Origin of the sequence: Rhodobacter sp. CZR27 (assembly GCF_002407205.1) — a bacterium.
Taxonomy (GTDB): Bacteria; Pseudomonadota; Alphaproteobacteria; order Rhodobacterales; family Rhodobacteraceae; genus Cereibacter_A.
Genome location: NZ_CP023548.1, coordinates 57672 through 112235, shown reverse-complemented (window position 1 = coordinate 112235; position 54564 = coordinate 57672). Strand labels below are relative to the sequence as shown.

At 69.7% G+C, this 54564-nt stretch carries 54 protein-coding genes (2 of these 54 running past the window's edge); 24 read left to right on the top strand and 30 right to left on the bottom strand.

Going from position 1 to position 54564, the window contains the following annotated elements; all coding sequences use genetic code 11:
• A protein-coding gene (locus CK951_RS00510; protein ID WP_096787114.1) for an RluA family pseudouridine synthase crosses the window boundary here: on the bottom strand, window positions 1-563 show its 5' portion. Its footprint begins 85 nt before the window's first position; 563 of the gene's 648 nt are visible here — the first part of the coding sequence; it begins with the start codon at window positions 561-563; its stop codon lies beyond the left edge, outside the window.
• Window positions 564-644: 81 nt separating this feature from the next.
• Here CK951_RS00510 and CK951_RS00505 point away from each other — a divergent pair, with 81 nt between their 5' ends.
• Complete coding sequence (locus CK951_RS00505) at window positions 645-905, top strand: hypothetical protein (RefSeq protein ID WP_096784318.1); 261 nt, start codon at window positions 645-647, stop codon at window positions 903-905.
• Window position 906: 1 nt separating this feature from the next.
• On the opposite strand, the gene CK951_RS21970 is transcribed toward CK951_RS00505, so the two are convergent.
• Window positions 907-1671 (bottom strand): GFA family protein, encoded by a 765-nt coding sequence (locus CK951_RS21970; RefSeq protein ID WP_157764482.1) that lies wholly within the window; start codon window positions 1669-1671, stop codon window positions 907-909.
• Entirely contained in the window at window positions 1671-2123 is a 453-nt protein-coding gene (locus CK951_RS00495; protein ID WP_096784317.1) for a GAF domain-containing protein, read from the bottom strand. The genes CK951_RS21970 and CK951_RS00495 overlap by 1 nt, the downstream gene beginning before the upstream one ends.
• A gap of 140 nt (window positions 2124-2263) precedes the next feature.
• Here CK951_RS00495 and CK951_RS00490 point away from each other — a divergent pair, with 140 nt between their 5' ends.
• The 3 genes from CK951_RS00490 to CK951_RS00480 all read left to right on the top strand — a co-directional run bounded on the left by CK951_RS00490 (window position 2264) and on the right by CK951_RS00480 (window position 4824).
• Window positions 2264-2587: an STAS domain-containing protein gene (locus CK951_RS00490; RefSeq protein WP_198402378.1), complete on the top strand. Its 324-nt coding sequence runs from the start codon at window positions 2264-2266 to the stop codon at window positions 2585-2587.
• On the top strand, window positions 2577-3065 hold the full coding sequence (locus tag CK951_RS00485; protein ID WP_096784316.1) for an ATP-binding protein: 489 nt from the start codon (window positions 2577-2579) through the stop codon (window positions 3063-3065). The genes CK951_RS00490 and CK951_RS00485 overlap by 11 nt, the downstream gene beginning before the upstream one ends.
• Window positions 3066-3243: 178 nt before the next feature.
• Window positions 3244-4824: a gamma-glutamyltransferase family protein gene (locus CK951_RS00480; RefSeq protein ID WP_096784315.1), complete on the top strand. Its 1581-nt coding sequence runs from the start codon at window positions 3244-3246 to the stop codon at window positions 4822-4824.
• A gap of 7 nt (window positions 4825-4831) precedes the next feature.
• Here CK951_RS00480 and hspQ read toward each other — a convergent pair whose 3' ends face one another.
• On the bottom strand, window positions 4832-5158 hold the full coding sequence (gene hspQ / locus CK951_RS00475) for a heat shock protein HspQ (RefSeq protein WP_096784314.1): 327 nt from the start codon (window positions 5156-5158) through the stop codon (window positions 4832-4834).
• A 283-nt stretch (window positions 5159-5441) separates the two neighbouring features.
• Here hspQ and CK951_RS00470 point away from each other — a divergent pair, with 283 nt between their 5' ends.
• Window positions 5442-6023 (top strand): lytic transglycosylase, encoded by a 582-nt coding sequence (locus tag CK951_RS00470; protein ID WP_096784313.1) that lies wholly within the window; start codon window positions 5442-5444, stop codon window positions 6021-6023.
• 21 nt (window positions 6024-6044) lie between these two features.
• Here the strand turns inward: CK951_RS00470 and CK951_RS00465 are convergent, their stop codons facing one another.
• The 4 genes from CK951_RS00465 to CK951_RS00450 form a co-directional block, all read right to left on the bottom strand.
• The gene (locus tag CK951_RS00465) at window positions 6045-6683 is read right to left on the bottom strand and encodes an outer membrane lipoprotein carrier protein LolA (protein ID WP_096787112.1); all 639 of its coding nucleotides are present in this window, start codon (window positions 6681-6683) and stop codon (window positions 6045-6047) included.
• A 55-nt stretch (window positions 6684-6738) separates the two neighbouring features.
• Complete coding sequence (locus CK951_RS00460) at window positions 6739-9921, bottom strand: DNA translocase FtsK 4TM domain-containing protein (protein WP_096784312.1); 3183 nt, start codon at window positions 9919-9921, stop codon at window positions 6739-6741.
• A gap of 10 nt (window positions 9922-9931) precedes the next feature.
• The gene (locus CK951_RS00455; protein ID WP_096784311.1) at window positions 9932-11110 is read right to left on the bottom strand and encodes an aminotransferase class I/II-fold pyridoxal phosphate-dependent enzyme; all 1179 of its coding nucleotides are present in this window, start codon (window positions 11108-11110) and stop codon (window positions 9932-9934) included.
• A 122-nt stretch (window positions 11111-11232) separates the two neighbouring features.
• A complete protein-coding gene (locus CK951_RS00450) occupies window positions 11233-12558 on the bottom strand; it encodes an amidase (RefSeq protein WP_096784310.1) in 1326 nt (441 codons plus the stop codon).
• An 81-nt stretch (window positions 12559-12639) separates the two neighbouring features.
• On the opposite strand from CK951_RS00450, the gene CK951_RS00445 reads away from it, so the two are divergent.
• Entirely contained in the window at window positions 12640-13866 is a 1227-nt protein-coding gene (locus CK951_RS00445) for an FAD-dependent monooxygenase (RefSeq protein WP_096787111.1), read from the top strand.
• A gap of 48 nt (window positions 13867-13914) precedes the next feature.
• Here the strand turns inward: CK951_RS00445 and CK951_RS00440 are convergent, their stop codons facing one another.
• From CK951_RS00440 to CK951_RS00415, 6 genes are all read right to left on the bottom strand, one after another.
• Window positions 13915-14094 (bottom strand): Trm112 family protein, encoded by a 180-nt coding sequence (locus CK951_RS00440; RefSeq protein WP_096784309.1) that lies wholly within the window; start codon window positions 14092-14094, stop codon window positions 13915-13917.
• The gene (locus CK951_RS00435) at window positions 14091-14735 is read right to left on the bottom strand and encodes an LON peptidase substrate-binding domain-containing protein (RefSeq protein ID WP_198402377.1); all 645 of its coding nucleotides are present in this window, start codon (window positions 14733-14735) and stop codon (window positions 14091-14093) included. The genes CK951_RS00440 and CK951_RS00435 overlap by 4 nt, the downstream gene beginning before the upstream one ends.
• Before the next feature lie 27 nt (window positions 14736-14762).
• Complete coding sequence (gene trxA / locus CK951_RS00430) at window positions 14763-15677, bottom strand: thioredoxin (RefSeq protein ID WP_096784307.1); 915 nt, start codon at window positions 15675-15677, stop codon at window positions 14763-14765.
• Window positions 15678-15778: 101 nt separating this feature from the next.
• A complete protein-coding gene (locus tag CK951_RS00425; RefSeq protein WP_096784306.1) occupies window positions 15779-16525 on the bottom strand; it encodes a VOC family protein in 747 nt (248 codons plus the stop codon).
• Between the two features lies 1 nt (window position 16526).
• Complete coding sequence (locus tag CK951_RS00420; protein ID WP_096784305.1) at window positions 16527-16880, bottom strand: DUF1428 domain-containing protein; 354 nt, start codon at window positions 16878-16880, stop codon at window positions 16527-16529.
• A gap of 12 nt (window positions 16881-16892) precedes the next feature.
• Window positions 16893-17501 (bottom strand): TetR/AcrR family transcriptional regulator, encoded by a 609-nt coding sequence (locus CK951_RS00415; protein ID WP_096784304.1) that lies wholly within the window; start codon window positions 17499-17501, stop codon window positions 16893-16895.
• Between the two features lie 191 nt (window positions 17502-17692).
• Between CK951_RS00415 and CK951_RS00410 the strand changes: the two genes are divergently transcribed.
• Window positions 17693-20071 carry a DEAD/DEAH box helicase gene (locus tag CK951_RS00410; RefSeq protein ID WP_096784303.1) on the top strand — a complete coding sequence of 793 codons (2379 nt, stop codon included), beginning with the start codon at window positions 17693-17695 and terminating at the stop codon, window positions 20069-20071.
• Window positions 20072-20164: 93 nt separating this feature from the next.
• Here the strand turns inward: CK951_RS00410 and CK951_RS00405 are convergent, their stop codons facing one another.
• Together CK951_RS00405 and CK951_RS00400 are read right to left on the bottom strand one after the other, a co-directional pair.
• Window positions 20165-21718 carry a Hint domain-containing protein gene (locus CK951_RS00405; protein ID WP_096784302.1) on the bottom strand — a complete coding sequence of 518 codons (1554 nt, stop codon included), beginning with the start codon at window positions 21716-21718 and terminating at the stop codon, window positions 20165-20167.
• Between the two features lie 275 nt (window positions 21719-21993).
• Complete coding sequence (locus CK951_RS00400; protein ID WP_096784301.1) at window positions 21994-22341, bottom strand: hypothetical protein; 348 nt, start codon at window positions 22339-22341, stop codon at window positions 21994-21996.
• Window positions 22342-22470: 129 nt separating this feature from the next.
• On the opposite strand from CK951_RS00400, the gene CK951_RS00395 reads away from it, so the two are divergent.
• The 7 genes from CK951_RS00395 to CK951_RS00365 all read left to right on the top strand — a co-directional run bounded on the left by CK951_RS00395 (window position 22471) and on the right by CK951_RS00365 (window position 31128).
• Complete coding sequence (locus CK951_RS00395) at window positions 22471-23391, top strand: NAD(P)/FAD-dependent oxidoreductase (protein WP_096784300.1); 921 nt, start codon at window positions 22471-22473, stop codon at window positions 23389-23391.
• A 157-nt stretch (window positions 23392-23548) separates the two neighbouring features.
• Window positions 23549-25138, top strand: coding sequence for a peptide ABC transporter substrate-binding protein (locus tag CK951_RS00390; protein WP_096784299.1), 1590 nt, complete (start codon window positions 23549-23551; stop codon window positions 25136-25138).
• Window positions 25139-25186: 48 nt separating this feature from the next.
• On the top strand, window positions 25187-26110 hold the full coding sequence (locus CK951_RS00385; RefSeq protein WP_096784298.1) for an ABC transporter permease subunit: 924 nt from the start codon (window positions 25187-25189) through the stop codon (window positions 26108-26110).
• A gap of 7 nt (window positions 26111-26117) precedes the next feature.
• Window positions 26118-27224 carry an ABC transporter permease subunit gene (locus tag CK951_RS00380; RefSeq protein ID WP_232520648.1) on the top strand — a complete coding sequence of 369 codons (1107 nt, stop codon included), beginning with the start codon at window positions 26118-26120 and terminating at the stop codon, window positions 27222-27224.
• 2 nt (window positions 27225-27226) lie between these two features.
• Window positions 27227-28849, top strand: a complete 1623-nt coding sequence (locus tag CK951_RS00375) for an ABC transporter ATP-binding protein (RefSeq protein ID WP_096784296.1) — start codon at window positions 27227-27229, stop codon at window positions 28847-28849.
• A 26-nt stretch (window positions 28850-28875) separates the two neighbouring features.
• Complete coding sequence (locus CK951_RS00370) at window positions 28876-29055, top strand: hypothetical protein (RefSeq protein WP_096787110.1); 180 nt, start codon at window positions 28876-28878, stop codon at window positions 29053-29055.
• A gap of 108 nt (window positions 29056-29163) precedes the next feature.
• Complete coding sequence (locus tag CK951_RS00365) at window positions 29164-31128, top strand: heavy metal translocating P-type ATPase (protein WP_394341552.1); 1965 nt, start codon at window positions 29164-29166, stop codon at window positions 31126-31128.
• Here CK951_RS00365 and CK951_RS00360 read toward each other — a convergent pair whose 3' ends face one another.
• A complete protein-coding gene (locus tag CK951_RS00360; RefSeq protein ID WP_096784294.1) occupies window positions 31129-32367 on the bottom strand; it encodes a saccharopine dehydrogenase family protein in 1239 nt (412 codons plus the stop codon).
• Between the two features lie 40 nt (window positions 32368-32407).
• Window positions 32408-33505, bottom strand: coding sequence for a carboxynorspermidine decarboxylase (locus tag CK951_RS00355; RefSeq protein WP_096784293.1), 1098 nt, complete (start codon window positions 33503-33505; stop codon window positions 32408-32410).
• A 239-nt stretch (window positions 33506-33744) separates the two neighbouring features.
• On the opposite strand from CK951_RS00355, the gene CK951_RS00350 reads away from it, so the two are divergent.
• Both CK951_RS00350 and CK951_RS00345 read left to right on the top strand, forming a co-directional pair.
• Window positions 33745-34119, top strand: a complete 375-nt coding sequence (locus tag CK951_RS00350; protein ID WP_096784292.1) for a DUF6152 family protein — start codon at window positions 33745-33747, stop codon at window positions 34117-34119.
• Window position 34120: 1 nt separating this feature from the next.
• Entirely contained in the window at window positions 34121-34576 is a 456-nt protein-coding gene (locus CK951_RS00345; protein ID WP_096784291.1) for a DUF2214 domain-containing protein, read from the top strand.
• On the opposite strand, the gene CK951_RS00340 is transcribed toward CK951_RS00345, so the two are convergent.
• Both CK951_RS00340 and CK951_RS00335 read right to left on the bottom strand, forming a co-directional pair.
• A complete protein-coding gene (locus CK951_RS00340) occupies window positions 34573-35277 on the bottom strand; it encodes a helix-turn-helix domain-containing protein (RefSeq protein ID WP_096784290.1) in 705 nt (234 codons plus the stop codon). The genes CK951_RS00345 and CK951_RS00340 overlap by 4 nt on opposite strands.
• Window positions 35249-35542 carry a hypothetical protein gene (locus CK951_RS00335; RefSeq protein ID WP_096784289.1) on the bottom strand — a complete coding sequence of 98 codons (294 nt, stop codon included), beginning with the start codon at window positions 35540-35542 and terminating at the stop codon, window positions 35249-35251. The genes CK951_RS00340 and CK951_RS00335 overlap by 29 nt, the downstream gene beginning before the upstream one ends.
• A 186-nt stretch (window positions 35543-35728) precedes the next feature.
• On the opposite strand from CK951_RS00335, the gene CK951_RS00330 reads away from it, so the two are divergent.
• From CK951_RS00330 to CK951_RS00320, 3 genes are all read left to right on the top strand, one after another.
• Window positions 35729-36136, top strand: a complete 408-nt coding sequence (locus CK951_RS00330; RefSeq protein WP_096784288.1) for a hypothetical protein — start codon at window positions 35729-35731, stop codon at window positions 36134-36136.
• Between the two features lie 131 nt (window positions 36137-36267).
• The gene (locus tag CK951_RS00325) at window positions 36268-36906 is read left to right on the top strand and encodes a ribonuclease HII (RefSeq protein ID WP_096784287.1); all 639 of its coding nucleotides are present in this window, start codon (window positions 36268-36270) and stop codon (window positions 36904-36906) included.
• An 87-nt stretch (window positions 36907-36993) separates the two neighbouring features.
• Window positions 36994-38112: a site-specific DNA-methyltransferase gene (locus tag CK951_RS00320; RefSeq protein WP_096784286.1), complete on the top strand. Its 1119-nt coding sequence runs from the start codon at window positions 36994-36996 to the stop codon at window positions 38110-38112.
• An 89-nt stretch (window positions 38113-38201) separates the two neighbouring features.
• Here the strand turns inward: CK951_RS00320 and CK951_RS00315 are convergent, their stop codons facing one another.
• Both CK951_RS00315 and mutY read right to left on the bottom strand, forming a co-directional pair.
• Window positions 38202-39443 carry an alkane 1-monooxygenase gene (locus CK951_RS00315; RefSeq protein WP_096784285.1) on the bottom strand — a complete coding sequence of 414 codons (1242 nt, stop codon included), beginning with the start codon at window positions 39441-39443 and terminating at the stop codon, window positions 38202-38204.
• 37 nt (window positions 39444-39480) lie between these two features.
• Complete coding sequence (gene mutY, locus CK951_RS00310) at window positions 39481-40575, bottom strand: A/G-specific adenine glycosylase (RefSeq protein WP_096784284.1); 1095 nt, start codon at window positions 40573-40575, stop codon at window positions 39481-39483.
• An 81-nt stretch (window positions 40576-40656) separates the two neighbouring features.
• On the opposite strand from mutY, the gene CK951_RS00305 reads away from it, so the two are divergent.
• The 3 genes from CK951_RS00305 to CK951_RS00295 are packed head-to-tail and all read left to right on the top strand — an operon-like array spanning window position 40657 to window position 43012.
• Window positions 40657-41187 carry a DUF721 domain-containing protein gene (locus CK951_RS00305; protein WP_096784283.1) on the top strand — a complete coding sequence of 177 codons (531 nt, stop codon included), beginning with the start codon at window positions 40657-40659 and terminating at the stop codon, window positions 41185-41187.
• Window positions 41188-41198: 11 nt separating this feature from the next.
• Window positions 41199-41870: a DsbA family protein gene (locus tag CK951_RS00300; protein WP_198402376.1), complete on the top strand. Its 672-nt coding sequence runs from the start codon at window positions 41199-41201 to the stop codon at window positions 41868-41870.
• Complete coding sequence (locus tag CK951_RS00295; protein WP_096784281.1) at window positions 41867-43012, top strand: CaiB/BaiF CoA-transferase family protein; 1146 nt, start codon at window positions 41867-41869, stop codon at window positions 43010-43012. The genes CK951_RS00300 and CK951_RS00295 overlap by 4 nt, the downstream gene beginning before the upstream one ends.
• 69 nt (window positions 43013-43081) lie before the next feature.
• Here the strand turns inward: CK951_RS00295 and lpxK are convergent, their stop codons facing one another.
• From lpxK to CK951_RS00270, 5 genes are all read right to left on the bottom strand, one after another.
• Complete coding sequence (lpxK, locus tag CK951_RS00290) at window positions 43082-44074, bottom strand: tetraacyldisaccharide 4'-kinase (protein ID WP_096784280.1); 993 nt, start codon at window positions 44072-44074, stop codon at window positions 43082-43084.
• Window positions 44074-45264 (bottom strand): 3-deoxy-D-manno-octulosonic acid transferase, encoded by a 1191-nt coding sequence (locus tag CK951_RS00285; protein ID WP_096784279.1) that lies wholly within the window; start codon window positions 45262-45264, stop codon window positions 44074-44076. The genes lpxK and CK951_RS00285 overlap by 1 nt, the downstream gene beginning before the upstream one ends.
• A 12-nt stretch (window positions 45265-45276) precedes the next feature.
• Window positions 45277-45522, bottom strand: coding sequence for a DUF4170 domain-containing protein (locus tag CK951_RS00280; protein WP_096784278.1), 246 nt, complete (start codon window positions 45520-45522; stop codon window positions 45277-45279).
• A gap of 75 nt (window positions 45523-45597) precedes the next feature.
• On the bottom strand, window positions 45598-46338 hold the full coding sequence (locus CK951_RS00275) for an NYN domain-containing protein (RefSeq protein ID WP_096787109.1): 741 nt from the start codon (window positions 46336-46338) through the stop codon (window positions 45598-45600).
• Window positions 46339-46406: 68 nt separating this feature from the next.
• Entirely contained in the window at window positions 46407-47537 is a 1131-nt protein-coding gene (locus CK951_RS00270; RefSeq protein ID WP_096784277.1) for an S-(hydroxymethyl)glutathione dehydrogenase/class III alcohol dehydrogenase, read from the bottom strand.
• Between the two features lie 204 nt (window positions 47538-47741).
• Here CK951_RS00270 and CK951_RS00265 point away from each other — a divergent pair, with 204 nt between their 5' ends.
• Entirely contained in the window at window positions 47742-48017 is a 276-nt protein-coding gene (locus tag CK951_RS00265) for an I78 family peptidase inhibitor (RefSeq protein ID WP_096784276.1), read from the top strand.
• 129 nt (window positions 48018-48146) lie between these two features.
• Window positions 48147-49751 (top strand): DNA polymerase Y family protein, encoded by a 1605-nt coding sequence (locus CK951_RS00260; protein ID WP_096784275.1) that lies wholly within the window; start codon window positions 48147-48149, stop codon window positions 49749-49751.
• Between the two features lie 17 nt (window positions 49752-49768).
• Here the strand turns inward: CK951_RS00260 and CK951_RS00255 are convergent, their stop codons facing one another.
• The 3 genes from CK951_RS00255 to rnr form a co-directional block, all read right to left on the bottom strand.
• On the bottom strand, window positions 49769-52555 hold the full coding sequence (locus tag CK951_RS00255) for an error-prone DNA polymerase (RefSeq protein ID WP_096787108.1): 2787 nt from the start codon (window positions 52553-52555) through the stop codon (window positions 49769-49771).
• A gap of 172 nt (window positions 52556-52727) precedes the next feature.
• Window positions 52728-53981, bottom strand: a complete 1254-nt coding sequence (locus CK951_RS00250) for a lytic murein transglycosylase (RefSeq protein WP_096784274.1) — start codon at window positions 53979-53981, stop codon at window positions 52728-52730.
• Window positions 53982-54056: 75 nt separating this feature from the next.
• A protein-coding gene (rnr, locus tag CK951_RS00245; RefSeq protein ID WP_096784273.1) for a ribonuclease R crosses the window boundary here: on the bottom strand, window positions 54057-54564 show its final stretch. The gene runs 1745 nt beyond the window's last position; the window shows 508 of its 2253 coding nt (coding positions 1746-2253); its start codon lies beyond the right edge, outside the window — the gene reads right to left on this strand; the stop codon is at window positions 54057-54059.

The following is a 54564-nucleotide window of genomic DNA, read 5'->3' as shown; positions in this document are numbered from 1 at the left end:
CGCGGGAAGTCCCGCGCCTCGCCCTCGGCATAGAGCGGATCGCCGAGGATCGGATGCCCCGTCTCGGCCATGTGGACGCGCAGCTGGTGGCTGCGCCCCGTCACCGGCATCAGGCGCACCCTCGTCTCCTTCGGCAGGTATTTGACCACCCGCCAATCCGTCTGCGCCGGCCTCCCGGTTTCGTGGTTCACGTGCTGGCGCGGACGGTTCGGCCAGTCCACGATCAGCGGCAGGTCAACCCGCCCCTCGCGCGGTTCGAGATGACCGTGAAGGCGGGCGACATAGACCTTCTTCGTCTGCCGCTTCTCGAACTGCTGGCCGAGGGCGCCTTGCGCCGCCCGCGTCAGCGCGAAGACCATCACGCCCGAGGTGTCCCGGTCGAGGCGGTGGACCAGCAGGATCTCGGGGAAGATGCCGCGCAGGCGCCCGATCAGGCAGTCAGCCTTCTCCTCGCCCTTCCCCGGCACCGACAGCAGGCCTGCAGGCTTGTCCACCACCACGATCTGCGAGTCGTGGTGCAGAAGGGTCAGAGGGACGTCCGGGGGCGCGTAGGTGTCGATCATCCCCGCGGCATAGCCGAGGCCGCGCGCGGGAACAATCCGCCCCGGCGATCGCTTGGACCGCGCATCCATCGGGAGACAGCCATGAGCGAATCCACGACGACCCGCGACCACGACACGATCCGGGAATGGGCCGAGGCGCGCGACGGCCACCCCGCCAAGGTCGAGACCTCCGGCAAGGGCGGCATCCTGCGCATCGACTTCGGAGAGCCGGAGGACAGCCTGACCCAGATCGACTGGGACGAGTTCTTCCGGATCTTCGACGAGAACAACCTCGCCTTCCTCTATCAGGAGAAGACGAAGGACGGCAGCGAAAGCCGGTTCAACAAGTTCGTCTCCGGCTGAGCTATTCGCCGGGCCGCTGCGGCAGGCCATCGTCGAGAGGATACCAGTCCCCCTTCTCGGCCACGTGGAGGTGACGCGCCAGCCGGCCCCCGGTGGGGCCCTCCACCGCGCCGGCCTCGATCCACAGGTCGCCCGCCACGCCGCGGAACCACAGCGACGAGCCGCAAGCGGCGCAGAAGCCGCGGACGGCGCCGTTCGCCGCGCGGCGCTCGGCCAGCCGGTCGCGCGACCGGTAGACCAGATCCGCAGGCGGCACCTCGAAGGCCGCATGGAACTGGCCGCTGGTCTTGCGGCACTGCTCGCAGTGGCAAGCCACTACCTCACCGGCCGGTCCCGGCACCGTGAAGCGTGTCGCCCCGCACAGGCAGGCGGCCGCAAGCCGGGCCGGCGCCTCGGCCCGAGGCGGCGGCGGGCCCTCGGGCGCGTAATAATCGCCCGCCTCCGCGGTGAAGATGTGCTCGGCGGTGGCAAGGCCGGTCGGCCCGTCGATGGCGGCCGGCGAGAAGCTGATCCGCGCCTCGTCGTCCGGCCTCCAGAACAGGCTCGCGCCGCAGCCCGCGCAGAAACCGCGCGATGCCGTATCAGAGGCGCGATACCAGCGCAGCCCCTCCTGCCTGAGCAGCCGGAACCGGTCGAGCGGCACCGAGGACGCCGACCAGTAGTGGCCCGACCAGCGCCGGCATTGCGTGCAGTGGCAGGCGATGACCGGGCGGAGCGGAGGCTCGACCTCGAAGGCGACCTGACCGCAGAGGCAGGAGCCGCGCATCACCCGGCGTCGCGGAAGACGCGGGCCAGCAGCGCCGCGAGCCGCTCCGCATCCTCGTCCGTGAAGGCGGCAGGCGTGTTGCTGTCGAGGTCGAGCACCCCCAGCAGCCGCCCGGCGCCGTCCCGGACCGGCAGGACGAGTTCGGACCGTGTGGTGGACGAGCAGGCGATGTGGTCGGGAAACGCATCGACATCGGGAACGAGCTGCACCTCGCCCGTCCGCGCCGCCGCACCGCAGACCCCGCGCGAGAACGGGATGACCAGACAGCCATGCGAGCCCTGATAGGGGCCGATCTTCAGCGTCCCGGGCGCCGTCACGCGATAAAAGCCGGTCCAGTCCGACAGCGGATGCGCGTGATGCAACTCGCAGGCGAAGGTCGCCATCAGCGCGACCGTGTCGGTCTCGCCGTGGCAGAGCGCGTCGATGGTTTCGGCGAACCGGTCGTAGTCCATGGATGATCCCGGGCTGGCAGCCGGAAACCGCTCCGGCGGGGGTCCAGCCTAATCGGGACGGGCGAGAAGCAAAAGGGTGGGCGCTTACGGAATGTCAAGGATCGCATCCTACCCTGCCTTGCGGAACGACGGAGCGAGCGATGAATCTTGAAGCGGAAGCGCGGGGGGACCTGCTGGTGGTGCGCGTTCAGGAGGAACGGATCGACGCGGCGGCGGCGATCCAGTTCAAGGACCGGATGCGCGAACTCGTGCAGGCGCCAGGATCGCGGGTGCTGCTCGACCTGTCGCGCGTGACATTCCTCGACAGCAGCGGCCTGGGTGCGGTGGTCTCGGTGATGAAGCTGCTCGGCCCCGACCGGCGGCTGGAACTCGCGGCATTGGGGCCGGTGGTGCAGAAGGTGTTCCGCCTGACGCGGATGGACCGGGTGTTCACCATCCACGACCAGGTGAGCGATGCCCTCTGACGCCGGCCGCGGCTTGGGGGGCGTCACGCGGATCTCGATCGACAGCGAACCCATGGCGGTTCGGGCGGCACTGGCCCAGCTGCTCGATTCGCTCATCCTGCGGTCCCTTCCGGTCGAGGACCGGGACGCCGCCGAGATCGTGCTGGCCGAGGTGCTGAACAACGTCGTCGAGCACGCCTATCTCAGCGGCCGGGGCGAGATCGAGGTCGCGCTGCAGCTCAGCCGTGGCCGGCTGACCTGCGAGATCACCGACAGCGGCGCCCCGATGCCGGACCAGAGGCTGCCCGACGGCGGCGTGCCCGAGCCGCTCCCGGGCGAGCCGCTGCCCGAGGGTGGCTTCGGCTGGTCGATGATCCGGGCGCTGGCGAAGGATCTGGAATACAGGCGCAGCGACGGCCTGAACCGGCTGAGCTTCCGCCTGGGTCAGGGCTGCCCCTCGCCCGAGGATGCGCAATCCGCCAAGATCCGCGACGACTGACACACAGTTGCCCGAATCCGGCTGCGAATCCGCCCCAGCCCCCACGCACCCTGATCCTGTAGCGACTCAAAGCTGCCCTCGACGCCGCAGCAAAAGCCCCCACCCAGTTGCGGCGTCGAGGTCCCGACTTGGAAATGCGCGGGCGGCATCCTACGCTTCCTCCGATCGGGAGGAAGAGATGCGCGACTTTCATCTGCCCGGCCGTTCGGCCGTCTATGCCGTCAACGGCCTCTGCGCCACATCGCATCCGCTGGCATCCAGGGTCGCCATCGACATCCTGCAGGCCGGAGGCAATGCCGCGGATGCGGCCATTGCCGCCGCGGTCCTACTGGGGATCTGCGAGCCGCAGATGACCGGCCTCGGCGGCGACTGCTTCATCCTGCTCAAGCCACCGGGGAATGACGAACGCATCGTCGCGCTGAACGGGTCGGGACGCGCGCCGGCGGGCCTTTCGGCCGCCGTTCTGCGCGGACGCGGCCACGAGACGATGCCGCTCCGCGGCCCGGAGTCGGTGACGGTGCCCGGCGCCGTGGATGCGTTCTGCCGTCTCTCGGCGGACTGGGGCAATCTCGATCTCGCCCAGGTGCTCGGCCCCGCCATCCGCTACGCCGAGGAGGGCGTGCCGGTGGCGCCGCGCACCGCCTTCGACTGGGCCTTGGCCGAGCCGCACCTGCAGGGCGCCGCGCGGCGCTACTACCTGATCGACGGGGCGGCGCCGACGGCCGGACGGATCTTCCAGGCCCCGGGCCAGGCCGAGGTGCTGCGGCGGATCGCGACGCTGGGGCGCGCCGGCTTCTACGAGGGAGAAATCGCCGAGGACATGGTGACCTCGCTCCGAAGCCTCGGCGGATCGCACACCCCCGAGGATTTCGCCGAGACCGCCTGCACCTATGTCGACCCGATCTCGGGCCGCTACCGCGGGGCGGAGCTTGTGGAGCATCCTCCGAACGGCCAGGGCGCGACGGCGATCCTGATGCTGAACATCCTGTCGCATTTCGACATCGCCGCTCTCGATCCGTTCGGCGCGCAGCGCGCACATCTCGAGGCCGAGGCCACGAAGCTTGCCCATGACGCGCGCAACCGGTTCCTTGCGGATCCCTCGCAGGTCCGCCGCCTGTCGCACATGCTCTCGCCGCGCACGGCCGAGCGGCTGGCGGCGCTAATCGATCCCGCGCGCGCCATGCCGGCTCCGGCGCCGCTGACCGAGGCCGTCCACCGCGACACGGTCTATCTGACCGTGGTCGACCGCGACCGCATGGCGGTCTCGCTGATCTATTCGGTGTTCCACAGCTTCGGCTCGGGCCTTGCCTCGTCGCGGTTCGGCATCAACTTCCAGAACCGCGGCGCGGGATTCACCCTGGCGGTCGGGCATCCCAACGAGGCGATGGGCGGCAAGCGCCCGATGCACACGATCATCCCCGGCATGATCCGCCGCGAGGGGAGGCTCGTCATGCCGTTCGGGGTGATGGGCGGGTCCTATCAGCCCACCGGACATGCGCGCATCACGAGCAACCTTGCGGATTTCGGGATGGACCCGCAGGAGGCGGTGGATGCTCCGCGTGCCTTCAGCGGGCCGGACGGCATGATGGTCGAACGCGGCTATCCCGACTCGGTGCGCGCCGAACTCGCAGAGATGGGCCACGACGTCCGGATCCCGGAGGAGCCGATCGGCGGCGCCCAGGCGATCCTGATCGGCGCCAACGGAGTCCTGATCGGCGCCTCGGACCCGCGCAAGGATGGTTGCGCGCTCGGCTACTGATGCGCGCCTAGTTCAGCTGGAACTGCAGCGGATAGCGCCCGTCCTCGAATTCGCCGAACAGCTCGGAGAGATCGGGATGTTCCACCGGCTCTCCCGTGTCGTCCGGCACGAGGTTCTGCTCGGATACATAGGCCACGTAGTAGCTCTGATCGTTCTCCGCCAGCAGATGGTAGAAGGGCTGGTCGCGGGACGGCCGGCTGTCCTCGGGGATGGCGTCATACCATTCCTCGGTGTTGGAGAACATCGCGTCCACGTCGAAGACGACGCCGCGGAAAGGATGCTTCCGATGACGAAGCACCTGCCCGAGATGATATTTCGCCTCTGTCTTGAGCATGTCTCGCACCCCCGACGACTCCATTATTCCGGCTTCCCTGCTTTTGTCCACAGCCGCCCGCCACACCCCCGGAAACAGTATGTGCCCGCTGCCCATGGAATGCCGCCGACACCTCCGATCGACAGTCACGGCGCGGGCTTCGACCGGTCCGCCTGACATCAAGCTGCTGCGGCAGCGTCAGTTCCCGATGCTCGCATTTTTCTGACCCAGGGCCGGGCGGCAGCCATTTCCCCTACCACCGAATTGCCTTATCCTGCGGTCAAAACAGACACGCGAGGGGCAGATGAGCAGACTTCTCCGCGCGGCGATCCTGCTGGTCTTTTTGGCCTCCTGCGGCGGCGGGCGCTACTCCCCGCCTCGCGATCTGGAGAACGCCTGCAGCATCGTCGCGGAACGGCCGCAATACTACCGCGCCATGAAGACGACCGAGCGCCGCTGGGGCGTGCCGGTCTCGGTCCAGATGGCCACCATCCACCAGGAATCGAAGTTCGTCGGCAACGCCCGGACACCGCACCAGTACCTGCTCGGCATCATCCCGATGGGGCGGCAAAGCTCGGCCTATGGCTACAGCCAGGCGCTCGACGGCACCTGGGAGGAATACATGGACGACCGCGGCAAGCGCCGCGCCCGCCGCGACCGCATCGAGGATGCCACCGACTTCATGGGGTGGTACATGGACGGCACCAGCCGCAGCCTCGGCATCCCGAAGTGGGACGCGACGAACCAGTATCTCGCCTATCACGAGGGTCGGTCGGGCTATGCCCGCGGCAGCCACAACGGCAAGCCCTGGCTTCTGGCGGTTGCCCAGCGTGTCGGCGCGCGCGAGCAACTCTACCGCTCGCAGCTCGCCTACTGCCGCCGCTGACCGGATCGCGAGGCGCGACCGTCAGCGGTTGCGCTTCGCCGCCTCGCTCTGGATGCTGAAGAGCGACGAGGGCAGGTTGCCGCCCTTCTTCATCTCGCCCAGGATCACCGTGGTCTGGTTGCCGGTGTCGTCGGTGATCACCCACTGGCGGAGCGCGACCGGGTTGCCGGTGAACACCATCTCGATGGTGCCATATTCCGGATGCGCCGGGTCCTGCGCCACGACGCGGGTGGTGTTCCTGTCCTCGCGGTGGCCCACCACCATCTTCGCGCGGCCAAGGTCGATGTTCTCGGCCAGGATCAGGCTCAGCGGCGTGCGGCTCAGCGGATACTGCTCGGGCGGCTGGTTCGACTTCGCGTCGAAGATCGCGACCTGACCGCCGCCCGCCATCACGAGGCTCTTTTCCGGCGGGGCATATTCGAAGCGCACGCGGCCGGGGCGCTTGATGAAGATCCGCCCCGTGGACATCGACCCGTCGGCATTCACCTGCGTGAAATCCGCCTCGGCCGTGGTCAGCCGGTTCAGGTAGGTCGAGATCGCGGACAGCGGGATCTTCTCCGCGGCCGCGGGAAGGGCAAAGGCGGCAAAGGCCGCGGCGGCAAGCATCAGGCGCATCGGTTTCATGGTCATGAAGCTAGTCGCTTGCCCCTTGCTGCGCATCCCCGCCACCATCACGTTGCGGCGAGAAAGGTTTCACCCTCGGCCGCCGCGACGCTCACTGCTCCGGCAGCAGGATCTCGCGCTTGCCGACGTGGTTCGCGGCGGTGACGACGCCGTTCTCCTCCATCTGCTCGACGAGCCGCGCGGCCTTGTTGTAGCCGATGCCCAGCTTGCGCTGGATGTAGGAGGTCGAGCACTTGCGGTCCTTGGCGACCACCGCCACCGCCTGATCGTAAAGCGCGTCCTCACCATCGGTATTGCCGCCGAGGCCCAGCACCGCGTCGATCTCGTCGGCCTTGTCGTCCTCGGGGCCTTCCACCACGCCGGACATGTATTTCGGCGGGCCGAAGCTTTTCAGGTGGTTGACGATCTCCTCGACTTCCTCGTCGCTGACGAAGGGGCCGTGGATGCGGGTGATCTTCGCCCCGCCCGCCATGTAGAGCATGTCGCCCATGCCCAGAAGCTGCTCGGCCCCCTGCTCGCCCAGGATGGTGCGGCTGTCGATCTTCGAGGTGACCTGGAAGCTGATCCGGGTCGGGAAGTTCGCCTTGATCGTGCCGGTGATGACGTCGACCGAGGGGCGCTGCGTCGCCATGATCAGGTGGATGCCCGACGCCCGCGCCATCTGCGCGAGGCGCTGGATGCAAGCCTCGATCTCCTTGCCCGCGACCATCATCAGGTCGGCCATCTCGTCCACCACGACGACGATGAAGGGCAGCTTGACCGGCTGGAGGTCCTCGGTCTCGAACACCGGCTCTCCGGTGTCCTCGTCGAAGCCGGTCTGGATCGTCCGCTTGAACATCTCGCCCTTCTCGAGCGCCTCGGACACGCGGCCGTTGTAGCCCTCGATGTTCCGGACGCCGAGCTTGGACATCTTGCGGTAGCGTTCCTCCATCTCGCCCACGACCCACTTGAGGGCGACGACCGCCTTCTTCGGGTCGGTCACCACGGGGGAAAGGAGGTGCGGGATGCCGTCATAGACGGAAAGTTCCAGCATCTTCGGGTCGATCATGATCAGCCGGCATTCCTCGGGCGTCAGCTTGTAGAGGAGGGAGAGGATCATGGTGTTGATCGCCACCGACTTGCCCGAGCCGGTGGTCCCGGCGATCAGCAGGTGGGGCATCTTGGCGAGGTTCGCGACCACCGGCCGACCCGCGATGTCCTTGCCCAGCGCCAGCGGCAGCCGCATCGAACTGTCGCCGAAGTCGCGCGACGACAGGATCTCGCGCAGGATCACCTTTTCGCGGCTGGCGTTCGGCAGTTCGATGCCGATGACGGTCCGCCCCGGCACGGTCGAGACGCGGGCCGAAAGCGCCGACATGGAGCGCGCGATGTCGTCGGCCAGACCGATCACGCGGCTGGCCTTCAGCCCCGGCGCCGGCTCCAGTTCGTAAAGCGTGACGACGGGGCCCGCCTGCGCGTCCACGATCTCGCCCTTCACGCCATAGTCGTCCAGCACGGATTCGAGCATCCGAGCGTTTTCCTTCAGGGCATCGACCGACAGCGTGTTGCGCACGATCGTCGAGGGGCAGGTCAGCAGAGACAGCGGCGGCAGTTCGTAATGCGTCTCCTGCTCCTCGAACCGCATCCGGGGCTGGGCTTCCGCCACCGCCTGCCGCGAGGGCTGCGGCCGCGCCTGCGGCATCTGCACGGCAACCGTCCGCTCCGGCGCGCGCGGCGCGGCCGGCTTCGTCTCGGGCCGCGCGAGGTCGAGCGCCCAGTCGGCGCTGTCGTCGAAATCCTCGTGCTCGCGCCATTCCGGCTCGTCCGGTTCGGCGCCATAGGCATCCGCCTCAAGGGACAGGGCCTCGTCCGACAGATAGTCCTCGTCATCGGCCGGGTAATCGTCGAGGTCCACCGCAAGGCGGGGAGCACGGGCCGAGGCGGTCGCCGCCTCCAGCGCGCTGACGGCAAGGCGGGCGGTCGCGGCGACCGGCCCGCGGCTGGCCACCATGCCCGAGGCGAAGCGGATCTTCTCGCTCGCGACCAGCGGCGGCTCGGGCGGCAGCTCCATCGGGCCGCGGCGGGTGGCGACCAGCGGGGCGGGGCCGGTGCGGCGGCGCGCCACCGGCGGCTCGCGGCGGGCGATGGCGGCGGCGATCGGCGAGAGCGGCGCCGTGGTCTGGCGCACGCGCGAACGGATCACGTCATTGATCCGCGCCTTGATCCGGTCCTCGGTCGGGCCCTCGGCATTCGCGGCCGAGGCGGAAAGCAGGGGCTCGACCAGTTCGGCCTCGGGATCGGCGGCGCGCCGGATCAGTTGCGGCATCCGCGCCAGAAGGCCCGTGCGTTCGCGCACCGGCGCGGGTTCCGGCTCGACATGGCGCGGCTCGGCCCGCAGCACGGCCGGGCGGCCCCATGCCGGCTGCTCGATCACCGCCTCGGGGTCGATGTCCGGCGCGCTCACAGGGCGGAAGCGGCTGAGGAAGCTCGGCCGCGGGGCCGGGGCAGGCTCCGGCTCCGGCTCTGCCTGACGGAACCTGCTGCGCGGACGCGGCATAGCCTCGGCCATCACCGCGGCGTCGACGGCCGCCCGACCCTCGCGATGGGCCTGGATCTTCTCCTGCAGCAGCTGCGCCGCCTGCGCCGAGCCGCGGCCGGCCAGTTGCAGCGCGGTGTTGTAGGTCACGACGAGGCCCACCAGCAGGAACTGCGCGACCGCGCGCAACTCGCGCAGGTCGAAGCCGCAGACGAAGAGGCCCATGGCCACCACCCCGCCGCCGACCAGCAGCGACAGAAGCTTCAGCCCGATGGCCGCGGGCAGCGGCACGATCTCGAGCAGCGCACCCAGCACGGTATCGCCGAAAAGCCCGCCCAGACCGAAGGAATGGGTCCATTCCGGTCCCGGCACATGGGTCGCGGCATAGACCGACCCCAGCGCCACCGCGATCACGGCAAAGACGATGCGGCCCAGCGCGCGCTCCTCGCCCTGATGCAGCATGAAGCGCAGGCCCCAGGCCGCCGAGACGATCGGCAGGCCCCACGAGCCCTTGCCCGCGATGATCATCAGCGTCGAGGCCACCGCCGCCCCGAAGCGGCCAAGCGCGTTCTGCGCCGGCTCGTCCGTCGCGACCATCCAGCCCGGGTCCTCGGGCGAGTAGGTGCCGAGCATCAGCAGGAAGCAGAGCGCCGTGATCAGCAGGCCGATGCCCAGCAGCTCGCGTCCGCGCCGTTCCAGCATCGCCTGCATGTTCTGATCCAGAAGCGGGTCGCGCTGCCGAGCGTTATAGGATGCCATGCTACCGTCCTCACGCGTAAAGGCAGTCGCGGAGCCGGATCAGCCCGCACTGCATTTCGTCCTTCGTGGCCACCATGGCGACCCTGATATAGCCCTTGCCGGGGTTCTCGCCGCCGACCTCGCGCGCAAGATAGGCGCCGGGCAGAACCCGCACCCCGGTCTCGCGCCAGAGATGCAGCGCCGCCTCCTCGCCGTCGGGCACGGGCAGCCAGAGGAAGAAGCCTCCCTCGGGTCCCATATAGCCCTGCATGCCGGAAAACACCTGATCGGCGATGCGGAATTTCTCCTGATAGAGCGCGCGGTTCGCCTCGACATGGGTTTCGTCGGCCCAGGCGCGCTCGGACACCCGCTGCACCGGCAGGGGCAGCGGTGCCCCGGCGAAGGCGCGCAACTGGCGGATGCGGGCGATGCCCTCGGCCCCGCCGGCCACGAAGCCCGACCGCAATCCGGGCAGGTTCGAGCGCTTCGAGAGCGAGTGGAAGGCGAAGACCCGTTCGGGATCGGTGCCTGCCGCGTCCGCCACCTCCAGCGCGCCGACCGGCGGCGCCGTGCGCCAGATCTCGGAATAGCATTCGTCGGCGAAGACGCGGAAATCGTGCTTCTCCGCCAGGGCCATCAGACCCGCCCAGTAATCGCGCGAGGCGACCGCGCCCTGCGGATTGGCTGGCGAGCAGAGATAGGCCAGCGCCGTCCGCTCGAGGACCTCGGCGGGCAGGCCCGCGTAGTCCGGCAGGAAGCCGTTGGAGGCCACCGCCGGCACATAGACCGGCTCGGCCCCCAGCGCGAGCGCGGCCATCGCATAGACCTGATAGAACGGGTTCGGCATCAGCACGACCGGCCGGCGGCCCCGCTTCTGCTCGGGCACCAGCGCAAGGGCTGCGTTGAACAGCCCCTCGCGCGTGCCGTTCAGCACCATCAGGCGATCCGGCCCGACCTCGACGCGATAGCGCCGGGCAAGCCAGCCGGAGATCGCATCCAGAAGTTCCGGCGTGCCGTCGTTCGGCGGATAGACCCCGAAGCCCTGCAGCGAGGCGGCCAGCACCGGGCCGACGAAACCGGGCATGGCATGCTTCGGCTCGCCGATGGTCATGGCAATCGGCTCGCCGCCCGGAGCGTGCGAGTCGAGCAGCTTCCGCAGACGCGGAAATGCGTAATCTGGCAGGTTCGAAAACCGCTCGGGAAATGCCATTGCTGCCTCGTGATCGGGGTCGTAACGCCCCGTTTTGCCGCAGGATAGCGGCAACTTCCCGGAGGGTCCAGAAAAAGGCCCGCGGGCTTCAGGGCCGCGTCGGGCTGTGGCTTTTTCGCCCGTCAGCCGAGCGCCCGCTCGACCGCAAGCCCCAGCCGCAGAAGGCGTTCCTCGCCCATCGGCCTCCCCATGAGCGAGATCCCGCAGGACGGCTGGCCGGTCGGCAGCGTCAGCGCCGGCAGACCGAGCAGGTTGCCGATCCGGGTGTTTCTCAGCGCCAGAAGATTCTCGGTGACGTAATAGTCCTCGTCCGTCATCAGCCGCTCGGCCTGCGGGGGCAGGATCGGCGAGGTCGGCACCAGCACGGCGTCATGCGCGGCGGTCCGCTCGCCCCAGGCCGCCCGCAGTGCCATGAGCCGGCGCCAGCCTGCCACGTAATCCGCCACCCCGACGCTCGCGCCCGAGCGGAACCGTTCGAGGATGCGCGGGAACATCAGCTGCGGCGCCGCCTCGACGGCCTCACGCCAGATCGCATAGGCCTCGCCGGTGAAGAGCGGCCCGGCCAGAGCCATCGCCTCTGCCACCTCGGGCGCCGCCACCCGCTCGATGCGGGCGCCGGCGCGGGCGAGGCGGCCAACGGCCTCCTCGAACCCCTGGGCCGGCGCCTCGCGCAGACCCTCGAGCGCAACCGTCTCCAGCACCAGAAGCCGCGTGCCGGCCAGCGACACGCCGCGCAGGTCCGGCATCGGGCCGCCTTCCAGCGCCGCCAGCAGCATCGCGCAATCCTCGACGCTGCGGGCGATCGGCCCCACGGTGTCGAACCGCTCGGCCAGCGGCACCACGCCGCGCAGCGACAGCCGCCCCGAGGTGGTCTTGAGGCCGGTCAGGTCGTTCCAGGCCGCCGGAATGCGGACCGAGCCGCCGGTATCGGTGCCGATGGCCGCCGGCGCCAGCCCGAAGGCGACCGAGGCCGCCGCCCCGGATGACGAGCCGCCCGGCACGGCGACGGGATCGTTCACACAGGGCGGCGTCGCCGTCACCGGGTTCAGCCCCAGCCCCGAGAACGCCAGCTCCGACATGTGGGTCTTGCCGAGGCAGACGAGACCGCCCAGCGTCGCCGTCGCCAGCACCTCGGCGTCGCGCTCGGGCACGCGCCCCGCGAGCAGCGCCGAACCGGCCTCGGTCGCGATGCCGGCCGTGTCGAACAGGTCCTTCCACGACAGCGGGACCCCGTCCAGCAGCCCTCGCCGCAGGCCGAGCTTTGCCCGCTGGGCCGCGGCCATCGCCTCGGCGCGCGCCCGCGGCCGGGTGAGCCGGGCATAGATGCGGTGGCTTTCCGGGTGGTCCTCGGCGGCGTCGAGGAAGGCCTCGGTCAGTTCGACCGGATGGATCCTTCCGGCCTCGATCCCCCGACCCAGCTCCGCCGCAGTCATCCAAAGCCAGTCCATCTCGCGCTCCCTTGTCCGCGGCGGACGGTAACGCCGCTGCCCTCACTGGACAATCCTGCAAGGCCGGCCATATTGGCCGCCATGATCCAAGATGCCGACATCCTCATCGCCGGCGGCGGCCTGAATGGTCCCGCCCTGGCGCTCGCGCTGGCCCAGACCGGCTTCACGGTGGCGGTGGTCGATGCGCGCCCCGCCCCTGCCCGGGCCGAGGCCGGCTTCGACGGCCGGGCCTATGCGCTGGCACTGGCCTCGAAGCGGCTTTTGTCGGTGCTGGGGCTCTGGCAGGGGGTGGCGGCCCACAGCCAGCCGATCCTGCGGATCGTGACGACCGACGGGACGACGGCGACCGGGCCCTCGCCCTTCTTCCTCGCCTTCGACCATGCCGAGATCGAGGAAGGCCCGATGGGCTTCATGCTCGAGGATCGCTTCCTCTACGCCGCCTTCCTGTCGGCGATGGAGGCCGAGCCGCGCATCCGCCTGATCTCGGGCGCCAGCGTCGAGGCGCAGGAGGTGACGGCCACCGGCGTCACCGTGACGCTTTCGACCGGGGTGCGGCTGACCGGCCGGCTGCTGGTCGGCTGCGACGGGCGGCAGAGCGGCACCGCCACCCGGGCCGGCATCCGGCGGACCGGCTGGGGATACGGCCAGACCGCGCTGGTGACCGCCATCGACCACGAGCGCCCGCACGGAGGCACCGCCTGGCAGTATTTCCTTCCCTCGGGTCCGCTGGCGATCCTGCCGCTGCCGGGCAACCGGTCTTCGATCGTCTGGAGCGAGAGCGACGCGAACGCTGCGGCGATCCAGGCCCTGCCGGACGCCGACTACCTCGACGCACTGCGCCCGCGCTTCGGGGATTTCCTCGGCGGGATCGCGCTTGCCGGCAAGCGCTTCACCTATCCGCTGTCGCTGTCGCTGGCGCACAGCTTCGTGGCGCCGCGGGTCGCGCTGGTGGGCGATGCGGCGCATGGCGTGCACCCGATCGCCGGGCAGGGCCTGAACCTCGGCCTGCGCGACGTCGCGGCCCTGGCCGAGGTGCTCACCCTAGCACGCCGGCGCGGAGAGGACATCGGCTCGCCCCTCGTCCTTCAGCGCTACCAGCAGTGGCGCCGCTTCGACTCCACCCTGCTCGCGATGGGGATGGATACGGTGAACCGGCTGTTCTCGAACGACAACCCGGTCCTGCGCGCGGGCCGCGACCTCGGCATCGGGATCGTGAACGCCCTTCCGGGCCTGCGTCGCGGCTTCATCCGGCAGGCGGCCGGCCTGAGCGGCGATCTGCCGAAGCTGCTGCAGGGCAAGCCGATCTAAGTGCCGCGACATTCCAGGCTGGCTTGGCCCGCCCGGGCAATCCCGCGCCTAGAGGGCGCGGGCTTCCGACACCAGCATGATCGGGATGCCGTCGCGGATCGGAAAGGCCAGATGCGCCGCTTTCGACACCAGTTCCTGCCGCTCGGCATCATAGCTCAGCACGCCCTGGGTCACCGGGCAGACCAGCGCCTCCAGCATCCGGCGGTCGAACAGGGGGGAGTCGCTCATTGCATCACCTCTTCACCAGTGCCGCCCCTCAGGGCGAATTCGATCAGCGTTACCAGTGTTTCGCGCCGGGTTTCAAGCGAGGGCGCCTCGAGCAGCGCCTGCTTGTCCTCGGGATCGAAGGGGCAGAGCATCGAGAGCGAGTTGATCAGCAGCTCCTCCTCGGCCTCGCGCAGTGACCCCCAGTCGGTCGAAAGCTCCATGGCGGCGAAGTAGCGGCCGAGCAGTTCAAGGAAGGCGTCGCGGCGAAAGCCGCAGTCGGTCTCGACCGGGCCGAGGTCGCGGGCGAAGGGCGCCCAGTCCACGTTGCAGCGGCGATAGGGCGTGAAGCCCTGCACCTCCGACACCACGCGAAAGCGCGAGATCCCCGAGAGCGTGATCATGTAGCGCCCGTCCTCGGTCTCGGAAAAGCCGGTCAGGCGGCCCGCGCAGCCGATGGCGTGGAGCCGCTTCTCGGCGCCGTCCGGCACGTCGCGCGGCTGCACCATGCCGATCAGCCGATGCCGCGTCTTCAGCGTATCGTCGAGCATCTGCAGGTAGCGCGGCTCGAAGATGTGCAGCGGCAGCCGGGCCCGGGGCAGCAGCAGCGCACCGGGCAGCGGGAACACGGGGATGACGTCGGGAAGGTCCGCCTGCTTGATCATGGGCTCAGAACTAGCCCGGCCCATGGATCAGGCAAATATCATCGAGGACAGCCGGCGGCGCCCCTTCAGAACGATCGGATCGGTCGGCTTCAGCGCGTCGAAGATGGTGAAAAGCTGCGCCCGGGCCGCCCCGTCATTCCATTCGCGGTCGCGCCGGAACAGCTCCAGCAGCGTCTCCACCGCCTCGTCGATCCGCCCCGCCGCATGAAGCGCGAGCGCGAGGTCAAAGCGCGCCTGGCTGTTCGACGGGTCGGCCTCGACGGCGCGCGTCAGCTCGGCCACCGGGCCGGCCTTGGCGGCCTGCTTGGCCAGCTCGATCTGCGCCTTTGCCGCCTCGAATTCCTTGGCCTTGGCGATGGCGGGCGAGGCCGCATTCGCCAGCCCCTCGGCCTGCGCCAGATCGCCCATCGCCAGATGGCAGCGGATCAACCCGGCATAGGCGGCGGCATTCTCCGGCTCCTCGCCCAGGATCGCGGCGAAGGTCTCCACCGCATCGACGACGGCGCCTTCGGCCAGCATCTCCTCGGCCGCGGCGAGCGCCTCGGAAAGGCCGCCGTCGCCCGCGAGGGCCGCGATCTTGTCGACGAACTTCTTGACCTCCGAAGGCGGCAGCGCGCCCTGGAAGGCATCGACCGGCTGGCCCTGGAAGAAGGCGAAGACCGTGGGGATCGACTGGATGCGCAGCTGTGCCGCGATCATCTGGTTCTCGTCCACGTTGACCTTGACCATGCGGACCTTGCCCTTGGCGGCAATGACCGCGGCCTCGAGCGCGGGGCCGAGCGTCTTGCACGGGCCGCACCAGGGCGCCCAGAAATCGACGATCACCGGGACATCGCGGCTCGCGTCGATCACGTCCACCATGAAGGTCGCTTCCGACGTGTCCTTGACGAGACCGCCCTGCGGAGCGGCGCCATTGGCGGTCTTGTCCCCGAATCCGAGCATGGGTTCTTCCTCCGTCTGACGTGGTGCCCCTATATGCGCGCGGGTCCAGGAAAGTCCAAGAGGCAAAGCGGCCTGCACCTTTAGGCAGGCCGCCTCATGCGTCAGCCGTGGGGTCCGACGAGGCCGAACATGTGGCCCTGCGGGTCGAGGAACTGCGCGATCCACATCTCGCCCGGCACCTCCTGCGGGCCGAACAGGTGCGTTGCGCCCAGCTCCTGCGCCAGCGCGATCGAGGCCGTGACCGAGGCGGTGGTGAAGTAGACCAGCCAGCCCGGCGGCATCATCTGCTCGGGCCGGCGCATGATCCCGCCGATGGCAGGGCCGCCCGCGGCGAACATCTGGTAGGCTCCCATGTCGCCCATGTCCATCGCGCTGTCCCTGGTCCAGACGGCAAAGCCCGCGTAGAAGGCGAACGCCCGTTCGACATCCGAGGCGTAAAGCTCGTCCCAGATAGGGACGCCCGGCGCGCCTTCGGCCGGGCGCGGCATCTCCCCGCGCGGGGCCGGCGTCATCAGGACGAAGGCGGCACCGTCCGGGTCGCGGGACAGACGCATCCGGCCGATGCCCTCCATGTCCTCCGCCGGCGCGTCGAAACGGCCGCCCGAGGCTTCGATGCGGGTGGAGGCGGCCTCGACATCCTCGACATGGATGTAGCCGATCCACCCGGGCGGCTGCGGCGCCTTCGCAGCATAGATTCCCGCGACGCCCGCGCCGCCCGCCATCATCACCCGATAGGGCGGGTCCGACCCCGGGAAGGGCTGCGCCTCCCAGCCGAGGAGGCGGCCATAGAAGGCCACCGCCCCGTCGGGGTCCGGCGTCGTCAGCTCGTGCCAGACGAAGCCGCCCATGTCAGACATCCACGATGGTCTGGAACCCGCCGTAGATCATCCGCTTGCCGTCGAAGGGCATGTCCTTGCCCATCTCGGCCATCTCGGGGTCCTCCATCATCGCCTTCCAGGCGGTGTCGCGAGTCTCCTTGGACGGCCAGACCACCCAGGAGAACACCGCGGCCTCGTCGTCCTCCTGCTTCACCGCCATGCGGAACGAGGTCACCTTGCCCTCGGGCACGTCGTCGCCCCAGGCCTCCACGACCTGGATCGCGCCCAGCTCCTTGAACTTGTCGGCCGCCTTGACGGCGTGGTCGATGTATTTCTGACGGTTGTCCTTCGGAACCGCACAGACGAATCCGTCGACGTAAGGCATCGGAAGTCTCCTTCAGTTGGGGTCAGATCCCGGCTGCGCCGGGGACGTGAACAACAAACCGATGTACCGCTTCAAATGATCCAGAGCGTCCTCGACCGCCGCGGCCCCTCCCCCCGCCTTGGCAAGGATGAACGCGCCCTGCAGCACCGCCTGCATGTGACGGGCGAGGCTGGCCGCCTCGAACCCCGCCACACGGCGCGCTGCCATCGCAGCGGCGATATCGGCCTCGAGCGTTCCGGCATGGCCGAAGATGCTCGCGCCGCAGGCCTCGCGGATCGGCGCAAGGCCATGGGCCTCCTGCACCATCGTGCCCACGAGACAGGTGTAGTCGGCGATCTCGCCCGCCAGCAGCGAGCGGCGGAAGTCGATATAGGCGAACACGCGATCCAGCGGGTCCGCGGGTTCGTGGTAGGAGGCTTCGGCGAAAAGCCTGCCGGTCACTTCGGCCCAGTTTTCCGCCGCTGCCACGCCCAGCGCCTGCTTGCTGGGGAAGTGGTGGAAGAAGGCCCCCTTGGTCACGCCCGCCTCGCGGCAGATCGCATCGACCGAGGTGGCGGCAAACCCCTGTTCGCGGATCAGCCGGGTCGCGGCTTCCAGAAGTCGGGTCCGACCGTCGCCCATTGCGCCTCCCACTCGCTCAACATACCGATCAGTCGGTATGTCGTCAAGCCGCTATACAGCGCGCGACGAATCCTGTATGGCGCCCGGACGGCCCAGATTGCTCGGGACGGCGGGCATGGCACGCCCGTCCGCGAAGGGGACAGGTTGGCCGGCAACCCGGACGCCATGTGCGTCCCCTTCATGGCAGATACATGACTCATACTGATATTGCCGCGCCGCTGGCTGCGGCCCTGGCCGCCAAGGGCTATGACGCCCTGACCCCGGTTCAGGAAGCCGTCCTCGCCGAGGGCGTCTCCGGCCGCGACCTGCTCGTTTCCGCCCAGACCGGCTCGGGCAAGACCGTGGCCTTCGGCATCGCCATCGCCGACGAGATCCTGCAGGGCGCCGACCGGCTGCTGTTCGCCGACGTGCCGCTGGCGCTCGCCATCGCCCCGACGCGCGAACTGGCGCTGCAGGTCGCCCGCGAACTCGGCTGGCTTTACGGCGAGGCCGGCGCGCAGATCGCGACCTGCGTCGGCGGCATGGACTACCGCACCGAGCGCCGGGCGCTGGAACGCGGCGCCCATATCGTCGTGGGCACCCCGGGCCGCCTGCGCGACCACATCGAGCGCGGCTCGCTCGACCTGACCGGCCTGCGCGCCGTGGTGCTGGACGAGGCCGACGAGATGCTCGACCTCGGCTTCCGCGAGGATCTGGAGTTCATCCTGAGCAGCGCGCCCGAAGAGCGTCGCACCCTGATGTTCTCGGCCACCGTGCCGAAGGAGATCGAGGCGCTCGCCAAGGACTTCCAGCGCGAGGCCATGCGCCTGCAAACCGCGGGCGAGCGCAAGCAGCACGCCGACATCGAGTACCGCGCCCTGACCGTCAGCGCCCGCGATCGCGAACACGCGATCTTCAACGTGCTGCGCTATTACGAGGCGCAATCCGCCATCGTCTTCTGCAAGACGCGGCTGGCGGTGAACCACCTTCTCGCCCGCATGGGCAACCGCGGCTTTCAGGTCGTGGCACTGTCGGGGGAACTCAGCCAGCAGGAACGCACCCACGCGCTGCAGGCGCTGCGCGACGGCCGCGCCCGGGTTTGCATCGCGACGGACGTGGCCGCACGCGGCATCGACCTGCCCGGGCTGGAACTGGTGATTCACGCCGACCTGCCCTCGAATTCGGAAACGCTGCTGCACCGCTCGGGCCGGACCGGCCGCGCCGGCGCCAAGGGCGTGTCGGTGCTGGTCGTCGCGCCCTCCGAGGCGCGCAAGGCGCAGCGCCTGCTGACCGGCGCGAAGCTGGTCGCCGACTGGGGCAAACCGCCCTCGGCCGACGAGGTGCAGGAACGCGACGACGCGCGGCTGCTGGAACATCCGGTGCTGGCGCAGGATCTCTCCGACGAAATGCCGCTGGCCGACACGCTGCTCGACCGCTTCGGCCCGCAGCAGATGGCTGCCGCCTTCGTGCGGCTATGGCGCGAAGGTCGCTCGGCGCCCGAGGTGCTGCAGGACCTGACGCCGCCCGAGTCGGCGGCACGGGCCCCGCGCGAACGCGGCGAGTTCGGCGAGGCGGTCTGGTATTCCGTCGGCGTCGGCCATACCGGCCGTGCCGAGGCGCGCTGGCTTCTGCCGAAGATCTGCGAAGCCGGCGGCGTGACCAAGAACGAGATCGGCGCGATCCGCGTCCAGCAGGAAGAGACCTTCGTGCAGATCGCAAAGGCGGCCGCCAGCCGCTTCGGCGACGCGCTGGAGATCGAGGCCGGCGTGGCGATGCGGCGGCTTGCGGGCGAACCCTCGCTGGAGCGGCCCGAGCGGCCGATGCGAAAGCCCCGACCCGACCGCCCCGCCGCCGCCCCGCGCGCCGCGCGCGACGAGGCCGCGCCGCGCCGCGAAAAGGCACCCTACCAGCCGAAGCCGTCCCGCTTCGTCGAGGACGACACGGAAGAGGGTCGCCGCCCCGGCTGGACCCCGGACGACCGTCCGGCCCGGGCACCGCGCGCCCGGCACGACGAGGCCGCGCCGTTCGCGAAGCGTGAAATGCAGGAGGAACGCCGTCCGCGCCGCGAGGCGGCTGGCGAGGGCGAAGAGGCCCGGGCGCCGCGCGAAAAGGCACGCTGGACCCCGCAGGACCGCGCTGAACGCGCGCCGCGCGCGGCCGGGTTCCGGTCCCATGCCGGCAAGTCCGACGCCGCCCCCCGGTCGGCGGGCTACAAGTCCCACGGCGGCGGCGCCGAGGGCAAGCCGCGCTCGGCCGGCTTCAAGTCGCACGGCGGCGCGCCGCGTCCCGAAGGCTACAAGCCGCGCCCGGCCGAGGATCGCTCCGAAGGATACCGCTCGCGGCCGGGCGAGGATCGCCCTGAACGGGCCGCGGGCTTCAAGGCCAAGCGCGAGGAGCGCCCGGCGGGTGCCGGCAAGGCACGCACCGAAGGCGCACCGGCGCGCGGCGGCTTCAAGAAGGACGGGCTGAAGACCGGCGGCGCGAAGGCCGCTGGGGCGAAGCCGGGCGGGTTCAAGAAGGATGCGCCGCGCAAGGCTCCGAAGCCGGACGCGCAGGACACCAGCCGTCGGTTCACGCCGCCGAAGAAGTAAAAGGCAGCCGGGGTGGCACCGCGCCACCCCGGCCCGCCGCAAGCTCGAATGGCGCGGCCGCAGCCGCTCCCGCCGCTGCGGAACGCCCTGCGGTCAGGCCGCCAGCAGGGCGCGCACCTCGTGGGCGCGCAGCGTCGGACGCGCTGCCGTGAAGAGCTTTCCGCCCGCCTCGCCCTGCAGTTCCGGGAAGATCGCGAACAGCTCGGCCCGCTGGTCGGCATCAAGACCATCGAGCGTCCGGTCGCCGGGCTGGAAGCTTTCGGTCCAGGCGCCATCGGCCATGACGATCTCGTGCCGGTCGAAGAGGATGTGTATATAGGTTACCTCCTCCACCGCCGCTTCCTCGACGCCCGGCAAACTGAGAAGGTGGAGCGCCCGAACCAGCACCTCGCCCTCGCCGAACAGCAGTTCGGCCCGCGCGCCCCAGACCAGCATGCGGTGCTGGCGCGAGACCATCATGTCGCGCTCCGGCCGGCAGGGGCCCAGCGCGCCGCGCCGGATCAGGATCGGCCGCAACTCGGGCGCCCGCGCCAGCACTTCGGGGCCGAGGCGGCGCTTGCCCACCCAGCGTAGCGGCAGGTAGCCGTTGTCGCGTGTCAGCACCATGTCGCCGGCCTTCAGCGCCTCGACGGCGACCTCGCCGCGCAGGGTCAGGATCCGGGTCCCGGGAGTGAAGCAGGGAACCGCGCGGATCTCCTCGATGTCCTGGAACCGGACGGACTGCGGGCCGTCCGGCGTCTGGAAGTGGATGTAGCCGGATTCGGAGCCCGGCGCGTCCCGGACGATCGTGTAGTGCCGGTTGCCGCCGGTGTTCAGGATCAGGACGTCCCGGTCGCTTCCATCGGCACTCTCGCCGCCAATGATCACGTCACCGGCGCCGGCAAGCAGCGTGTCGTTGCCTGCTCCGCCGGTCAGCGTGTCGCTGCCCTCGCCGCCGTCGAGCAGATCGGCCCCGTCCCCGCCGTCAAGCTGGTCGTTGCCGGTCCCGCCCGAAAGGATATCGGCGTCCGCGCCGCCGGACAGGCTGTCGTCCCCCGCACCGCCGTCGAGGATGTCCCGGCCTGCATCGCCCTGCAGCGTGTCGTTGCCCGTGCCGCCCTCGACCAGATCGTCGCCCGCACCGCCGATGACGCTGTCGTTGCCGTCATCGCCGTAAAGGCTGTCGGCCCCGCCACGCCCGTCGATGGTATCGTTTCCGCCGCCGCCGCGGATGACGTTGGTGAAGGTATCGTCGGCACCCGTTCCGACCTGGTCGAACCCCGTCAGCCGGTCGTTGTAGGCCGAGCCTGTCAGCCCGTCGATCCCCTCGAAGCTGTCGCCGTCGGCGTCCCCGCCCCACGCGGTCCCGTTCGTCAGGTTGACGGTCACCCCCGCGTTCGACCCGCTGTAATCGGCGATGTCCAGCCCCCGCCCGCCGCTGAGCGCATCCCCGCCCGCGCCGCCGCTGAGGGTGTCGTTGCCGTCGCCACCATCCAGCAGGTCGCGACCGGCGTCGCCCGCGAGCGAATCGTCCCCGGTGCCACCGCGGAGGATGTCATTGCCCCCGCCCCCCTTCAGCGTGTCATTGCCCGCGAGGCCATCGACATCATCCTTGCGATCCGACCCCTCGAAAAAGTCGTCGCCGTTCGTGCTCTTGAAGTTTGCCATTCGTGCGCGCCTTCGGGACCCCTGATGCCGAGCTATCATAGGAAAGAGAGCTTTTTCGGATCTGATTGCGGCGAATTTGAGTCACTTTCCTCGGCAAGAGCGCACAGTGGCGGGGCCGTCGCCGCCAGATCGCGCACAGGCTGCCCCGCCGCCTCCTGCCACGCGCAGGGCCCCCGGATCGCGCGCGCGGGCAGGCCGAGCGGCCATTGCGAAATCACCGGATATCGGGCGAAAGACGCTGGTCCCGCATTTGCGCGGGCAAGGCGGTCCGGCGGCTAGACCGGGGGCGCGAGGTGGATGGAGACCCGCAGGCGCGGGCCTGATCCCGCCACCAGCGCAAAGACGTGGCAGCCGTTGTCAAGCAGGGCCGCGAGCATGCGGACGGGCAGCGGCGGAAGCTCGGCCACCGCACCGCCGGCCTCGTCCAGCAGCAGGACCGCCCCCGACACGAAGGGGCGGCGCGGGTCGCGGACAAGGCTCAGTCGCGCACCCTCGGCCGGAATGGCATCGGGATCAAGGGGACGTGCCTCGCAGTCCAGCACCTTGACGGCGGCCGAGCCTGTTCGAAGGGCACGATCCGCGACGACGCCTGCAGTCTGCAACGGCTCCCCGGTCGCGATCATCCGGCAACTCTCCCCTGACACCACGCGGCCGAAGCCCGATGGGCCGTGGCCATTCCTGCAATATGATCATCCCGAGCGGAACGACAATCGTCCCCCGAAGGTTCCGGGTGAAGAAGCTGCGGAGGGAACATGGACCAAACGTCCGACTGCATCGTGGTGGGCGCCGGACCCGCCGGCCTGACCGCCGCCATTTTCCTCGCCCGGTTCCGGCGCAACGTCACGCTGCTCGACGGCGGGGAAAGCCGCGCCTCGTTGATCCCGCGCTCGCACAACCACCCCGCCTTTCCGGACGGGATCGGCGGCCCTGACCTGCTTGCACGGATGCGCGAACAGCTCTCCCGGTTCGGCGTGGAGCCGCGCCGCGCCGCCGCAACGACCGCCAAGGTGCTGGCGGACGGCCGCATCGCGGTCGGCACCGAGGGCGGGACGCTTCTGACCCGGCAACTGATCCTCGCCACCGGGATCCGCGACCGCCTGCCGGACCTGCCGGACGCCGTGGCGCGGGTGCGCGAGGGCATCATCCGCCAGTGCCCGATCTGCGACGCCTACGAGGTGATCGACCGTCGCATCGCGGTGCTGGGCCATGCCGGCTGTGCGATCGGCGAGGCGCTGTTCCTGCGCGGCTACACGGCCGATCTGACGCTGGTCACCCTGACGCCGGTCGAACTGCCGGCCGACCAGCGCGAGATGCTGGACCATGCCGGGGTGCGGATCGAGGCGCGGCCGGTCCGCAGGATCGAGGCCGGCGGCGACGTCGGCGTTGTTCTGCATTTCGGCGATGGATCGGAGGCGCAGTTCGATGCCGCCTATGCGGGATTCGGGAACGATCCGCAGACCATGCTCGCACGCGAACTGGGCCTGCCGCTGTCGCCGGATGGACGGATCGAGACGGACGCGCGCCAGCGCACCGGCCTGCCCGGCGTCTGGGCCGCCGGCGACGTGGTGACCGGCCTCAACCAGATCGCCGTCGCGATGGCGCAGGCCGAGGTCGCAGCCACCGACATCCACAACCGCCTGCGCATTGCCGAGGGTCGGGCGCTGGCGCCCTGACGCGGTGGCGGAACCGGGCCGGGGGCCGCGGGTTCGATCCGCAGCCGGCGGATTTCCGCTCAGATCCTCATGCCGTTGCGGCACCACGGCTTCCGGGACGGCGGGCCGGTGCGGATAGATCAACACAACCAGAACGACAACAAGGAGGACCTTCGCCATGATTTCGCTCTCGATCCGCACGGGCGTCTGCGCCCTTGCCCTTCTCGCGGGGACGGCCGGGATCGCCGCTGCACAGGTCACGCTCGTCCGCGGCAACGACACGGACCCTGCGACGCTCGACCATCACCTCACCTCGACGGTGTCGGAATCCAACATCCTGCACGACCTGTATGAGGGTCTGGTCGTGCATGACGCGAAGGCCGAGGTGGTGCCGGGAGTGGCGGAAAGCTGGGAGATCTCCCAGGACGGCCTGACCTATACCTTCAAGCTGCGCCCCACGGCGAAATGGTCGAATGGCGACCCCGTGACCGCCGGCGACTTCGTCTTCGCCTACCGCCGGATCATGACGCCAGCCACCGCGGCGGGCTATGCCAGCATCCTCTTCCCGATCAAGAACGCGGAAGCCATCACGGCCGGCCAGATGCAGCCCGAGGAACTGGGCGTCGAGGCGGTGGACGACCACACGCTGAAGATCACGCTGAACGCGCCCACGCCCTATTTCCTGGAGCTGATGACCCACCAGACCGCGCTGCCGATGCACCGCAAGACGGTCGAGGCGGAGGGCGCGAACTTCACCAAGCCCGGCGTGCTGGTCACGAACGGCGCCTACATGCTGGAACGCTTCGTTCCGAACGACCGGATCGTGATGGCGAAGAACCCGCATTTCCACCGCGCCGCCGAGGTGAAGATCGACCGCGTCGAATGGGTGCCCTTCGAGGACCGCTCGGCCTGCCTGCGCCGCTTCGAGGCCGGCGAGGTGCAGATCTGCTCGGACGTGCCGGCGGAACAGATGACCTACATGCGCGAGAACCTGGGCGACCAGCTGCGCATCGCGCCCTATCTGGGCACCTACTACCTGCCGGTGAAGGGCGCCGACGGCAGCCCGCTGAAGGACCCGAAGGTCCGGCAGGCGATCTCCATGGTGATCGACCGCGAGTTCCTCGCCACCGAGGTCTGGCAGGAGACGATGCTGCCCGGCTATTCGATGGTCCCGCCGGGCATCGCCAACTATGTCGAGCAGCCCCCGATGCTCGACTATGCCGAGGCGGACCTTCTCGACCGCGAGGACAAGGCCAAGGCGCTGCTTCAGGAGGCGGGCGTGTCCGAGGGCAGCCTGACCGTGCAGCTCTCCTACAACTCGGGCGAGAACCACAAGAACACGATGACGGCGGTGGCCGACATGTTGAAGAACGTCGGCATCAACGCCACGCTGAACGAGATGGAGGGGACGGGCTACTTCAACTACCTGCGCGAGGGCGGCGCCTTCGACATCGTGCGCGCGGGCTGGATCGGCGACTATTCCGATCCGCAGAACTTCCTGTTCCTGTTCGAATCCGACGTGCAGTTCAACTATCCGCGCTGGAAGAACGCCGACTATGACGCGCTGCTGACCAAGGCCGAGACCACGCTCGACCTGCAGGAGCGCGCCGCGGTTCTGGCCGAGGCCGAGACGCTGCTGCTGGCCGAGGTGCCGGCCATCCCGATCCTGACCTATTCCTCGCGCTCGCTGGTGGCCGACAAGGTGCAGGGCTACGAGGACAACATCCAGGATGCCCACCGCACCCGCTGGCTCTCGCTGACCGAGTGACGGCACCGGGGCGGGCCGCCGGCCCGCCCGCTTTTGCGAGGGCTTCCCATGTTGCGTTACACCCTGAGACGGCTCTCCAGCGCCGTGCCGACCGTCTTCATCATCGTCACGCTGACCTTCTTCATGATCCGGCTGGCGCCCGGCGGGCCGTTCGACCTTGAACGCCCGCTAGACCCGCTGATCATGGAGAACCTCAAGCGGGCCTATGACCTCGATGGCTCGCTCTGGTCGCAATACCTGACCTACATGGGGAACCTGCTGAGGGGCGACCTCGGCCCGAGTTTCACGAAGCGCGATTTCACGGTGAACGACCTCTTCGCCGCCGGATTGCCGGTGTCGATGCTGCTGGGGGGCCTCGCGATCTCGCTTGCCGTGCTGATCGGCACGGCGCTGGGGGCGCTTGCGGCGCTGCGGCAGAACTCGTGGCTCGATTATTCCATCGTGGGGCTCGCAACCTTCGGCATCACCACGCCGAACTTCGTGGTGGCGCCGCTCCTCAGCCTGTTCTTCGGCGTCATGCTGCGCTGGCTGCCCGCGGGGGGCTGGTCGGCGTCCGACCCTGCCTACTGGGTGTTGCCGGTGGTGACGCTGGCGCTGCCGCAGGTGGCGGTGATCGCGCGACTGGTACGCGGCGCGACGATCGAGGCGCTGCGCTCGAACCACGTCCGCACGGCGCGGGCCTATGGCCTTCCGGCGCGGACCGTGGTGGTGAAGCACGCGCTGCGTGCCGCGATGCTGCCGGCGGTCAGCTATCTGGGGCCGACCGCGGCGGGGTTGCTGACCGGCTCGGTCGTGGTCGAGACCATCTTCGGCCTGCCCGGCATCGGACGGTACTTCGTGCAAGGTGCCTTGGGGCGCGACTACACGCTGGTCATGGGCACGGTGGTGGTGATCGCGCTCTTCATCCTGCTGTTCAACCTGATCGTGGACCTGCTCTACACCCTTCTCGACCCGCGGGTGCGCTATGACTGAAGCGCCCATGAGTATCGCCCCGAAGGCCGTGGCCGGCCGCTCGCTCTGGCAGGACGCGTGGATCCGGCTGCGGCGCAACCGCGCCGCGGTCGCCTCGGCGCTGGTGCTGGCCTTCCTTGCGCTGGTGGGGATCTTCGGCCCCTGGCTCAGCCCGCACGACTACACCCGCGTCTACCCGCAATTCGTGCGCGCGCCGGCGAGCCTCGAGCCCTATCCGCGCGCCGACGTGGTAATCCCGAATTTCGAACGCACCATGGCTCGCGCCCGGATCGAGGGCACGCCGGTGCTGGAGAACGGCATCGTCTCGGTCGACATCACCGACGACGAGCCGATCGACGAGCGCATCCTGCGCTATTTCCAGCGCTCGGACCTGTTCCTGAATCCGAAGCTCGAACTTGGCCCCGACGGGCGCAGCGGCACGCTGACGGCCGAGGTCGAGCAGCTCTATTTCCTGTTCGGCACCGACGCGATCGGCCGGGACCTGATGTCGCGCATCTTCATCGGGGTGCGGATCTCGCTGGCCATCGGGCTTCTCGCCTCGGCGATGGCGCTGCTCTTGGGCGTCGCCTACGGGGCGATCTCGGGGTATCTGGGCGGACGGGTGGACAACGTGATGATGCGGGTGGTGGACATCCTCTATTCGCTGCCGTTCATCTTCTTCGTGATCCTGCTGGTGGTGTTCTTCGGGCGGAACCTCGTCATCATCTTCATCGCCATCGGCGCGACCGAATGGCTCGACATGGCCCGCATCGTCCGCGGCCAGACCCTCAGCCTGAAGCGGCAGGAGTTCGTGCAGGCCGCCGAGGCGCTGGGATCGACCCGCGCGGGCATCCTGATGCGCCATATCGTGCCGAACACGCTGGGGCCGGTGATCGTCTTCGTCACCCTGCTGGTCCCGAAGGCGATCCTGCTGGAAAGCCTGCTGTCCTTCCTCGGCCTCGGGGTGCAGGAACCCTTGACCTCGCTCGGCCTGCTGATCTCGGAGGGCGCTGCCAACATGCGCGGCGCGCCGTGGCTCCTGATCTGGCCCGCCCTCACGCTGACCGCGATCCTCTTTGCGCTGAACTTCCTTGGCGACGGATTGCGCGACAGCCTCGACCCGAAGGACCGCTGACGATGGAGCCGGTTCTCGACGTGAAGGGCCTGCGGGTCACCTTCCAGACCAACGACGGCGAGGTGCAGGCGGTGCGCGGCATCGACCTCACCGTGATGCCCGGCGAGACCGTCGCCATCGTCGGCGAAAGCGGATCGGGGAAAAGCCAGACGACCATGGCGCTGATGGGCCTGCTTGCGCAGAACGGCCGCGCCACCGGCTCGGCCCGCTACCGGGGGCGCGAGCTGATCGGCCTGCCAGAGCGCGAGCTGAACAAGGTCCGTGGCGACAAGATCACCATGATCTTCCAGGAACCGATGACCTCGCTCGACCCGCTCTACCGGATCGGCGAGCAACTGGCCGAGCCCTTGCGCTTCCACCGGGGCCTCTCGAAGCGCGCTGCCCGGCCGCGGATCATCGACCTGCTGCGCCTCGTCGGCATTCCCGAGCCGGAACGGCGGATCGACAGCTACCCGCACGAACTGTCGGGCGGGCAGCGCCAGCGGGTGATGATCGCGATGGCCTTGGCCTGCGATCCCGACATCCTGATCGCGGACGAACCCACGACGGCGCTCGACGTGACGATCCAGGCGCAGATCCTCGCGCTGCTGGCGGATCTCCAGCAGAGGCTGGGCATGGCGATCCTGTTCATCACCCACGACCTCGGCATCGTGCAGCGCTTCGCCGACCGGGTCTATGTGATGCAGGCGGGAGAGGTGGTCGAGACCGGCGAGACGGGGCGGCTCTTCACTGCGCCGCGGCATCCCTACACGCGGATGCTGCTGGATGCCGAGCCCGGGGGGCACAAGCTGCCCCCGCCCGAGACCGCCCCCGTGCTGATGGAGGGGCGGCAGGTCGAGGTGACCTTCACCCGGGGCGGCGGGCTGTTCTCGAAGCCCGACGAGTTGCGCGCGGTGGACGGGGTGTCGGTCCGGCTGCGGCAGGGGCAGACCATCGGCATCGTCGGCGAAAGCGGTTCGGGCAAGTCCACGCTGGGCCGGGCCTTGCTCAGGCTCCTGCCCTCGACGGGGCTGGTCAGCTTCGAGGGGCGCGAACTGAGCCGCGACGCGGCCGAGATGCGCCCCCTGCGGCGGCGGATGCAGCTGGTGTTCCAGGACCCGTTCGGCAGCCTCTCGCCGCGGATGACGGTGGGCCGGATCATCACCGAGGGCCTGAAGATCCACGAGCCGGACCTTTCGGGGCGCGAGCGCGACCGGCGCGCCGGCGAGGCGCTGGCCGAGGTGGGCCTGTCGCCCGACATGCGCAACCGCTACCCGCACGAGTTCTCGGGCGGGCAGCGCCAGCGCATCGCCATCGCGCGGTCGATGATCCTGAAGCCGAAGCTGATCGTGCTGGACGAGCCGACGTCGGCGCTGGACAGGTCGGTGCAGAAGCAGATCGTTGACCTGCTGCGCGACCTGCAGGCGCGCCACGACCTGTCCTACCTGTTCATCAGCCATGATCTTGCGGTAGTGCGGGCGCTGTCCGACTACATCGTGGTGATGAAGGAGGGTCGCATCGTCGAGGAAGGCCAGACCGACCAGATCTTCGACCAGCCGCGGGAACCCTATACCCGGACGCTGATGGCAGCCGCGCTCGAGACGCGCCGCTTCCGGGACGAGGCGGTGGAACGGATGACCCCCTGAGCGGTTCAGCCGGCATGGAGGACATCATGGCAGACAAGGACAAGTCCGCGCCGGGCGACCGCCGGCGCGAGGGCAACGTGGTCGACCAGCGCCAGCAGCAGATCGACCCGGCCGGAAAGGGCCGCGAGGATCCGGGCGAGGCGGGGCCGAAGCGCTCGCAGAAGCAGCCGGGCCAGGATCCGAAGGACCCGCAGGACGGGGCCTGACGTCGCAGGGGCGGGGCAACTTGACGCGCTCCGCCGATTGCGAGTCGTTAGCGCGCGACAGCCCGTCGCGGATGCGCCATCTCCGTTGCAGTGTTGCGGTTGAGACGGATGGTGACGATGATCGAAGAGCGGACACGCCTGGTCCTGACGGGGCTGACGCTGGCAGGGATGCTGGTGGCGGTGGGGCTGCGCTGGGGGCCGGCCGGATCGTCGGAGATCCGCGACATCGCCGAGGCCGCGGCCATCCTCGTCGTCTTCCTTGCCGGCGGCGTGCCGGCCGCGATCCGCGCCCTTACGACGCTGTGGCAGGAGCGCGAGCTGGACATCGACCTTCTGATGGTCATTGCGGCGCTTGCCGCGGCGGCGGTCGGCGCGGCACTCGAAGGCGCGGTGCTGCTGACGCTCTTCAGCCTGTCCACCACGCTGGAACACCGCGCGATGGGCCGCGCCCGCCGGGCCATCGAGGCGCTGATGGAGCTTCGTCCGGACCGTGCCCTGCGCCGCACGGCAAGCGGCACCGAGGAGGTTCCGGTCGAGGATCTGCGGCCCGGCGACGTCGTGGTGCTTCGCCCCGGCGCGCGGGTCCCGGTGGATGGCGTGGTCGTCGAGGGCGAGGGCTCGATCGACGAATCCACCATCACCGGCGAGTCCGTTCCCGTGCTGAAGACGCGCGGCGTGCAGGTGTTCGAGGCGACGGTGAACCTGCATGGCGTGCTCGAGGTCGAGGTGCGCCGTCCGCTCGGCGAAAGCACCGTCGCCCGGATGATCCAGCTGGTCACCGAGGCGCAGGCCGCGCGGGCCCCGTCAGAGCGGTTCAGCGAATGGTTCGGCCAGCGCTACACCGTGGCGGTTCTTGCGGGGTCCATCGCGGCGCTGCTGGCCTTTCTCTGGGTCGGACGGCCGTGGGATGATGCGCTCTACCGCGCGGCGACGCTGCTTGTCGCGGCCAGCCCCTGCGCCATCGTGATCTCGGTGCCGGCCGCGATCCTGTCGGCGCTTTCCGTGGCGGCGCGCGGCGGTGTGCTGTTCAAGGGCGGCGCGGCGCTGGAGACGCTGGCCAAGGTGCGCACCTTCGCCTTCGACAAGACCGGAACGCTGACCACCGGCCGGCAGGAGGTGGTCGAGATCGTCTGCGACGGCGACCGCGACGACTTCCTGTCGCGCCTCGCCGGTCTCGAGGCCCATTCCGAACATCCCATCGCCGATGCGATCCGGCACGAGGCTGAGGCGCGCGGGCTCACCCCCTTCCCGGTGCGCGAGGCCCGGGCGGTGCCGGGCGAAGGCATGGTCGGGGTCGATGACCAGGGCATGATCTGGGCCGGCAACGCCCGGCTTGCGGCGCGGATGGGCGCGCGGGGCGGGCCGGTCGATCACCCTGAGGCCATCTCGGCGCTGCATCAGGGCGCGCGGACCATGGTTCTGCTGGGGCGTGGCGCCCGGCTGATCGGGGCGCTGACGGTGGCCGACCGGCCGCGCGACAGTTCGCGCCCCGGCATCGAGGCGCTGCGCGCCGCCGGCATCGGCCGGGTCGAGATGCTGACCGGCGACCGCCGCGCGGTGGCTGAACGGATCGGCGCCAGCCTCGGCATAGCCCGCGACGAGATCCACGCCGAACTCCTGCCCGAGGACAAGGTGCGCATCGTGGCCGAGCTTGCCGCACAGGGCCGCATGGCCTTCGTGGGTGACGGGGTGAACGACGCCGCCGCCCTCGCGCGGGCCGACGTGGGCATCGCCATGGGGGCTGCGGGCTCGGAAGTGGCGCTTCAGGCCGCCGACGTGGCGCTTCTGTCCGAGGACATAACCCGGCTGGCGGCGGCTCACCGGCTGGCGCGGCGGACCGCCCTCATCATCCGGCAGAACCTGGTCTTCGCGATGGGAGCGATGGTGACGCTGGTGGTGGGCGGGCTGTTCTTCGACCTGCCGCTGCCGCTGGCCGTGATCGGCCACGAGGGCGGCACGGTGCTCGTCGTGCTGAACGGCCTGCGCCTGCTGGCCGATCCGATCCGCAACCGCGGCGTGGCGCGCAGCGAGTCCCCGGCCGCAGCGCCCACCGCCACGGCCGAGGCTGCGTGATCAGAACTCGAGCGGGCGGTCGCCTTCTGCGTCCCTGATCCGGCTGGGCAGGCCCATCCGGTTCAGGAGGCCGAGGAACGGCCGAGGGTCCAGCTCCTCGACGTTCACCATCTTCTTCACGTCCCAGGTGCCGTTGGCGATCAGGATGGCCGCAGCCACCGGGGGCACGCCCGCGGTGTAGCTGATCCCCTGCGCGCCGACCTCGGCATAGGCCTCGGCATGGTCGGCCACGTTGTAGATGAAGACCTCGACCGGCTGGCCGTTCGTGGTGCCCTTCACGATGTCGCCGATGCAGGTCTTGCCGGTGTAGTCGGGCGCGAGCGAGGACGGATCGGGCAGGACCGCCTTCACCACCTTCAGCGGCACGACCTCCAGCCCCTCGGCGGTCCTGACCGGCTGTTCCGAGAGCAGGCCGAGGTTCTTCAGCACGGTGAAGACGTTGATGTAATGGTCCGAGAAGCCCATCCAGAAGCGCACGTCGGCCTGCGGGAAGTTCGCCGACAGCGAGTGCACCTCGTCATGGCCGGTGAGATAGGCCTTCTGCGGCCCCACCACGGGCAGATCGAAGGTCTGCCCCACCTCGAACATGCGGTTCGACTGCCACGCGCCGTTCTGCCACGAATAGACCGTGCCGGTGAACTCGCGGAAGTTGATCTCGGGGTCGAAGTTGGTCGAGAACCAGCGGCCGTGCGAGCCTGCGTTGATGTCCACGATGTCGATCGACTCGATCTTCTCGACATACTCGTCCGCCGCGAGACGGGCATAGGCGTTCACCACGCCCGGATCGAAGCCCACGCCGAGGATCGCCGTCACGCCCGCCGCCGCGCAGCGGTCGCGGCGCTGCCATTCGTAGTTGCCATACCACGGCGGCGTCTCGCAGATCTTCTTCGGGTCCTCGTGGATTGCCGTGTCCATGTAGGCCGCGCCGGTCTCGATACAGGCTTCCAGCACCGGCATGTTTACGAAGGCGGACCCCACGTTGATCACGATCTGCGCGCCGGTCTTGCGGATCAGCCCGGCCACGGCGGCGGTGTCCATTGCATCGACGGCATGGGCCTCGAACGTGCCCGGCACCTTCATCGCGCGCTTTTCGTGCACCGAGGCGATGATCGCCTCGCATTTCGCGACCGTGCGCGAGGCGATGTGCAGGTCGCCCAGCACGTCATTCGACTGCGCGCATTTGTGCGCCACCACCTGTGCGACGCCGCCGGCACCGATGATCAACACGTTCTTCCTCACTTCGAACCGTCTCCTTCAAGGACAGAGGGAAGCGCCTCACTCAGCCGAGGCTGGAGGCATAGTCGGCATAGCCGAACTCGCGCGCGACGCGCAGCGATCCGTCGGGCTCGCGAAGGACGATGCTCGGCATCTTGACCCCGTTGAACCAGTTCTTCTTGACCATGGTATAGCCGGCGGCATCCGAGATGGAGAGACGGTCGCCGACCCGCAGCGGTTCCCTGAAGCGGAACTCGCCGAAGATGTCGCCCGCAAGGCAGGACTTGCCGCAGACCATGTAGCTGTGCGCGCCCTCGTCCGGCTCCATCTTCGCCGACTGGCGGTAGATCAGCAGGTCGAGCATGTGCGCCTCGACCGAGCTGTCGACGATGGCCAGCTTCTTGCCATTGTCGAGGATGTCGAGAACCGTCACCTCCAGCGTGGCCGAGCGCGTGATCGCGGCCTCCCCCGGCTCCAGATAGACCTGCACGCCATGGGCCTGCGAGAAGGCGCGCAGCCGCTCGGCCAGACGCTCGACCGGATAGCCCTCGCCGGTGAAGTGGATGCCGCCGCCAAGGCTGACCCAGTCGAGGCGCGACAGGATCGTGCCGAAGCGGGCCTCGATGTCGGAAAGCTGGCGGTCGAACAGGGCAAAATCCGCGTTCTCGCAGTTGTAGTGGATCATCACGCCCGAGATATCCGGCAGCACCGACTCGATCCGTTCGGCGCTCCATTCGCCCAGCCGGCTGAAGGGACGCGCCGGATCGGCAAGGTCGAAGCCCGAGGTGGACAGGCCCGGATTCAGACGCAGGCCACGCGCGATGCCGCCGCACCGGTCCTTGAACCGCTCAAGCTGGCCGATCGAGTTGAAGATGATCTTGTCGGCGTAGCCCACCGCCTCGTCGATCTCGTGATCTGGCCAGGCGACCGAATAGGCATGGGTTTCCTTGCCGAACTTCTCGCGCCCCAGCCGAAGCTCGTAGAGCGACGAGGAGGTGGTGCCGTCCATGTGGTCGCGCATCAAGTCGAAGGCCGGCCAGGTGGCGAAGCACTTGAGCGCAAGCAGCGCCTTGGCGCCCGAGGCCGCCCGAAGACGGTCGATGACAGCCATGTTCCGCGCGAGGCTGGCCGAATCGATCAGGTAGAAGGGTGTCTGGATCAATCGAGCCCCCGTTCGAACAGGAAAGACGGGGCGTATAGGGCCACCCCCCCTGTGATGCAAGAGTTTTGCGGCAGCGGCGTGACAGGCGGCGTGACAGGGGGCGCGTTTGGGCCCCTCGCGACGGAACGGCGCAGGCCGGCAGGCGGGCCCAGCCCGGCCGTTCAACAAGGAGTGACCGGCGGGCGATGATCCCATGGGGCGTCTGCAGCGTTGGGGCAGGAACAGCACGGAGACAGGCCATGAGCATTTCCCGCCTCGGCATCGCCCTCGCAGCCGGCCTTTCGGCGACAGCCGCCTTCGCCCATCACGGCTGGAACTGGGCCGAAGACCAGCTTTCGCAGGTGACGGGCGAGCTTCAGTCGGTGTCGATGGCGCCGCCCCATCCCGAGCTGGAGCTGATCGCCCCCGACGGCGCGCGCTGGACCGTCGAACTCGGCAATCCCGGTCGCACCGAACGCGCGGGCTTCACCGCCGACACGGCGCAGCCCGGGGTCGCCGTGCATGTGCTCGGGCATCGTGCCAGCGACGGCCGGAACCTGATGAAGGCGGTCCGCATCACCATCGACGGCAAGAAATACGATTTCTACCCCGAGATGATCGGACCCGAGAACTGAGGTGATCGAGATCCTGCAGGGCTGGCCGGGCGCGCAGCTCCTGCGAGGGTCGGGCACCGCCTATCTTCTGGTCAATGCGGCGCATATCCTCGGGATCGGGCTTCTGCTCGGGGCGATCCTGCCGCTTGACCTGATGCTGGCATCGGGCGCACGCGTGGCGGCGGTCGCGCCGGTTCTCGCCCGCAGCGCGGCGGCGGGCCTCGGGCTGGCGTTGGCCACCGGGCTCTGGCTCTTCAGCGTCGATCCGGCGGAGTATCTGGCGAACCGCGCCTTCCTTGTGAAGCTGCCGCTGGTGGCCGCCGCCGTGCTGAACCTGGCGCTCGTCCACCGCAGCCGCGCCTGGGCGGAGGCCCGCAGCGGAGGGGTTGCCCAGCCCCCGCTGCGGATGGCGGCACTGCTGTCAGCCGCGCTCTGGCTGTCGGTGCTGGTCGCCGGTCGATGGATCGGCTTTCTCTAGACCATCCGGATCGTGTCCTTGCCCACCGCCAGCATGTAGCCGCGCCGGGCGATGGTCTTGACCAGCAACTCGCTCACCAGCTGGTTGCCCAGCGCATCGCGCAGCCGCTTCACCCGCGTGGCCCCCGCCGCCTCGTCGCAGTCGGCCACGTTCTTGCCCGAGATCACCGCTTCGATCTGCGCGCCGGTCAGCACGTCGTCGTCCATCCGCGCCTCGGCCAGCACCGAAAGCGTCTCGATCGCCGCCTCGGTCAGCGAGAATTCCATGTCATTGATGTAGACCGACCGGCTCTCGCGGCTGATCATCAGCGAGGCGACCTGGATGCCCGAGCGCTGGATCGCCGACATCCGCCGGTTCAGCGCCACGATGGTGACAAGCAGCACCAGCGCCGCCACCAGAAGCGATGTCGAGAACACCAGCAGCACGAAGATCACCATCCGGTAGCTCGCCAGCACCTCCGAGAAGGTGGTGCCGGACTGGGCGAGGATCTCCAGCAGCCGGATCTCGGGGCCGGAGCGGAGCGCGTCCACCTCGACGAACAGCCGCTCGACCCGCGCGTTGAAGGCGTCGGCGTCGGGCAGGTTCAGGAACAGGAAGACGGCGGCGGCGGCAAGGATCAGCACGATGACCGCGATCCCGCCGGCCACCACGCGGTTTCCGGCGCGAAGCGCGTCAGTAGCGGAGGAAGAAGCGTCCTGCACTCGCTCTCCTTTCGTCCAGTCCTTCCGGGCCGAAGGTGGACAGAACGTTGAGCAACGTCCAGCCCGCCTGGTTCAGCCGCGGCCTGAGAACGCGCGCGGCAGCCTTGCGGTTGCAGGCGTTGTCGGACACCTGCGCCACGCCGTAGTGCAGGCGCAGGGGGGGGCGGTCCCGCTTGGCCTTGTAATCGGCATAGCAGGCCGCCTCGGCCGGCACGGCAAGCGCGCCCGCAAGCGCGAGCGCGACCAGCAGGGCGGAAAGTCTCATGGAACTGCTCCGGGTTTCTGTTTGCGCGATCATGGGCAGCGGGGGCACGATAATCAATGTCCAAGCGCCGGACCCCCCGCTGTTATCGCCTATCAAGGGTCCGATATTGCGCCGCCGGCGCCGAGGGACGAGAACATTGGCCAGAGCGCCCGGCGCAGGAGCCGCGCGCAGAGCAGGAGGAAGCGCATGATCCCGGTGAGACGCATCGCCACGACGCTGGGCATTCCGATCCTTGTCGCCATGCTCGGATCGGCATGTGCGCCGGTGGACGATCAGGCTTATGGCAGGCCGGGATGGAGCACCTACGATCCGCCGCCCTCCGACTACTGGCGCGACCGCGACGACCGGGGCCGGAATGACGACTGGGACCGCCGGAATGACGACCGCCGCGACGACGCGACCCGGCGCGAGTTGCCGGACCGGTGTCTGACCCGCACCGCCGACGGCCGCTACGTCTATGGCGCGCGGTGCCTTGACGAACGCGGCAGCGTGGCCCTGCGGCGCAACCTGCCGGACGCCTGCATGACCCGCACGCGCGGCGAAGGCTACGTCTATGGCGCGCAGTGCCTCTATCGCTACGGCTACAAGCACTGAACGGCGGGCACTGAACAGGGGGCGCATTTCCCCCGATGCGCCTCCACCGCGGGGGCGGAAGGCACGATCGCTTCCGCCCCCGCTTCATCGCGCCCCTTCACGCCCTGCCGCACCCGGGCTAATGCTCGGGCATGGAAAGCGACTGCCCCGACTGGACCCATGAGACCGCCGCCTTCGCCGAAGGCTTCACCTGCATCGTCGGCGTCGACGAGGTCGGCCGCGGTCCGCTGGCAGGCCCGGTAACGGCGGCTGCGGTCCGCCTTCGGCCCGGCCGCATCCCCGAGGGGCTCAACGACAGCAAGAAGCTGTCCGCACCCCGGCGCGAGGCGTTGGCGATGGAGATCCTCGCCGTGGCCGAGGTCTCGGTCGCCCATGCCACGGTCGAGGAGATCGACCGGCTCAACATCCTGCAGGCCAGCCATCTCGCCATGGCGCGGGCGCTTGCGGCGCTGCCCTGCGCCCCCGACATCGCGCTGATCGACGGGAACATGATTCCCAAGGGCTTGCCGCATCCGTGCCGGCCAATCGTCCGCGGCGATGCGCTGTGCCTGTCGATCGCCGCGGCCTCGATCGTGGCCAAGGTCACGCGCGACCGCATCATGGTGGATTTGGCGCAACAGCATCCCGGCTACGGCTGGGGAACCAATGCGGGCTATGGCACGCCTGAACATCTGCAGGCGCTTCTAGATCTTGGCCCCACCCCTCACCATAGGCGTTCGTTCAAGCCCGTCCACAACATCTTGTATCAAGAGGCAACCATAAGCCTTTGATTCAAAAAAGAATTTGACGGCGATTCGCCAATGACTCATCCTCTGGGACCATAAAACGGCGAACGAACGCCGGGTCAGAGGCAGAGAATGGCGACGAGAACGAAGACGACGGAAGCGGCGACGCTTCCGCTGAACCAGATCCTTGCGGGCGATTGCATCGAGGTGATGCGGTCCCTGCCCGAATGCTCGGTGGACCTGATCTTCGCCGATCCTCCCTATAACCTGCAACTGCGGGGCGACCTGCACCGGCCGGACAACAGCCGGGTGGATGCGGTGGACGACCACTGGGACCAGTTCTCCAGCTTCGCCTCCTACGACCAGTTCACCCGCGAATGGCTCGCCGCCGCCCGCCGGCTGCTGAAGCCCAATGGCGCGATCTGGGTGATCGGCAGCTATCACAACATCTTCCGCGTCGGCGCCGCGCTGCAGGATCAGGGCTACTGGATCCTGAACGACGTGGTCTGGCGCAAGTCGAACCCCATGCCGAACTTCAAGGGCAAGCGGCTGACCAACGCGCACGAGACGCTGATCTGGGCCTCTAAGCAGGAAGCCAGCAAATACACCTTCAACTACGAGGCACTGAAGGCGCTGAACGAGGGCATCCAGATGCGCTCGGACTGGGTGATCCCGATCTGCACCGGCCATGAGCGGCTGAAGGACGAGGCGGGCGACAAGGCCCACCCGACCCAGAAGCCCGAGGCGCTGCTGCATCGCGTGCTGGTGGCGACGACCAACCCGGGCGACGTGGTGCTCGACCCGTTCTTCGGAACCGGCACCACCGGCGCCGTCGCCAAGATGCTCGGCCGCGACTTCATCGGGATCGAGCGCGAGGAAGGCTACCGCAAGGTTGCAGCCGACCGTCTGGCGCGGGTTCGCCGGTTCGACGCCTCGGCGATCGAGGTTTCGGGCTCGAAGAGGGCCGAGCCGCGCGTGCCCTTCGGACAGCTGGTCGAACGCGGCATGCTGCGGCCGGGCGAAGAGCTTTACTCGATGAACAACCGGCACAAGGCCAAGGTGCGCGCCGACGGCACGCTGATTGGCAATGACGTCAAGGGCTCGATCCACCAGGTGGGTGCCGCGCTGGAAGGCGCGCCGTCCTGCAACGGCTGGACCTACTGGTGCTACAAGCGCGAGGGGAAGATGATCCCCATCGACATCCTCCGCCAGCAGATCCGGGCGGAGATGGAAGACCCCCGCCCGAACTGAACAGCAGAACCCCGGTTCCGCCTGTGCCGCAGGTTCTGCGCCGCGGCACCACTTCCCTCGCCGTGTCGCCACGGCGAGGTCTTTTCATGTCAGGGCGTCGTTTCGGTAACTGGAGCCGGCGCCTCCGGCGCAGGGACAGCCGCAGGCGCGGCGGCCGGCGCAGCCGGTGCGGGTCCGGCGGCCGCTGACTGCTGACCGAAGTTGTAGGGCGCCCAGTCCTGGACGTCCGGATAGTGTCTTGTCCGCCAGGCCTGGACGCGCGGGTTCATCCGGCTCTGCCAGACCTTCGGATAGAGCGCCATGGCCGCCATCACCAGATAGCCATGGGGCAGTTGCGGGGCCGCATCCTCCGGAAGGGTCTGGAGGAGCGGGTAGCGCCGGTCGGGGTTCCCGTGATGATCCGAATGGCGCTGCAGGTTGATCAGCAGCCAGTTCGACGCCTTCTGCGCCGAGTTCCAGCTGTGACGTGGCAGGACCGGCTCGGCCGTGCCGTCGGGCAGGATGCGGCGGGTCAGGCCGTAGTGCGCGACATAGTTGATCAGCTCGAGCTGGCAGACCGCGACGATCGCCTGCACGAGGAACAGCAGAAGCCCCTGCGCGCCGCCCAGCGCCAGCGCAAGGCCGACCATGACGAGTTGCAGCGAGCCATAGACCCAGAACGGGTTCCGGATCGAATGAAGGGGACGGCCGGCCCGCCTGAGCAGATCGGCCTCGGTCTCCCAGGCGCGCCGGTGACCCTCGGTCAGCACGCGCTGGGCATAGACGGGGAAATCCTCGCCATATCGGGCGGTCGCCGGATCCTGCGCCGTACCCACATGGAGGTGGTGGGTCTTCAGATGCCCGGTGCGGAAGTGGCTGTAGAGCACCATGGCGAGCAGGATGTCGCCAAGCCAGCGCTCGAGCCGGGTGTTGCGGTGGATCAGCTCATGGGCATAGACGAGGCCGACCGTGCCGGTCATCGCGCCGATCCCGAGGAACAGGCCGACCTTCCCGATCAGGCCCAGATCCGTGGTGTTGCTGACATATCCGATGAGGCCGAACAGCAGCAGGAACTGTATCGGCACCCATATCATGGTGAGAAGACGGAACCAGAACAGGTCCTTCTCGTCCGTCGCGGGATCCTCGTTCCTCGTGTTCTGTCCAAGCACGAGATCGAGCACGTCGAAGAGCCCCCATGCGAAGAGGGGCAGCAGCAGGACCGTCCAGCCGCCATAGGCGGCGCCGATCAGGGCCAGGGGCACCATCGCGAGCGGGATCGCGAAGGGCAGCGCGCTCTTGAGTTGCGCGATAGGGGGCGTGTTCGACTTCACGACGTCAGGAGGAGAAACCATTTCACTACTCCACTTACTACTGTCGGTGCCGGGCAGACTATGCGAGTCGCCCCCCGCCATTCGGGTGACCGATCGCCGCTGCGGCAACGTTCCATGCCTTGCGCATCAGCGTGGGCAGCGCGGCGGGCCGGAACGTGGCGCGCGGGATGAAGCGCCCGCGCAAGGGGTCGGCGGTGTCGGGCACCTCGGCAAGAAGCACCGTCAGGCGCAAGTGGAAATGGGTGAAGGTGTGGCGGACCTCGACGCCCGTGTCCTGCCAGTCGGCGACCAGAGGCGCGCCGGAGGGTCCGCCGCTGCGGTCCCAGTCGGTGCCGGGCCAGCCGAGCATCCCGCCCAGCATGCCCTTTTCGGGCCGCGTCTCGAGCAGCACCGACCCGTCCGCGCGATGCGCGATCCAGAGCGTGCCTTCGCGGACCGGCTTCTCCGCCTTCGGCGCCTTGCGGGGAAGCTCGGCCTGCGCGCCCGCCCGGCGGGCCTCGCAGTCGTGGACGAGCGGGCATAGGCCACAGGCCGGGTTGCGCGGTGTGCAGATCGTCGCGCCGAGGTCCATCATCGCCTGCGCGTGATCGCCCGGCCGTTGTGGCGGCGTCAGGATCGCCGCAAGGCGGGTCAGTTCGGGCTTCGCGGCGGCCAGCGGCGTCTCGACCCGGAACAGCCGCGCCACGACACGCTCGACATTGCCATCGACCACGGTCGCCGGCTCGTCGAAGGCGATGGCCGCCACGGCCGCCGCCGTGTATGGTCCCACGCCCGGCAGCGTCAGCAGCCCGTCGCGTGTCTGCGGGAAGCGCCCGCCATGGTCCGCCACCACAGCCCGCGCGCCCTTCAGCAGGTTGCGCGCCCGCGCGTAATAGCCAAGCCCGGCCCATTCGGCCATGACCTCGGCATCCTCGGCCGCGGCCAGTGCCGCCACGTCCGGCCAGCGCGTGGTGAAGCGGTGGAAGTAGTCCTTCACCGCGGCGACCGTGGTCTGTTGCAGCATGATCTCGGACAGCCATACGCGGTAGGGGTCGGGCATCACCCCCGCCGCCCGGTCCCCGGGGCCGACCCGCCACGGCAGGACGCGGGCATGGCGGTCATACCAGTCGCGCAGGCGCAGGGTGGCGCCTGGACTTTCCTCGATGTCACGCAATCTTTATGCTCCCTCCCGCAGCGCTGCTCTGGCGCGCCGAGGCGCGGCGCCTAAGATAGGCCCTCGATCAGGATTGAACAGATGACCCGAGCCCCGGCCCCTCCTCAGCCCAAGCCCACCCGCCGGATGCGCGGGTTCGAGGCCGCGTCGGGCCTCCTGCAGGACCGGATCCGCATGGCCGGCGAAAAGCGCGGCTTCGCGGTCACGCGGCTTCTGACCCACTGGACCGAGGTTGCTGGCGAGGATCTGGCGCGGGTGACGCGGCCGGTGAAGGTGGGCTATGGCGCGCGCGAGGGGCTGGGGGCGACGCTGACCGTCCTCGTTCCCTCCGCCCATGCCCCTCTGGTGCAGATGCAGCTTCCCGCGCTGAAGCAGCGGGTCAATGCCTGCTACGGCTATGCCGCGATCAACCGGATCGTGCTGACCCAGACCGCGCCGAGCGGCTTTGCCGAGGGTCAGGCCGCCTTCGATCCCGCGCCGAAGGCCGCGAAGCCCGCCGATCCGGTGGTCAAGGCACGCGCGGCCGAGGCGGCGGCGGGCGTCCGGGACGAGGGGCTCCGGACGGCCCTTGAAACGCTGGCGCAGAATTTCCTATCACGCTCCAAAGCATGAAGAGGCACGGAATGGTCAAGAAACTCGGGCTGGCGGCGCTGGCGCTCACGACGGTGGCGGGCTTCGCGCTGTGGAACTCCGGCCGCGACGCCGGCCAGACGCTGCTGCCGCCGATGGCGGCGGGTGCGCAGGAAGCCGCGACCTCCGAGGCGCAGCCCGCGGTGGCCGACATGGTGATGGGCGCCGAGGATGCGCCGGTGACGATCGTCGAATACGCCTCGTTCACTTGCCCGCATTGCGCCACCTTCGAGAACGAGGTGCTGGCGCCCCTGAAGCGCGACTACATCGACACCGGCAAGGTGCGCTTCGTGTTTCGCGAGGTCTATTTCGACCGCTACGGCCTGTGGGCCGCGATGATCGCGCGCTGCGGCGGCGAGATGCGCTATTTCGGCATCGCCGACATGATCTTCGACCAGCAGCAGGAATGGGTGGCCGACGATCCGCAGCAGGTCGCGGCGAACCTGCGCCGGATCGGCAAGACCGCGGGCCTCGATGACGCGGCGCTCGACGCCTGCATGAACGACCAGGCCAAGGCCGAGGCCATGGTGGCCGCGTTCCAGAAGAACAGCCAGGCCGACGACATCACCGCGACGCCCTCGCTGATCGTGAACGGCACGAAGCACTCGAACATGGGCTACGAGGAGCTGAGGAAGATCATCGACGCGGAGCTTGCCAAGGGATGAGCGCACCGCTCGCCGGCGTCCGGGTGGTGGAACTCGCCCGGATCCTGGCCGGGCCCTGGGCCGGGCAGGTGCTGGCCGACCTTGGTGCCGATGTCGTCAAGGTCGAGGCGCCGGAGGGCGACGACACGCGCCGCTGGGGCCCTCCGTTCATCGAGCGCGAGGGCGACCGCTCGGCCGCCTACTTTCACGCCGCGAACCGCGGGAAGCGCTCCGTCACGGCCGATTTCCGCACCGCGGAGGGGCAGGAGACCGTTCGCCGTCTGGTGACCGGTGCCGATGTGGTGATCGAGAACTTCAAGGTCGGCGGCCTTGCAAAATACCGCCTCGACTGGGACAGCCTGCGCGAGGTCAATCCGCGGCTGGTCTACTGCTCGATCACCGGCTTCGGACAGACGGGGCCCTATGCCCACCGCGCGGGCTATGACTTCATCATCCAGGGCATGGCCGGGCTGATGAGCGTGACCGGCGAGGCCGAGGGCCAGCCGCAGAAGGTGGGCGTGGCCGTCACCGACATCTTCACCGGGATCTACGCGGCCACGGCGATCCTTGCCGCCCTGCACCAGCGCGCCACCACCGGCCGGGGGCAGCAGATCGACATGGCGTTGATGGATGTTGCGGCGGGGATCATGGCCAATCAGGCGATGAACTACCTCGCGACCGGCGTGGCGCCCCGGAAGATGGGCAACGCCCATCCGAACCTCGCGCCCTATGCGGTCTTCGACTGCGCCGACGGCTGGATCATCATTGCGACCGGCAACGACGCGCAATACCGCAGGCTTTGCGCGCTGCTGGGGCTTCCCGCCCTCGCGACCGCGCCCGCCTTCCTGACCAACGCGGACCGGGTGACGAACCGGGCCGCCCTGACCGAGGCGTTGACAGCCGTCACCCGCGGCTGGCGCAAGGCGGATCTGCTGGCGGCCTGCGAGGCCGAGGGCGTGCCGGCCGGCCCGATCAACGACATGACCGGGGTCTTCGCCGATCCGCAGATCCTGCACCGGGGCATGCGGATCGAGGTGGCGGGCGTCCCGGGCGTCCGCTCGCCCTTCGTGTTCTCGGATGCCGAACTCGCGCTGGGCCGCCCGGCGCCACGGCTGGGCGAGCATGATGCCGAGGTTGCGGCCGAACTCGCGGCGCAGGGCTGAGGTTGCGGGCAAGCCCGCCGAGCAGGGCTGACGCGTCACCCGCCGGGCGGCGACTGCGCCAGATCGGACCTAAGCTGCCAGCCCGAGACGGTCCAGCGCCGCATCGAGCGGCGCCCAGTCGTCCGGCTCCAGCCGCACCGGAAGCGTCAGCACCTTGGGGCGGAACGACGCCGGCAGGCGGACGGCGTCCTTCTCGGTGGTGACAAGCTGCGCGCCCAGCGCCATGGCCTCGATCTCCAGCCGCCGCATCAGCGCCTCGCCCAGCGGCTGGTGATCGTCCAGCGCCTCGGCCCGAACGAGCTCCGCCCCCTCGGCCCGGAGCGAGGCAAAGAACTTCTCGGGTCGGCCGATGCCGGCGAAGGCCAGCACCCGCGCGCCCTGCCAGTCCATCCCCATCCGAAGGGTGCGGAGCTGTGCGGTCAGCCGCGGCACCGGCAGGTCGGGCCAGTCGCCCGCGAAGCGCCGCTGCGCGGCCTCGTCGCCGATCGACAGGATCAGGTCGGCGCGCGCCAGCCCCACCGCCACCGGCTCGCGCAGCGGTCCGGCGGGCAGGCAGCGGCCGTTGCCGAAGCCGACCGCGGCATCGACGACCACCAGCGAGAGATCCTTGACCACCGAAGGGTTCTGGAAGCCGTCGTCGAGCAGGATCACCCGCGCACCCGCCGCCTCGGCGGCGCGAACGCCCGCCGCGCGGTCGCGGGCGATCCAGGCGGGGCCGAAGGCCGCGATCAGCAGCGGCTCGTCCCCCACGTCCGCCGCGCGATGCCGGCGCGGATCGACGCGAACCGGACCCTCGAGCTGCCCGCCATGCCCGCGCGAGACGACATGCGCCTCGATCCCGCGCGCCTGAAGCCGCTGCATCAGCGCGATGGTCGCCGGCGTCTTGCCGGTGCCGCCGGCGTTCAGGTTGCCGATGCAGATGACCGGAACCGAGGCGCGATGGCCCGCGGCCCGCAGCCGCCGCGCGGTGGCCGCGGCGTAGAGGCGGCCCAGCGGCGCCAGCAGCCGCGCGGGCCAGGCGGGCCGATCGGGCGGCGTGAACCAGAAGCCGGGCGGGCGCATCACGGATCCCTGTCCACGAGGCGCCCGGCAAGCGCGACGAACCGGTCCGTCACCTCGGTTCCGTCCGAGGCCACGGCCCAGCCGGCATGCGCCAGCCGCGCCACCCGGTCCGGCGCCAGAAGATCCGCCAGCGCCTCGGCCAAGCCCCGTGCGGAATTGACCGGCATCGAGGCCCGCGCCGCCACCAGACGCGACAGGGTGACGCCATGGATGCCGGATCGCGGGCCGTGGACGATGGCCGAGCCGAGCGAGGCGGCCTCCATCGGATCGCGGATGCAGCCCCCGGTGAGGCTGCCGCCGAGCCACGTCACCGGCGCCAGCCGATACCAGAGGCCGAGTTCGGCCGCCCCGTCGGCCACGAAGACCTCGGTCTCGGCGTCGGGCTCCTCGTCGGCCGAGCGGCGAGCGACCTTCCAGCCCTCCCTCTCCTGCAGGATCGTCGCCAGCGGACCCGCGCGCTCGGGGTCCTGCGGCACGATGATCAGCAAAAGCCGGTGCGCAAGCTTCAGCGCGGCATGGTGCGCGGCGATCACTGCGGCCTCCTCGGCCTCGGGCAGGCCGGCGGCCAGCCAGACCTGCCGGGTGGCCAGAAGCCGCGCCAGCGCCGCGCGCTCGGCTTCGGTGCAGGGCAGCGCAAGGCTGCCCTCCTCCAGCCGCCCGGCGACCTGCGTGATGGCGGGCGGGCTGCCGGCGCGCCGGAAGGCGCGCGCCGCGGCCTCGTCCACGGTGAAGACATGGCGGAAGCGCGACAGCAGGCTGCGCATCTGCCCCGGCCACCAGCTTTCCCGCCCCGGCAGGACGCGCGGCGCTACGCCGTCGATCATGGCCAGCGGGATCGAGCGGGCAGAAGCCTCGTGGATCAGCGTGGGGCGCAGCTCGCCCTCGGACATGAAGGCGGCGTCGGGCTTCCAATGGTCGAGAAAGGCCGCCACTGCCGACTGCGTGTCCGCCGGGGGCGGCTGCACGATCAGGATCCCGCCCGAACTCACCTGCGCATCGGTGGTCAGCAAGACCGGGAAACCCTCGTCCAGGATGATGCGCCGCCCGAGTTCGGCCATCGGCCGCGCTGCATCGCGCGACGGCGCGTGCAGCCACACCAGCTTGCCCAGCGGCCGCGGCGGGCGCACCGGCCCCTCGGCGGCCTCACGCCGCGAGGCGGTTCCGAGCGGGAGGCCGAAGGAGTTCGCCATGCGGGGGTCGTGTCAGCTCCCGAGTTCTTCGGTGGCGGAGGCGGGCTGTTCCTCGTCCCGCAGCCGGTGGATATGGGCGATGAAGTAGCGGACGTGGGCATCGTCCACCGTGCGCTGCGCCTCGGCCTTCCAGGCGGAATAGGCCGAGGCATAGTCGGGGAACATGCCGACGATGTGGATGGCCTTCACGTCCTTGAACACGTTTTTCGTGGGGCTGACGAGTTCGCCGCCGAAAACGAGGTGAAGACGCTGGGCCATGTCGCTGCTCCTTGGGCTGGGCGGAATGTCGCGCACCCTAGACGAAGTGCGGCAGGGGTCAAGGACTGCCGGGCCTCAGGCGAGGTCGCGCGCCTGAAGCTGGCCGCCCGGCCCGGGCTTCACCTCGAACCGGCTGATCTTCTTGATCAGGTCCGAAAGCTTGGCGCTGCCGTAGGTCCGCGTGTCGAAGTCAGGATTGGCCTGCGTGATGAACTGGCCGATCTGGCCCAGCGTATACCACTCGCCCTCGGGGTCGATGGCGCGCATGGCCGCGACGATCAGGGGAATCGCCTTCATCGGCTCTTCCTTCTGGCCGCGCGGGGCGGGGGCGGGCTGCGGCTCGCCGATGGGGCGCGCGACGGGCGCCGGCTCGTCGCCGCCGAGGTTCTCGACGTAGATGAAGCGCTTGCAGGCCATGCGGAAGGCTTCCGGCGTCTTCTTCTCGCCGATGCCATAGACGTCGAGGCCCTGCTCGCGAATGCGGGCGGCCAGCCGGGTGAAGTCGCTGTCCGAGGAGACCAGCACGAAGCCGTCGAAGAGCCCGGAATGCAGGAAATCCATCGCCGAGATCACGAGGCCGATGTCCGAGGCGTTCTTGCCCTTGGTGTTCGAGAACTGCTGGTCGGCGACGAGGCCAAGGGCCGCCACCTTCTTGGCCCAGGCGTTGAGCCGCATCGCGGACCAGTCGCCATAGATCCGGCGGACGGAAGCTTCGCCCAGCGCCGCGATTTCCTCGAAGATCGCCTCGGCATAGTTGGCCGGCACGTTGTCGGCGTCGATCAGCACGCAAAGGCGCGGAGCACGGGTATCGGGCATCATTGTTCCTTTTTCATCTTACTGCCCCAGAACGCGGGCCCGCGAAAGGGCCCGCGCCACCGAATGGATCAGTAGACCACGACCGAGCGGATGCTCTCGCCGGCATGCATCAGGTCGAAGCCGCGGTTGATCTCGTCGAGCGAGAGCGTGTGCGTGATCATCGGGTCGATCTGGATCTTTCCTTCCATGTACCAGTCGACGATCCTCGGCACGTCGGTCCGGCCGCGCGCGCCGCCGAAGGCCGAGCCCTTCCAGACCCGCCCCGTCACCAGCTGGAACGGCCGGGTCTGGATCTCGGCCCCCGCCGGCGCCACGCCGATCACGATGGACTGGCCCCAGCCGCGGTGGCACGCCTCGAGCGCCTGGCGCATCACCTTCACATTGCCGGTGCAGTCGAAGGTGTAGTCCGCCCCGCCGATCTGGTCGAAGGGCGTCTTGGTCATATTGACCAGATGGGCAACGATGTCGCCCTCGATCTCGGTCGGATTGACGAAATGCGTCATGCCGAACCGCTCGCCCCACTCCTTCTTCGCGTTGTTGAGGTCCACGCCGATGATCATGTCGGCGCCGGCAAGGCGCAGGCCCTGGATCACGTTCAGCCCGATGCCCCCCAGCCCGAAGACCACCGCCTTGGCGCCGATCTCGACCTTCGCCGTGTTGATCACCGCGCCGATGCCGGTGGTCACGCCGCAGCCGATGTAGCAGATCTTGTCGAAGGGCGCGTCCTCGCGGACCTTCGCCACCGCGATCTCGGGCAGCACCGTGTAGTTCGAGAAGGTCGAGCAGCCCATGTAGTGCAGGATCGGCGTGCCATCGAGCATCGAGAAGCGGCTCGTGCCGTCGGGCATCAGCCCCTGGCCCTGCGTGGCGCGGATCGAGGTGCAGAGGTTCGTCTTCTGGCTGAGGCACGACGGGCACTGCCGGCATTCCGGCGTGTAGAGCGGGATGACGTGGTCGCCGGGCTTGACGCTCGTCACGCCGGGGCCGACCTCGACCACCACGCCCGCGCCCTCGTGCCCGAGGATCGCCGGGAACAGCCCCTCGGGATCGGCGCCCGAGAGCGTGAACTCGTCGGTGTGGCAGATGCCGGTGGCCTTGATCTCGACCATCACCTCGCCGGCCTTCGGGCCCTCGAGGTTCACCTCCATGATCTCCAGCGGTTGTCCGGCGGCAACGGCGACGGCGGCTTTCGTCCTCATTGGTTCCCTCCCTCTGTTGTTTGCGCCAGAGTGCGGCAATCGGCTGCGGGCCGCAACGGGCCTTGCGCCGGCTCTCGGCCGGCGGTGCGTCAGGGCATCACGGAGCCGTGAAGGAACCCCGCGGAGCGGTTTTCAGGTCCGCTCCTTGCCTTGTTTCCGACACACGGCGCGACTAGCTTGCGCGCCGTTTCACCGGAGACCCTGATGCGCCGCACACTGATCCTTCTGACCGCCCTCGCCAGCCTGTCTGCCTGCGGCAAGGACAAGGAAACGGAAATTGTCCTGCCCACCGACAGCTGCGGCGCGGTGCGGCTGAAGGGTCTGGTCGGCCAGCCAGTCGAGGTGTTCGACTCGATCCGCTTCAGCCAGCCGGTGCGGATCGTTCGCCCGGGGGATGTGGTGACGATGGACTTCAGCCCGGCCCGCCTGACGGTCGAAACCACCGCGACCGACCGCATCAGCCGCCTCTCCTGCGGCTGACTCGGACTTTGCCGATGCTTTCCGGCGGCCTGAAATCGGAGTGCGGCCTGCCACTACGCCGCCCTTCCCGGCCCTGACTCGACTCCTTCGTCCTGCCCGCGGTATCCTGAACGAAACAGGAACATGTGGATGGCGCAGCGACGGATTCTCTCCCTCTGGTTTCCCCGGCTCGGGGTAGAGCGTGTCCTGCGGCGGCGGAACGACGCCTTGCCGCCCCCGCTGGCGGTGGTGGAAGAGCGGGGCGGCGCGCAAGTCCTGACCTCGGTCTCGGTCGAGGCCGAGGCGCTGGGTCTCGGCCCCGGCCTGCCGCTGCGCGACGCGACCGCGATCTGCCCCGTCCTCGAGACCTGCGCCGAGGATGCGGCGGCCGAGGCCGCCTTTCTCACGGTGCTTCGCCGCTGGGCAGGCAAGTTCTCGCCATGGATCGCGGAAGAACCTCCCGCGGGCCTGACGGTCGATCTTACCGGCTGCGCCCATCTCTTCGGCGGCGAGGCAGCCCTGCTCGGCGTGGTCGAGGCCGATTGCGCGGCACTGGGCCTGTCGGTCCGCGCGGCCATCGCCGATACGCCCGGCGCGGCCTGGGCCTTGGCGCGCCATGCGGGGCGTCAGGCCACCGCGGCGCGCAGCGGCGACGCCATCGAGCAGGAGGCGCACGCGACCCGCTCGCGCGCGGCGAAGCGGCGGATGCTGCCTCCGCCGCCCGGCGGCACGCTGGGGATGATCGCCGCCACCGGGCACATGCGGCAGGCGCTCGGCCCGCTGCCCGTGGCCGCGCTGCGCCTTCCCGAGGAGACGGCGCTGGGCCTTACCCGTCTGGGCCTGCGCCGGGTGGCCGATCTCATGGACCTGCCGCGCGCCACCCTCGCCCGCCGCTTCGGGCTCGAGGTGCTGCGTCGGCTGGATCAGGCGCTGGGACTGGAGCCCGAGCCGGTCTCGCCGGCCAGCGCGCCGCTGCATTTCGCGGTGCGCCTGACGCTGCCCGAGCCGATTGGCCTCCTGGCGGATGTCGAGGCCGGCTTGGACCGGCTGCTGCCCCCGCTCTGCGCCCGGCTGAAGGAAAGGGGGCGCGGCGCGCGGCGGGTGCGGTTGCAGGCGTTCCGGACCGACGGGCAGGTGCCGACGGTCGAGGTCGGCCTCGCCCGCCCCGCCGACAGCCCCGACCGCATCCGGCCGCTTCTCGCGCTGAAGCTGCCGGGGATCGACGCGGGCTTCGGCATCGACACCCTGCGCCTGTCGGCGGTCGAGACCGAGCCGATGCTGGCCCGCCCCCATCGCGGCCCGGCCGAGGCGGCGGGCCGTGCGGATGCGCTGGGGGACCTGATCGGCCGCCTCGGCGCGCGACTGGGGATGGAAGCGGTGACACGCCTCCACCCGGCCGAGAGCCACATTCCAGCAAAATCCGCCCTGATCCTGACCGCGGCCTGGTCCGAGCCCGCCGGTCCGTGGCCCGACCCCTCTGCCCCGCGCCCGCTGGTCCTGTTCCCGCCCGAGCCGGTGGAGGCCGATGGCTCTCCCCCCACCCGCCTGCGCTGGCGCCGCCGCGAGCGTCGGGTGGTGCGGGCGGAAGGCCCCGAGCGCATCCTGCCGGAATGGTGGCTCGACGATCCCGACTGGCGCTCGGGGCCGCGGGATTACTGGCGGCTGGAACTCGACGAGGGCGAGCGGGTCTGGATGTTCGAGGCGATGGGGGGCCTCTTGTCCGGCGGGTGGTGGTTCGAGGGCGAGATGGCCTGAGGCCGGCGGGCCTGGCCTCACACCATCTCGCGCAAGAGCGCCATCGGATGGGCGCGGAGCGTGAGGCGGAAGGCCACGTAATCCTCGACCACCTGCTGGCCGAGCGTCATCTCGGCCAAGGCCACCGCGGGCTCCACGATCCCCTCGCCGTCCAGATCGCCCGCAAAGAGCGGCAGGGGCTTGTCGCCCGAGAGCGCGCGGGCCTGCCACATCGCCTCGCGCCGCGAAAGGCCGAGGGCTGCGAAGCAGTCGGCCTCCGCCAGCCGCGTCACGGTCGCGGGCGCGACGCCGGCACGGCGCCAGACATCCTCGACCGCGCGATAGCCGTTGCCGCGGGCGGCCGCGATCCAGAGCGCCTCCTCCTCGGCCACGCCCTTGATCTGGCGGAAGCCAAGGCGCAGGGCGAGGCGGCCCCGCCCGTCCGGCTCCATGATGTTGTCCCAGCGGCTGGCGTTGATGCAGGGCGGCAGCACCACGACTCCATGCGCGCGGGCGTCGCGCACGATCTGCGCCGGGGCATAGAAGCCCATCGGCTGCGAGTTCAGCAGCGCACAGGCGAAGATGCCGGGGTGGTGGCACTTGATCCAGGCCGAGGCATAGACGAGGAAGGCGAAGCTCGCCGCGTGGCTCTCGGGGAAGCCGTAGGAGCCGAAGCCCTCGATCTGCGAGAAGCAGCGCGTGGCGAAGTCCTCGTCATAGCCGTTGGCCCGCATCCCCTCCATGAAGCGGTCCTTCAGCGCCGTCACGTTGCCGTGCTTCTTGAAGGTGGCGAGCGCGCGGCGCAGGCGGTCGGCCTCATCCGGGGTGAAGCCCGCGCCGATGATGGCGATCTGCATCGCCTGCTCCTGGAACAGCGGCACGCCCAGCGTCTTGCCCAGCACGCGGCCCAGTTCGTCCGAGGGGAAGCTGACCTCCTCCTCGCGGTTGCGGCGGCGGATATAGGGATGGACCATGTCGCCCTGGATCGGCCCGGGGCGGATGATCGCGACCTGGATCACGAGGTCGTAGAAGCAGCGCGGCCGCATCCGGGGCAGGAAGTTCATCTGTGCCCGAGACTCGACCTGGAAGACGCCCAGCGAATCCGCCCGGCAGAGCATGTCGTAGGTGCGCGAGTCCTGGTCCGGCAGGGTGGCGAGGGTGTGGCGGATGCCGTGGTGGGTCTCGATCAGCTCGAACGCTTTGCGGATGCAGGTCAGCATCCCCAGCGCCAGCACGTCGACCTTGAGGATCCCCAGCGCGTCGATGTCGTCCTTGTCCCACGAGATCACCGTGCGATCCTCCATCGCGGCGTTCTCGATGGGGACGAGTTCATCCAGCCGCCCCTCGGTGATGACGAAGCCGCCGACATGCTGGGACAGGTGGCGCGGGAAGCCCTGGATCTCGTCGATCAGTTGCAGCGTCAGCCAGAGCCTGCGGTCGGCGGGGTCGAGGCCGATCTCGCGCAGGCGCTGCTCGGTCAGGCTGCCCGGCCCGCCCCAGCCCCAGATCTGGCTCGACATGGCGGCAAGCGTGTCGTCGGACAGGCCCATCGCGCGGCCGACCTCGCGCACCGCCCGCTTGCCGCGATAGTGGATGACGGTGGCGCAGAGGCCGGCGCGGTGGCGGCCGTAACGCTCGTAGATGTGCTGGATCACCTCCTCGCGGCGCTCGTGCTCGAAATCCACGTCGATGTCGGGTGGCTCGTTGCGGGCTTCGGAGACGAAACGCTCGAAGACCATGGTGCCGATCTCGGGGGAAACAGAGGTCACGCCCAGCGCGTAGCAGACGATGGAATTGGCCGCCGAGCCGCGGCCCTGGCACAGGATGCCCCGGTTACGCGCGAAGCGGACGATGTCGTGAACGGTCAGGAAATAGGGCTCGTAGCGGAGCTTGGCGATCAGGGCGAGTTCATGGGCGGCCTGCCGGTGCACGCGGTCGGGCACCCCCGCCGGATAGCGCCAGTCGAGCCCCTCGGCGGTCAGCCGCGCGAGGCGGTCGGCCGGGCTTTCGCCCCCCGCGATCTCGGACGGGTATTCGTAGCGCAGCTGGCCAAGGCAGAAGGTCAGCCGCGCCGCGATCTCGGCACTGCGGTGGATCGCATCCTCGTGGCCGCGGTAGAGGCGGAGCATCTCGGCCTCGGAGCGGATGCGCTGCTCGCCGTTCGGCAGGGCGCGCCGGCCCAGCTGGTCCACCCGGCAGCCGAGGCGGATGGCGGTCAGCACGTCGGCGAGGCGGCGGCGCGAGCCGTGGTGCATCATCGGCAGGCCCGAGGCGACGGTGGGCACGCCAAGCCGCCGCGCGAGTTCGGCCAGCCGCGCGAAGCGGGCGGCGTCCTGCCCGGCATAGGTCGGCGCAAGGATCAGCGCCACCTGCCCCGGACAGCGGCAGGCAAGCCGCCCGGCCATGTCGCGCCACTCGGCGGTCGGGCGGGCCGGCGGATGCAGCAGCATCTCCTGCCCCTCGGCATGGTCGAGAAGATCGGCAAGGCCAAGGTCGCAGCCGCCCTTCTTCGCCGCCCGCCGCCCCTTGGTCAGCAGACGGCAGAGCCGCCCCCAGCCGGCGCGGTCCCGTGGCAGGAGCGTCACGGTAAAGCCCTCGCGCGTCACGACCCGCGCGGCCGGGATCAGCCGCGGGGCGGTTCCCCGCTCGCGCGCGATCTCCTTCGCCTCGCAGAAGGCCCGCACGATCCCCGCGACCGAGTTCTCGTCCGCGATGGCAAGCGCCGGCAGCCCGAGGTCGGCCGCGCGCCGCATCAGTTCTTCCGGATGCGACGCCCCGGTGAGGAAGGTGAAGTTCGACGTGGCCGAAAGCTCGACGAAAGGCATGGCAGTGCCCGAGTCGCTTGAACGAAACAGGAACATACCCCGCCGCGGCGCGGAAGGGGAGTCCCCGGATGCGCCGTGACGCTTTACGACCGCATGCGCGCGCAGATCGGCATCCGGCGAAGTCCCCGGATGTGCCGTGACGCATTCCCGGCCACCGGCGCGGCCTTGCCGCTCAGGCGCCCTTGCGCAGACGGTTCAGGATTGCCTCGTTGGCATAGCCGTCGGCAACCAGACCCGCGGCCTTCTGCCAGGCGCGCAGCGCGGCCAGCGTGTTCGGCCCGATCATCCCGTCCACCCCGCCGGTGTCATGGCCGGCGGCCGTCAACAGCCGCTGCAGCTCCATCCTCTCCGCCGCGGCAAGCGCCCGGTCGCCCCGCGGCCAGCCGCCCGCGATGGCCGGTCCGCCGCGCAGCCGGTCCGCCAGATGGCCCACCCCGATCACATAGGCATCGGCGGGGTTGTAACGCGCGATGGCCCGGAAGTTCGGATAGATCAGGAAGGCCGCCCCCTGCGCCCCCGCCGGCAACAGCAGCGCCGCCTCGCCCGCGGGCAGCGGCGCGCCATCCACCGTCTCCAGCCCCAGCGCCTGCCAGCGCGCCGCGGGCTGCCGCAGCCCCTTGCCGCTCTGCGAGAAATCGAAGCCCCGCGGCAGCCGCACCTCGACGCCCCAGGGCTCGCCCCTGCGCCAGCCCGAGCGCGCGAGATAGGCCGCCGTCGAGGCCAGCGCGTCCGAGGGATCGTCGGACCAGATGTCCCGCCGCCCGTCGCCGGTGAAATCCACCGCATGGGCGAGATAGGAGGTCGGCATGAACTGGGTGTGCCCCATGGCCCCGGCCCAGCTTCCCGTCATCGCCTCGGGCCGCACGTCGCCAGTGTCGAGGATCTTCAGCGCCGCGATCAGCTGTTCCTCGAAGAAGGCCGCGCGCCGGCCGTCATGCGCCAGCGTCGCCAGGGCGCCCACCAGCGGATGATCCCCGCGCCGCGTGCCATAGGAGGTCTCCATGCCCCAGACCGCCACGACGATCTCCTTCGGCACGCCGAACCGCGCCTCGATCCGCGCGAGCAGCTCCCCGTGCTGCGCCAGCGCCACACGGCCATTCGCGATCCGCGTCTCGGAGACGGCTGAGTCGAGGTAATCCCAGAGCGTCCGGTTGAACTCGGCCTGATTGCGGTCGCGCGCCACGGCATCGGCATCGTAGCGGATGCCGCGGAAGGCGCGCTCGAAGGTCTCGGGCCGGATGCCCTGCGCCAGCGCGCGCGGCCGGAACCCGGTGACCCACTCCTCCAGCCCGGCCTGCGCCGCCGCATTCGGGTCCGGCACCGCAACCTCTCCCTGCATCGCCGCCGGTTGCGGCACCGCCAGCGGCTCTGCCGCCGCTACCCCTGCCGCCGCAACGAGTCCCAGACCCAGAAGGACTGCCCGCATTCCGCCCCCGCCGATCTTGTCGTTTCGGCAACCCTAGCGCGAAACGGGTGCGCGGCAAAGCGCCGCGAGGCGCCATCAGCGCCGCGTGCGCACCACGCGACGCTTCGCCTTCTCGGTCCGTGCCGCATCACGCCCCGGCTTGCGCGGCTTCGAGCGGCCCCGGCGCGGCTTCGGCCCCGGCAGGCCGCGGTCCTCGACCGTCAGCAGCTCGAGCATCAGCCCGCCGGTCATCGGCACCGCCTCGGCCAGCCGCACCGTCACCCGCTGGCCGATGCCCAGGACCGTGCCGGTATCGGCGCCCATCAGGGTCTGGCTGTCGGGATCATAGTGAAAGAATTCGCGACCGACCGAGCGGATCGGGATCAGCCCGTCCGCGCCGCTCTCGTCCAGCTTCACGAACAGCCCGAAGCGCTGCACGCCCGAGATCCGGCCGGTGAACTCCGCCCCCACCCGGTCGGACAGCCACGCCGCGAGGTAGCGGTCGGTGGTGTCGCGTTCGGCCGCCATGCTGCGCCGCTCGGTGTCCGAGATCAGCTTCGCCGTCTCCTCGAGGGTCTCGATGTCCTGCGGCGACAGCCCGTCA

What these genes read in the sequence shown, in the direction of transcription:
- CK951_RS00490 (WP_198402378.1), top strand. Translation starts at nt 2,264, where the DNA reads ATGAATCTTGAAGCGGAAGCGCGGGGGGACCTGCTGGTGGTGCGCGTT.
- lpxK (WP_096784280.1), bottom strand. Translation starts at nt 44,074, where the DNA reads ATGCGCCCGCCCGGCTTCTGGTTCACGCCGCCCGATCGGCCCGCCTGG.
- CK951_RS00365 (WP_394341552.1), top strand. Translation starts at nt 29,164, where the DNA reads ATGGTGACGATGATCGAAGAGCGGACACGCCTGGTCCTGACGGGGCTG.
- CK951_RS00375 (WP_096784296.1), top strand. Translation starts at nt 27,227, where the DNA reads ATGGAGCCGGTTCTCGACGTGAAGGGCCTGCGGGTCACCTTCCAGACC.
- CK951_RS00480 (WP_096784315.1), top strand. Translation starts at nt 3,244, where the DNA reads ATGCGCGACTTTCATCTGCCCGGCCGTTCGGCCGTCTATGCCGTCAAC.
- CK951_RS00390 (WP_096784299.1), top strand. Translation starts at nt 23,549, where the DNA reads ATGATTTCGCTCTCGATCCGCACGGGCGTCTGCGCCCTTGCCCTTCTC.
- CK951_RS00370 (WP_096787110.1), top strand. Translation starts at nt 28,876, where the DNA reads ATGGCAGACAAGGACAAGTCCGCGCCGGGCGACCGCCGGCGCGAGGGC.
- CK951_RS00320 (WP_096784286.1), top strand. Translation starts at nt 36,994, where the DNA reads ATGGCGACGAGAACGAAGACGACGGAAGCGGCGACGCTTCCGCTGAAC.
- CK951_RS00415 (WP_096784304.1), bottom strand. Translation starts at nt 17,501, where the DNA reads ATGGGCGACGGTCGGACCCGACTTCTGGAAGCCGCGACCCGGCTGATC.
- CK951_RS00420 (WP_096784305.1), bottom strand. Translation starts at nt 16,880, where the DNA reads ATGCCTTACGTCGACGGATTCGTCTGTGCGGTTCCGAAGGACAACCGT.
- CK951_RS00300 (WP_198402376.1), top strand. Translation starts at nt 41,199, where the DNA reads ATGGTCAAGAAACTCGGGCTGGCGGCGCTGGCGCTCACGACGGTGGCG.
- CK951_RS00305 (WP_096784283.1), top strand. Translation starts at nt 40,657, where the DNA reads ATGACCCGAGCCCCGGCCCCTCCTCAGCCCAAGCCCACCCGCCGGATG.
- hspQ (WP_096784314.1), bottom strand. Translation starts at nt 5,158, where the DNA reads ATGCTCAAGACAGAGGCGAAATATCATCTCGGGCAGGTGCTTCGTCAT.
- CK951_RS00485 (WP_096784316.1), top strand. Translation starts at nt 2,577, where the DNA reads ATGCCCTCTGACGCCGGCCGCGGCTTGGGGGGCGTCACGCGGATCTCG.
- CK951_RS00495 (WP_096784317.1), bottom strand. Translation starts at nt 2,123, where the DNA reads ATGGACTACGACCGGTTCGCCGAAACCATCGACGCGCTCTGCCACGGC.
- CK951_RS00435 (WP_198402377.1), bottom strand. Translation starts at nt 14,735, where the DNA reads ATGATCAAGCAGGCGGACCTTCCCGACGTCATCCCCGTGTTCCCGCTG.
- trxA (WP_096784307.1), bottom strand. Translation starts at nt 15,677, where the DNA reads ATGCTCGGATTCGGGGACAAGACCGCCAATGGCGCCGCTCCGCAGGGC.
- CK951_RS00295 (WP_096784281.1), top strand. Translation starts at nt 41,867, where the DNA reads ATGAGCGCACCGCTCGCCGGCGTCCGGGTGGTGGAACTCGCCCGGATC.
- CK951_RS00425 (WP_096784306.1), bottom strand. Translation starts at nt 16,525, where the DNA reads ATGGGCGGCTTCGTCTGGCACGAGCTGACGACGCCGGACCCCGACGGG.
- CK951_RS00275 (WP_096787109.1), bottom strand. Translation starts at nt 46,338, where the DNA reads ATGCCCGATACCCGTGCTCCGCGCCTTTGCGTGCTGATCGACGCCGAC.
- CK951_RS00460 (WP_096784312.1), bottom strand. Translation starts at nt 9,921, where the DNA reads ATGGCATCCTATAACGCTCGGCAGCGCGACCCGCTTCTGGATCAGAAC.
- CK951_RS00410 (WP_096784303.1), top strand. Translation starts at nt 17,693, where the DNA reads ATGACTCATACTGATATTGCCGCGCCGCTGGCTGCGGCCCTGGCCGCC.
- CK951_RS00285 (WP_096784279.1), bottom strand. Translation starts at nt 45,264, where the DNA reads ATGGCGAACTCCTTCGGCCTCCCGCTCGGAACCGCCTCGCGGCGTGAG.
- CK951_RS00260 (WP_096784275.1), top strand. Translation starts at nt 48,147, where the DNA reads ATGGCGCAGCGACGGATTCTCTCCCTCTGGTTTCCCCGGCTCGGGGTA.
- CK951_RS00450 (WP_096784310.1), bottom strand. Translation starts at nt 12,558, where the DNA reads ATGGACTGGCTTTGGATGACTGCGGCGGAGCTGGGTCGGGGGATCGAG.
- CK951_RS00445 (WP_096787111.1), top strand. Translation starts at nt 12,640, where the DNA reads ATGATCCAAGATGCCGACATCCTCATCGCCGGCGGCGGCCTGAATGGT.
- CK951_RS00255 (WP_096787108.1), bottom strand. Translation starts at nt 52,555, where the DNA reads ATGCCTTTCGTCGAGCTTTCGGCCACGTCGAACTTCACCTTCCTCACC.
- CK951_RS00440 (WP_096784309.1), bottom strand. Translation starts at nt 14,094, where the DNA reads ATGAGCGACTCCCCCCTGTTCGACCGCCGGATGCTGGAGGCGCTGGTC.
- CK951_RS00280 (WP_096784278.1), bottom strand. Translation starts at nt 45,522, where the DNA reads ATGGCCCAGCGTCTTCACCTCGTTTTCGGCGGCGAACTCGTCAGCCCC.
- CK951_RS21970 (WP_157764482.1), bottom strand. Translation starts at nt 1,671, where the DNA reads ATGCGCGGCTCCTGCCTCTGCGGTCAGGTCGCCTTCGAGGTCGAGCCT.
- CK951_RS00330 (WP_096784288.1), top strand. Translation starts at nt 35,729, where the DNA reads ATGATCCCGGTGAGACGCATCGCCACGACGCTGGGCATTCCGATCCTT.
- CK951_RS00465 (WP_096787112.1), bottom strand. Translation starts at nt 6,683, where the DNA reads ATGCGCAGCAAGGGGCAAGCGACTAGCTTCATGACCATGAAACCGATG.
- CK951_RS00455 (WP_096784311.1), bottom strand. Translation starts at nt 11,110, where the DNA reads ATGGCATTTCCCGAGCGGTTTTCGAACCTGCCAGATTACGCATTTCCG.
- CK951_RS00315 (WP_096784285.1), bottom strand. Translation starts at nt 39,443, where the DNA reads ATGGTTTCTCCTCCTGACGTCGTGAAGTCGAACACGCCCCCTATCGCG.
- CK951_RS00270 (WP_096784277.1), bottom strand. Translation starts at nt 47,537, where the DNA reads ATGAGGACGAAAGCCGCCGTCGCCGTTGCCGCCGGACAACCGCTGGAG.
- CK951_RS00400 (WP_096784301.1), bottom strand. Translation starts at nt 22,341, where the DNA reads ATGATCGCGACCGGGGAGCCGTTGCAGACTGCAGGCGTCGTCGCGGAT.
- CK951_RS00385 (WP_096784298.1), top strand. Translation starts at nt 25,187, where the DNA reads ATGTTGCGTTACACCCTGAGACGGCTCTCCAGCGCCGTGCCGACCGTC.
- CK951_RS00470 (WP_096784313.1), top strand. Translation starts at nt 5,442, where the DNA reads ATGAGCAGACTTCTCCGCGCGGCGATCCTGCTGGTCTTTTTGGCCTCC.
- CK951_RS00325 (WP_096784287.1), top strand. Translation starts at nt 36,268, where the DNA reads ATGGAAAGCGACTGCCCCGACTGGACCCATGAGACCGCCGCCTTCGCC.
- CK951_RS00505 (WP_096784318.1), top strand. Translation starts at nt 645, where the DNA reads ATGAGCGAATCCACGACGACCCGCGACCACGACACGATCCGGGAATGG.
- CK951_RS00335 (WP_096784289.1), bottom strand. Translation starts at nt 35,542, where the DNA reads ATGAGACTTTCCGCCCTGCTGGTCGCGCTCGCGCTTGCGGGCGCGCTT.
- CK951_RS00250 (WP_096784274.1), bottom strand. Translation starts at nt 53,981, where the DNA reads ATGCGGGCAGTCCTTCTGGGTCTGGGACTCGTTGCGGCGGCAGGGGTA.
- CK951_RS00350 (WP_096784292.1), top strand. Translation starts at nt 33,745, where the DNA reads ATGAGCATTTCCCGCCTCGGCATCGCCCTCGCAGCCGGCCTTTCGGCG.
- CK951_RS00265 (WP_096784276.1), top strand. Translation starts at nt 47,742, where the DNA reads ATGCGCCGCACACTGATCCTTCTGACCGCCCTCGCCAGCCTGTCTGCC.
- CK951_RS00380 (WP_232520648.1), top strand. Translation starts at nt 26,118, where the DNA reads ATGAGTATCGCCCCGAAGGCCGTGGCCGGCCGCTCGCTCTGGCAGGAC.
- CK951_RS00405 (WP_096784302.1), bottom strand. Translation starts at nt 21,718, where the DNA reads ATGGCAAACTTCAAGAGCACGAACGGCGACGACTTTTTCGAGGGGTCG.
- CK951_RS00395 (WP_096784300.1), top strand. Translation starts at nt 22,471, where the DNA reads ATGGACCAAACGTCCGACTGCATCGTGGTGGGCGCCGGACCCGCCGGC.